General features: G+C 38.3%; 52 protein-coding genes (1 of these 52 running past the window's edge). 48 read left to right on the top strand and 4 right to left on the bottom strand.

Annotation, left to right across the window (positions count from 1 at the left end; genetic code table 11):
* Positions 1 to 217: 217 nt before the first annotated feature.
* From xseA to spo0A, 9 genes are all read left to right on the top strand, one after another.
* The gene (gene xseA / locus AN957_RS18705) at positions 218 to 1558 is read left to right on the top strand and encodes an exodeoxyribonuclease VII large subunit (RefSeq protein ID WP_053476955.1); all 1341 of its coding nucleotides are present in this window, start codon (positions 218 to 220) and stop codon (positions 1556 to 1558) included.
* 5 nt (positions 1559 to 1563) lie between these two features.
* Entirely contained in the window at positions 1564 to 1797 is a 234-nt protein-coding gene (locus AN957_RS18700; RefSeq protein ID WP_053476954.1) for an exodeoxyribonuclease VII small subunit, read from the top strand.
* Positions 1798 to 1799: 2 nt separating this feature from the next.
* Positions 1800 to 2693, top strand: coding sequence for a polyprenyl synthetase family protein (locus AN957_RS18695; RefSeq protein ID WP_053476953.1), 894 nt, complete (start codon positions 1800 to 1802; stop codon positions 2691 to 2693).
* A gap of 317 nt (positions 2694 to 3010) precedes the next feature.
* Positions 3011 to 4903, top strand: a complete 1893-nt coding sequence (gene dxs / locus AN957_RS18690) for a 1-deoxy-D-xylulose-5-phosphate synthase (RefSeq protein ID WP_053476952.1) — start codon at positions 3011 to 3013, stop codon at positions 4901 to 4903.
* Positions 4904 to 4905: 2 nt separating this feature from the next.
* Entirely contained in the window at positions 4906 to 5751 is an 846-nt protein-coding gene (locus AN957_RS18685; protein ID WP_053476951.1) for a TlyA family RNA methyltransferase, read from the top strand.
* A 211-nt stretch (positions 5752 to 5962) separates the two neighbouring features.
* Positions 5963 to 6412, top strand: coding sequence for a transcriptional regulator AhrC/ArgR (ahrC, locus tag AN957_RS18680; RefSeq protein WP_053476950.1), 450 nt, complete (start codon positions 5963 to 5965; stop codon positions 6410 to 6412).
* 197 nt (positions 6413 to 6609) lie between these two features.
* Positions 6610 to 8298: a DNA repair protein RecN gene (recN, locus tag AN957_RS18675; RefSeq protein ID WP_053476949.1), complete on the top strand. Its 1689-nt coding sequence runs from the start codon at positions 6610 to 6612 to the stop codon at positions 8296 to 8298.
* Positions 8299 to 8420: 122 nt separating this feature from the next.
* Positions 8421 to 9710, top strand: a complete 1290-nt coding sequence (gene spoIVB, locus AN957_RS18670) for a SpoIVB peptidase (RefSeq protein ID WP_053476948.1) — start codon at positions 8421 to 8423, stop codon at positions 9708 to 9710.
* Between the two features lie 257 nt (positions 9711 to 9967).
* Positions 9968 to 10756 (top strand): sporulation transcription factor Spo0A, encoded by a 789-nt coding sequence (gene spo0A / locus AN957_RS18665; RefSeq protein WP_053476947.1) that lies wholly within the window; start codon positions 9968 to 9970, stop codon positions 10754 to 10756.
* 92 nt (positions 10757 to 10848) lie between these two features.
* Here the strand turns inward: spo0A and AN957_RS27030 are convergent, their stop codons facing one another.
* Complete coding sequence (locus tag AN957_RS27030) at positions 10849 to 10992, bottom strand: YycC family protein (RefSeq protein ID WP_075209181.1); 144 nt, start codon at positions 10990 to 10992, stop codon at positions 10849 to 10851.
* 27 nt (positions 10993 to 11019) lie between these two features.
* Here AN957_RS27030 and AN957_RS18660 point away from each other — a divergent pair, with 27 nt between their 5' ends.
* Complete coding sequence (locus AN957_RS18660; protein WP_053476946.1) at positions 11020 to 11742, top strand: glycerophosphodiester phosphodiesterase; 723 nt, start codon at positions 11020 to 11022, stop codon at positions 11740 to 11742.
* Positions 11743 to 11779: 37 nt separating this feature from the next.
* Here the strand turns inward: AN957_RS18660 and AN957_RS18655 are convergent, their stop codons facing one another.
* Positions 11780 to 12013, bottom strand: coding sequence for a DUF2627 domain-containing protein (locus AN957_RS18655; RefSeq protein WP_053476945.1), 234 nt, complete (start codon positions 12011 to 12013; stop codon positions 11780 to 11782).
* 162 nt (positions 12014 to 12175) lie between these two features.
* Here AN957_RS18655 and AN957_RS18650 point away from each other — a divergent pair, with 162 nt between their 5' ends.
* The 17 genes from AN957_RS18650 (at position 12176) to AN957_RS18570 (ending at position 33515) form a co-directional block, all read left to right on the top strand.
* Positions 12176 to 14242 (top strand): sigma-54-dependent Fis family transcriptional regulator, encoded by a 2067-nt coding sequence (locus tag AN957_RS18650; protein ID WP_053476944.1) that lies wholly within the window; start codon positions 12176 to 12178, stop codon positions 14240 to 14242.
* A gap of 145 nt (positions 14243 to 14387) precedes the next feature.
* The gene (gene yqiS / locus AN957_RS18645; protein WP_053476943.1) at positions 14388 to 15293 is read left to right on the top strand and encodes a phosphate butyryltransferase; all 906 of its coding nucleotides are present in this window, start codon (positions 14388 to 14390) and stop codon (positions 15291 to 15293) included.
* A gap of 35 nt (positions 15294 to 15328) precedes the next feature.
* The gene (gene bcd / locus AN957_RS18640; protein ID WP_053476942.1) at positions 15329 to 16426 is read left to right on the top strand and encodes a branched-chain amino acid dehydrogenase; all 1098 of its coding nucleotides are present in this window, start codon (positions 15329 to 15331) and stop codon (positions 16424 to 16426) included.
* A 146-nt stretch (positions 16427 to 16572) separates the two neighbouring features.
* Positions 16573 to 17679, top strand: a complete 1107-nt coding sequence (buk, locus tag AN957_RS18635) for a butyrate kinase (protein ID WP_053476941.1) — start codon at positions 16573 to 16575, stop codon at positions 17677 to 17679.
* A gap of 293 nt (positions 17680 to 17972) precedes the next feature.
* Complete coding sequence (gene lpdA, locus AN957_RS18630) at positions 17973 to 19391, top strand: dihydrolipoyl dehydrogenase (protein WP_053476940.1); 1419 nt, start codon at positions 17973 to 17975, stop codon at positions 19389 to 19391.
* A gap of 57 nt (positions 19392 to 19448) precedes the next feature.
* The gene (locus AN957_RS18625; protein ID WP_056685505.1) at positions 19449 to 20444 is read left to right on the top strand and encodes a thiamine pyrophosphate-dependent dehydrogenase E1 component subunit alpha; all 996 of its coding nucleotides are present in this window, start codon (positions 19449 to 19451) and stop codon (positions 20442 to 20444) included.
* A gap of 15 nt (positions 20445 to 20459) precedes the next feature.
* Positions 20460 to 21443, top strand: a complete 984-nt coding sequence (locus AN957_RS18620) for an alpha-ketoacid dehydrogenase subunit beta (RefSeq protein ID WP_053476938.1) — start codon at positions 20460 to 20462, stop codon at positions 21441 to 21443.
* Between the two features lie 254 nt (positions 21444 to 21697).
* Positions 21698 to 23014: a dihydrolipoamide acetyltransferase family protein gene (locus AN957_RS18615; RefSeq protein WP_053476937.1), complete on the top strand. Its 1317-nt coding sequence runs from the start codon at positions 21698 to 21700 to the stop codon at positions 23012 to 23014.
* A gap of 391 nt (positions 23015 to 23405) precedes the next feature.
* Positions 23406 to 25235, top strand: a complete 1830-nt coding sequence (locus AN957_RS18610; RefSeq protein ID WP_053476936.1) for a methylmalonyl-CoA mutase family protein — start codon at positions 23406 to 23408, stop codon at positions 25233 to 25235.
* On the top strand, positions 25228 to 27420 hold the full coding sequence (scpA, locus tag AN957_RS18605; protein ID WP_053476935.1) for a methylmalonyl-CoA mutase: 2193 nt from the start codon (positions 25228 to 25230) through the stop codon (positions 27418 to 27420). The genes AN957_RS18610 and scpA overlap by 8 nt, the downstream gene beginning before the upstream one ends.
* A 1-nt stretch (position 27421) precedes the next feature.
* Positions 27422 to 28543: a methylmalonyl Co-A mutase-associated GTPase MeaB gene (gene meaB / locus AN957_RS18600; protein WP_053476934.1), complete on the top strand. Its 1122-nt coding sequence runs from the start codon at positions 27422 to 27424 to the stop codon at positions 28541 to 28543.
* Positions 28544 to 28792: 249 nt separating this feature from the next.
* Positions 28793 to 29230 carry a BrxA/BrxB family bacilliredoxin gene (locus AN957_RS18595; protein ID WP_053476933.1) on the top strand — a complete coding sequence of 146 codons (438 nt, stop codon included), beginning with the start codon at positions 28793 to 28795 and terminating at the stop codon, positions 29228 to 29230.
* 256 nt (positions 29231 to 29486) lie between these two features.
* Positions 29487 to 30275 carry a transporter substrate-binding domain-containing protein gene (locus AN957_RS18590; protein ID WP_053476932.1) on the top strand — a complete coding sequence of 263 codons (789 nt, stop codon included), beginning with the start codon at positions 29487 to 29489 and terminating at the stop codon, positions 30273 to 30275.
* Positions 30276 to 30509: 234 nt separating this feature from the next.
* A complete protein-coding gene (locus tag AN957_RS18585) occupies positions 30510 to 31169 on the top strand; it encodes an amino acid ABC transporter permease (RefSeq protein ID WP_053476931.1) in 660 nt (219 codons plus the stop codon).
* The gene (locus tag AN957_RS18580) at positions 31162 to 31884 is read left to right on the top strand and encodes an amino acid ABC transporter ATP-binding protein (RefSeq protein WP_053476930.1); all 723 of its coding nucleotides are present in this window, start codon (positions 31162 to 31164) and stop codon (positions 31882 to 31884) included. Before AN957_RS18585 ends, AN957_RS18580 begins: the two co-directional genes overlap by 8 nt.
* Before the next feature lie 102 nt (positions 31885 to 31986).
* Positions 31987 to 32982: an aromatic acid exporter family protein gene (locus tag AN957_RS18575; RefSeq protein ID WP_053476929.1), complete on the top strand. Its 996-nt coding sequence runs from the start codon at positions 31987 to 31989 to the stop codon at positions 32980 to 32982.
* 20 nt (positions 32983 to 33002) lie between these two features.
* Complete coding sequence (locus tag AN957_RS18570; protein ID WP_053476928.1) at positions 33003 to 33515, top strand: L,D-transpeptidase; 513 nt, start codon at positions 33003 to 33005, stop codon at positions 33513 to 33515.
* Positions 33516 to 33561: 46 nt separating this feature from the next.
* On the opposite strand, the gene prli42 is transcribed toward AN957_RS18570, so the two are convergent.
* Positions 33562 to 33657: a stressosome-associated protein Prli42 gene (gene prli42, locus AN957_RS27830; protein ID WP_172797656.1), complete on the bottom strand. Its 96-nt coding sequence runs from the start codon at positions 33655 to 33657 to the stop codon at positions 33562 to 33564.
* Between the two features lie 206 nt (positions 33658 to 33863).
* On the opposite strand from prli42, the gene mce reads away from it, so the two are divergent.
* The 20 genes from mce to AN957_RS18465 all read left to right on the top strand — a co-directional run bounded on the left by mce (position 33864) and on the right by AN957_RS18465 (position 55885).
* Entirely contained in the window at positions 33864 to 34274 is a 411-nt protein-coding gene (gene mce / locus AN957_RS18565) for a methylmalonyl-CoA epimerase (RefSeq protein WP_053476927.1), read from the top strand.
* A gap of 4 nt (positions 34275 to 34278) precedes the next feature.
* A complete protein-coding gene (locus tag AN957_RS18560; protein ID WP_053476926.1) occupies positions 34279 to 35829 on the top strand; it encodes an acyl-CoA carboxylase subunit beta in 1551 nt (516 codons plus the stop codon).
* A 129-nt stretch (positions 35830 to 35958) separates the two neighbouring features.
* Positions 35959 to 37080, top strand: a complete 1122-nt coding sequence (locus tag AN957_RS18555) for a tripeptidase T (RefSeq protein ID WP_056685502.1) — start codon at positions 35959 to 35961, stop codon at positions 37078 to 37080.
* Positions 37081 to 37463: 383 nt separating this feature from the next.
* Positions 37464 to 37940 carry a chemotaxis protein CheW gene (locus AN957_RS18550; RefSeq protein ID WP_056685499.1) on the top strand — a complete coding sequence of 159 codons (477 nt, stop codon included), beginning with the start codon at positions 37464 to 37466 and terminating at the stop codon, positions 37938 to 37940.
* 95 nt (positions 37941 to 38035) lie between these two features.
* Positions 38036 to 39322: a DNA polymerase IV gene (locus AN957_RS18545; protein WP_053476923.1), complete on the top strand. Its 1287-nt coding sequence runs from the start codon at positions 38036 to 38038 to the stop codon at positions 39320 to 39322.
* Between the two features lie 87 nt (positions 39323 to 39409).
* Complete coding sequence (gene gndA, locus AN957_RS18540) at positions 39410 to 40819, top strand: NADP-dependent phosphogluconate dehydrogenase (protein ID WP_056685496.1); 1410 nt, start codon at positions 39410 to 39412, stop codon at positions 40817 to 40819.
* A 1086-nt stretch (positions 40820 to 41905) separates the two neighbouring features.
* The gene (gene cpaB / locus AN957_RS18535; protein ID WP_075209180.1) at positions 41906 to 42688 is read left to right on the top strand and encodes a Flp pilus assembly protein CpaB; all 783 of its coding nucleotides are present in this window, start codon (positions 41906 to 41908) and stop codon (positions 42686 to 42688) included.
* 26 nt (positions 42689 to 42714) lie between these two features.
* Entirely contained in the window at positions 42715 to 43875 is a 1161-nt protein-coding gene (locus AN957_RS18530; protein WP_053476921.1) for a CpaE/TadZ family protein, read from the top strand.
* A gap of 22 nt (positions 43876 to 43897) precedes the next feature.
* Entirely contained in the window at positions 43898 to 45220 is a 1323-nt protein-coding gene (locus AN957_RS18525) for a TadA family conjugal transfer-associated ATPase (RefSeq protein ID WP_053476920.1), read from the top strand.
* A 13-nt stretch (positions 45221 to 45233) separates the two neighbouring features.
* On the top strand, positions 45234 to 46160 hold the full coding sequence (locus AN957_RS18520) for a type II secretion system F family protein (protein ID WP_053476919.1): 927 nt from the start codon (positions 45234 to 45236) through the stop codon (positions 46158 to 46160).
* 5 nt (positions 46161 to 46165) lie between these two features.
* Positions 46166 to 47104 (top strand): type II secretion system F family protein, encoded by a 939-nt coding sequence (locus tag AN957_RS18515; protein WP_053476918.1) that lies wholly within the window; start codon positions 46166 to 46168, stop codon positions 47102 to 47104.
* Between the two features lie 100 nt (positions 47105 to 47204).
* Complete coding sequence (locus tag AN957_RS18510; protein ID WP_053476917.1) at positions 47205 to 47447, top strand: hypothetical protein; 243 nt, start codon at positions 47205 to 47207, stop codon at positions 47445 to 47447.
* A 35-nt stretch (positions 47448 to 47482) separates the two neighbouring features.
* Positions 47483 to 48877 (top strand): vWA domain-containing protein, encoded by a 1395-nt coding sequence (locus tag AN957_RS18505; RefSeq protein WP_053476916.1) that lies wholly within the window; start codon positions 47483 to 47485, stop codon positions 48875 to 48877.
* Positions 48878 to 48894: 17 nt separating this feature from the next.
* Positions 48895 to 49287 carry a TadE family protein gene (locus AN957_RS18500; protein WP_053476915.1) on the top strand — a complete coding sequence of 131 codons (393 nt, stop codon included), beginning with the start codon at positions 48895 to 48897 and terminating at the stop codon, positions 49285 to 49287.
* Positions 49288 to 49980 carry a TadE/TadG family type IV pilus assembly protein gene (locus tag AN957_RS18495; RefSeq protein WP_053476914.1) on the top strand — a complete coding sequence of 231 codons (693 nt, stop codon included), beginning with the start codon at positions 49288 to 49290 and terminating at the stop codon, positions 49978 to 49980.
* 47 nt (positions 49981 to 50027) lie between these two features.
* Positions 50028 to 51398: a hypothetical protein gene (locus AN957_RS18490; RefSeq protein ID WP_053476913.1), complete on the top strand. Its 1371-nt coding sequence runs from the start codon at positions 50028 to 50030 to the stop codon at positions 51396 to 51398.
* A gap of 9 nt (positions 51399 to 51407) precedes the next feature.
* Entirely contained in the window at positions 51408 to 52262 is an 855-nt protein-coding gene (locus tag AN957_RS18485; RefSeq protein WP_056685492.1) for a hypothetical protein, read from the top strand.
* Positions 52263 to 52277: 15 nt separating this feature from the next.
* Entirely contained in the window at positions 52278 to 53000 is a 723-nt protein-coding gene (locus AN957_RS18480) for a hypothetical protein (RefSeq protein ID WP_053476911.1), read from the top strand.
* 56 nt (positions 53001 to 53056) lie between these two features.
* Entirely contained in the window at positions 53057 to 54526 is a 1470-nt protein-coding gene (locus AN957_RS18475; protein WP_056685490.1) for a vWA domain-containing protein, read from the top strand.
* Between the two features lie 504 nt (positions 54527 to 55030).
* The gene (locus AN957_RS18465; protein ID WP_056685487.1) at positions 55031 to 55885 is read left to right on the top strand and encodes a hypothetical protein; all 855 of its coding nucleotides are present in this window, start codon (positions 55031 to 55033) and stop codon (positions 55883 to 55885) included.
* 67 nt (positions 55886 to 55952) lie between these two features.
* Here the strand turns inward: AN957_RS18465 and zwf are convergent, their stop codons facing one another.
* Complete coding sequence (zwf, locus tag AN957_RS18460; RefSeq protein ID WP_053477585.1) at positions 55953 to 57422, bottom strand: glucose-6-phosphate dehydrogenase; 1470 nt, start codon at positions 57420 to 57422, stop codon at positions 55953 to 55955.
* Positions 57423 to 57655: 233 nt separating this feature from the next.
* Here zwf and rnz point away from each other — a divergent pair, with 233 nt between their 5' ends.
* On the top strand, positions 57656 to 57671 hold the beginning of the coding sequence (gene rnz / locus AN957_RS18455; protein ID WP_053476907.1) for a ribonuclease Z. It continues 917 nt past the right edge of the window; the window shows 16 of its 933 coding nt (coding positions 1–16); its start codon is at positions 57656 to 57658; its stop codon lies off the right edge, out of view.

Raw genomic sequence — 57671 nt, 5'->3', positions numbered from 1 at the left:
CTTTTCATTAGACACCTTTCCAATCCGTTTATATGTGACGGCTGGAATAACTAAATCTATCATGAAAGGGCAGTTTTATTGTCGTATTATTCTAAGAAGAGAAAGATTTTAATTTTGGATTTTAAGAATTGTCTAGCTACAACGCCTATCGCCTATCAAACTTCGGCGATTACCAAGGCGCTTACGCTTTTCTAATTTTAAGGAGACTGACTATTTTATGAATGATAAGCGATATTTAACAGTCAATGCTCTAACGAAATACATAAAAAGAAAATTCGATGCAGACCCACATTTACAGGATGTCATGGTAAAGGGAGAAATATCAAATTTTAAACAGCATTCGAGCGGACATATGTATTTTACCTTAAAGGATGAAAAAGCTCGGGTTCTTGCTGTTATGTTCTCGAGATATAACCATATGATGAAGTTTTCTCCTGAAAACGGAATGAAGGTGCTAATAAGAGGGGACCTAACTGTTTATGAACCGAGCGGTCAATATCAAATTTACATTAAGGAAATGCAGCCAGACGGAATCGGGGATTTATATTTAGCTTATGAACAGCTAAAGGAAAAATTGGAAAAGGAAGGCTTGTTCTCGGCAGAATCTAAAAAACCAATCCCAAAGTTTCCGAAAACTGTCGGAGTGGTCACTTCACCGACGGGGGCTGCCATCCGTGATATTATTACAACGATTAAAAGGCGTTATCCTGTAGCGAACATTCTTATTTTTCCTGCTCTCGTTCAAGGTGGACAAGCAGCTCCTTCCATTGTGAAAGCCATTCAAATGGCTAATAGCCGTGAGGAAGCAGATGTCCTGATTATTGGACGCGGAGGCGGATCTATTGAAGAATTATGGGCCTTTAACGAAGAAATAGTAGCAAAATCTATTTTTCATTCTCGTATTCCGATTATTTCTGCGGTTGGTCATGAAACAGATTTTACAATTGCAGATTTTGTAGCTGATTTAAGAGCGCCTACACCGACTGGAGCAGCAGAAATGGCAGTGCCGCATATTGAAGATTTATCGGAACGGATTTTTAATAGACAGTCTCGGATGATTCGAGCATTAAAAGAGCAATTAAATCTACAAAATGAAAGGCTTGCAAGAATTCAAAAATCTTATGCATTCCGCTATCCTCATAAATTATATGAACAAAAGCTTGAGCAGGTCGACAAATGGACAGAGCAGCTCCAGAGAGGTTCAAAAAAGCTTTTTGAATTGAAAGCTGAAGAGTGGATAAACCTGCAAAAAAGATTGAAGCGAAGCCATCCAAATGAAAGAATCGATGAAGCCAAGCTGCATCAGGAAAAGGTGCAGAAATCATTAAATCGAGCGATAGCAACAATTTTTGCATTGAAAGAAAAAGACTTTTCCCACATGCTTACAACATTGGAAGCGCTAAGCCCATTGAAAATTATGGATAGAGGGTATAGTCTTGTTTATTCTGATGAGGGAAAATTGATTAAAACAGTCAATCAAGTGAAGCGGAATGAGCAAATAAAGGTAAAGGTATCGGATGGTGCTATTCATTGTTTAGTAACAGATATTGAGGAGTGAGAAGGATGTCTGCAGAACAAAAACTTACTTTTGAAGAAGCGATGAAACATTTAGAAGAAATTGTTGATAAACTGGAGGAAGGAGATGTACCTTTAGAAGAAGCTATTAATATTTACAAAAAAGGAATGGAATTATCAAAGCTGTGCCATGATAAATTGAAAAATGTGGAGTCTCAGCTAACAGAAATTTTGACAGAGGACGGACGAAAAGAAAATTTCGTCATAACTGAGGAGGAGTAATTTTGTCACAAGAATCGTTTTCAACATTTGCAAGCACACACAAACTGTTACTTGAAAAGGAATTAAGGGATCGTGTGAATCAATTAACTGCCCCTCCAGTTATTAAGGAATCAATGCTTTATTCTTTGGAGGCAGGCGGTAAGCGGATTAGGCCATTGCTGCTTTTTGCAACATTATCTGCTTTTGGGGAGGACACAAGAAAAGGATTACAAGCGGCTGCAGCAATCGAAATGATTCATACGTACTCCCTTATTCATGATGATCTGCCGAGTATGGATAATGATGATTTAAGAAGGGGAAAGCCGACAAATCATAAAGTTTTCGGGGATGCCTTTGCTATTCTGGCAGGAGATGCTCTTTTAACATACAGTTTTCAGCTGCTTGCGGAAACGCCTGATGATTTTGCAGATGCGTCGACAAAGCTTGCTTTAATCAAGGAGCTAACTAAAGCATCTGGCGCAGAAGGAATGGTAGGCGGCCAAGTTGCGGATATAAGCGGAGAAGAGAAAGATTTATCGTTAAGTGATTTAGAGTATATTCATATTCATAAAACTGGCAAACTCCTTGAATGCAGCGTTGTTTCCGGAGCTATTTTAGCTGGAGCAACAGAAGAGCAAATCAAAATTCTTGCAAAATTTGCTTATCATCTTGGTCTTGCTTTTCAAATTCGAGATGATATTCTTGATTTGGAAGGAGTCGAAGAGATAATTGGCAAACGCGTAGGAAGTGACGAGATCAATCATAAAGTAACCTATCCATCCCTTTTATCTCTAGATGGGGCGAAGGATGCCCTGCATCAACATATTGAATTAGCAAAACACCAATTAAAGACAATAGGATTAAATGTCGAATGGCTTGAGGCAATTACAAATTTGATTGAGACAAGAGATCACTAATAAATAACTGAAGTATTTCCACAAGAACAAGCAATTTTGCTTTTTCTTGTGGATTTATTTCATACTGTTATAATATACACTATAAAAAACTTTTGAATTAGAAAATTGTCTAGCTTCTGCGCCTACCCCCTGACAAGCACAAGCCAATCCTCCCAGAAAGGAAAGAACGCCTTTCCGAGAGGCTCGTCTTGTGCTTGTCAGGGGTGACCACTAAGGAAAGCTCCTTAGAATAATCGTCGCAGGAACAATCTGTAGTTTGATTGTTCCGAAGGCGCCTCCGCATTTCTATGAACTAATGAAAGTGAGTGATCCGTTGAATGGATCTTATGAAAATTAAGGACCCTTCTTTTTTAAAGAAACTCTCAAATAAAGAATTACAAACATTGAGTCAGGATATACGACAATTCCTGATTGAAAGGTTATCAAGCACTGGCGGCCATATAGGACCTAACTTAGGTGTTGTTGAGCTAACAATTGCCCTGCATAAATGTTTTGACAGCCCTAAGGATAAAATTATTTGGGATGTTGGTCACCAATCGTATGTGCACAAAATTTTAACGGGCCGTGCAGATCAATTTGATACTTTAAGACAGTATAAAGGTTTATGCGGGTTTCCAAAAATGGCTGAAAGTGAACATGATGTGTGGGAGACAGGGCATAGCTCCACTTCCTTATCAGCTGCAATGGGAATGGCTATTGCGAGAGATTTGAAAAAAGAGAGTTCCTATGTTGTACCAGTCATTGGGGATGGTGCATTAACAGGTGGGATGGCTTTAGAAGCATTAAACCATATTGGTCATGAAAAGAAGAATATGATTGTGATTCTAAATGATAATGAAATGTCTATTGCACCGAATGTTGGAGCTTTACACAATGTTCTCGGCAAACTTCGCACGGCTGGGAAATATCAGTGGGCAAAGGATGAGCTCGAATATCTTCTTAAGAAGATCCCGGCAGTTGGAGGTAAGCTTGCTGCAACTGCTGAGAGAGTAAAGGACAGCCTTAAATATCTGTTTGTCTCCGGTGTGTTTTTTGAAGAGTTAGGCTTTACGTATTTAGGCCCAGTTGATGGACATGATTTCGAAAATTTATTCGAAAATCTAAGTTATGCGAAGAAAACAGAAGGACCGGTTCTTCTTCATGTGATTACAAAAAAAGGAAAAGGCTACAAACCAGCTGAAAATGATACGGTTGGAACATGGCATGGGACAGGTCCATATAAAATGGACACAGGCGATTTTGTTAAGCCAGTGAATACACCACCTGCGTGGAGCAAGCTAGTGAGTGAAACGGTTCGGAAACTGGCAAGAAAAGATGAACGAATTGTTGCGATTACCCCAGCCATGCCAGTTGGATCCAAGCTTGAAGGCTTTGCCAATGAATTTCCAGAGAGAATGTATGATGTGGGAATTGCAGAACAGCATGCGGCAACAGTAGCTGCAGGCCTTGCGACACAAAAAATGAAGCCATTTCTAGCGATATATTCAACATTCCTTCAACGTGCATATGACCAAGTCGTACATGATATTTGCCGCCAAAACTTAAATGTTTTTATCGGGATTGATCGTGCTGGTCTTGTAGGTGCCGATGGTGAAACGCATCAAGGTGTATTTGATATTGCTTTTTTAAGGCATGTTCCGAATATCGTTCTAATGATGCCGAAGGATGAAAATGAAGGACAGCACATGGTTTATACAGCTGTCCAATATGATGAAGGGCCAATAGCAATGAGATTTCCGCGAGGCAATGGACTTGGAGTACCGATGGATGAGACACTAAAGCCAATCCCTATAGGAACGTGGGAGGTACTAAAAAAAGGTCAGGATGCAGCTATTTTAACGTTTGGCACAACAATTCCGATGGCTTTGGAAGCGGCAGGCATTTTAGAAAAACGCGGAGTTTCAGTTAAAGTAATTAACGCAAGATTCATTAAGCCGTTAGATCAGGAAATGCTTTTAAAACTATTTAAAGAAAATATGCCGATTTTAACTATTGAAGAAGCGGTTCTCCAAGGAGGATTCGGCAGCTCTATACTAGAATATGCTCATGAAAAGGGATTCCACCATATGGAAATTGACTGTATGGGAATTCCTGATCAGTTTATTGAGCATGGAAGTGTAGAGAAACTTTTAGAAGAAATCGGCATGACCACGGATGATGTAGTAAAGCGAATGAACATTCTAGCAAGAAAAAAACAAAAAAGGGCTTAAGCATGAAAATAAAGAAAGAACGATTAGATGTTTTATTAGTTGAAAGAGGATTGGCAGAAACAAGAGAAAAAGCAAAAAGAACCATTATGGCCGGACTTGTATTCAGTAATGAAAATCGCCTTGATAAGCCAGGAGAAAAAGTAAATAGTGATATTCCATTAAGAATAAAAGGGAAGGTTTTACCTTATGTAAGCAGGGGTGGTCTAAAGCTTGAAAAGGCTTTAAAAATATTTAACTTAAATGTGAAGGATAAAGTTCTTTTAGATATTGGCGCCTCTACAGGTGGCTTTACGGATTGTGCACTGCAGAATGGGGCAAAAATGTCCTATGCTTTAGATGTTGGCTATAACCAGCTAGCGTGGAAGTTAAGGCAGGATGAGCGTGTTATTGTGATGGAACGAACGAATTTCCGTTATGTGACACCTGCAGACCTGACAGAAGGGATGCCGAATCTTGCATCCATCGATGTATCCTTTATCTCATTAAAATTGATCCTTCCTGTACTAAAGACGCTGCTCGTATTGAATAGTGATGTGGTTGCACTTGTAAAACCTCAGTTTGAAGCAGGCCGTGAACAAGTAGGGAAAAAAGGAATTGTCAGGGATTCGAAGGTACATGAACAGGTCCTTGAAATGATTATAGAATTCTCACTTGGTCTTGGATATAATGTATGCGATCTATCGTTCTCTCCAATAACTGGAGGAGATGGTAATATAGAATTTTTACTCCACCTTTCCTGGACTGGAGAAAAGGCGATTGGGGAAAACATGCTTCAAACAAAGCCAAAGGATATCGTACAGGAAGCTCATTCAGAATTAAAAACAAAACAATCCAATCAAGAGGAATAGGCTGTGGCTTATTTCTTTTTTTTTCGGGGAGAATAACAAAAAATATTTATGTTAGATTGCAGTAAATATTCCCCCGGAAATTGAAGAAAAATTGTACATTATAGGGAAAATCAGCTAACATATAGGTAGGATTTAGTGTTTTTTCCTTAAAATATTTATTAAATTCACGAGTAAAGTCTTATGGAAAAGAAACATAAATTGAGGTGAAATAATGAATAAAGGCCAACGCCATATTAAAATTCGGGAGATTATTGCAAATAATGATATTGAGACACAGGATGATCTTGTCGATGAGTTAAAAAGTGCTGGTTACAATGTAACACAGGCAACCGTTTCAAGAGATATTAAAGAACTTCATCTTGTAAAAGTACCTTTAATTGATGGGCGGTATAAATATAGTCTCCCAGCTGACCAACGTTTTAATCCATTACAAAAGCTAAGAAGAAATCTTATGGATGCATTTGTTCGAATTGACACTGCGGGTCATCTTCTCGTTATGAAGACCTTGCCAGGAAATGCAATGGCCATTGGAGCATTAATTGATAATCTGGATTGGGAAGAGATATTAGGAACGATTTGCGGGGATGATACAATCTTAATTATTTGTAGAACACCTGAGGATACGGAAGCTATTTCAAACCGCTTTCTTGAAATGCTATAACTTTAATCAGCATAAGTCTTGCTTTTAGAAAAGAAATGAATATAAAAAAGCATTCCATTTTTACACGGTCAAACCAAGCTGAATAAAGTTAAAGACTCCGGCAGATGACTCAGATTTTTTGGAACTTATTGAGCATGCTCGTTAAAAATCTGGGCGCAAATCCGCCAGGGCGTATTTGATATGGGGTGAGAAGATTCATGATAACTGAATTATCGATAAGAAATTTTGCAATTATTGAAGCCCTATCAATTTCCTTTGATAAGGGCTTAACTGTATTAAGCGGGGAAACAGGAGCGGGAAAATCAATTATTATTGATGCTATACATTTACTTGTAGGTGGAAGAGGATCTGCTGAGTTTGTCCGTCATGGATCCGAAAAGGCGGAAATTGAAGGATTATTTCAACTAGACGATCCAAACCATCCATGCTTTGCAAAAGCAAATGAATTTGGCATTGAGCTTGAGGATGGAATGGCTATTTTACGAAGAGATATTTCTAGCAATGGAAAAAGTGTTTGTCGAATAAACGGAAAGCTTGTTACAATTTCAACTTTAAGGGAAATTGGCAGTACACTTATTGATATACATGGACAGCATGAGCATCAAGAGCTCATGGATGAAACGATGCACCTTTCTCTTCTTGATCAATTTGGAGGCGAAAAGATTACTTCGGCTCTTAAAGAATACCAGCAAGTGTACCATACTTACGAGCAAAAGGTAAAACAATTAAAGAATCTAAGCGAAAATGACCAGCAAATGGCACATCGACTTGATTTGATTCAATTTCAGCTTGATGAAATTCGCTCAGCTGACTTGAAGTTAAATGAAGATGAGGAGATGCTAGAAGAAAAACGGAAGCTTAGTAACTTTGAACGGGTATATGATTCCTTGCAATCAGGTTACAATGGATTACAAGGAGAATATAAAGGGCTGGATTGGATTGGGCTAGTGATGGGGCATATTCAAAATGCGGCAGAGCTTGATCCTGCATATAAGGAATTAGCCGAGTCTGTTTCTAATAGCTTCTATCAGCTGGAAGACGCAGCACGCACGATTCGTAATGAAATGGATTTTCTTGAATATGATCCAGTTAGATTAGCCGAAATCGAAGATAGATTGAATGAAATCAATCAATTGAAGCGGAAATATGGCAAAACTGTAGAAGAAGTCTTGGAATATGCTTCGAAAATTGAGGAAGAAATAGAAACATTGTTAAATAAGGAAACGCATATTGACCAACTAGAAAAGGAAATTGCTTCTCTAAAGAAGGACCTTTTAATCGAAGCAGAAGAATTAAGTGCACTTCGGAAAATTTCCGCACAAAATTTAACAGAATTTATTCACAAAGAATTAAAAGAGCTCTATATGGAGAAAACTGTATTTGAGGTTCAATTTATCAAAAATACAGAAAGCTTCATGAGGAATGGAATGGATAAAGGTGAATTTTATATTTCTACAAATCCAGGGGAACCATTAAAGCCCCTTTCTAAAATTGCCTCAGGAGGAGAGCTTTCTAGAATTATGCTTGCGTTAAAGAGTATTCTTTCTAAGCATCAAGGCGTAACCTCCATCATATTTGATGAAGTTGACACGGGAGTAAGTGGCCGGGTTGCCCAGGCAATTGCAGAAAAGATTCATAAAGTGGCTGTTAATTCCCAAGTTTTATGTATTTCTCATTTGCCTCAAGTGGCAGCAATGGCTGACACACATTTATATATTGCAAAGAATATCATTGATGGACGAACAAAAACAACGGTTAAATCACTAAATGAATCCGAAAAGATTAAAGAAATTGGCCGGATGATTTCTGGTGTCGAAATTACTGAATTAACGAAGGAACATGCAAAGGAGCTTCTTCAACTTGCAGAGCAATTAAAGATACATTGAAAAGCTATCCAAAGGAGGATAGCTTTTTTCTCTCTATACCAGTTATAAATGCTCGCCTTGCAGGCAAAATTAAAGATGTAGCCATTTGACGTTGTGGATTAGAAGCGAGGAGAGTGAAAAATTTGACATTAAATGTTTTTAGAAAAATAATTGGTGGAATTCTCCTTGTTTCATTAATTGCAATTGGTTTCTCAAAACCCTTTCAAGAATATTTGCATATACCAAATACGATTACTCTTTTTGAAGGTCAGCATTTTGAAATGACAAAGGCCAAATTGGTGTCTGCAGAGCTGTCTTCAATGAGTGAAAGCATTGCTCTTAAAGAAGACATACATTCAGTCTCCCTGGAAGGAAATAAGCATGGAGAAAATGAAATGTTTTTAGAGCTAGCAGGTTTTCCGATCAAAAAGGTTGATGTAAATGTATTGAAAGATTTTAAAGTTATTCCTGGCGGTCAATCAATCGGTGTAAAATTAAATACGATTGGCGTACTTGTTGTTGGCCACCATCAGATTGACACTTTAGATGGTAAAGCATCCCCTGGAGAGATAGCGGGAATCAAAATAGGGGACATCATAACTGAAATAAATGGGAAAAAGATTGAAAAAATGTCGGATGTTGCTCCCTTTGTTCAAGAAGCAGGAAATACAAGCACACCTCTAAAAATAATGCTTAATCGTGAAAATGAAAAAATATCAACTGAATTAACTCCGATGAAAGATAAGGCGGAGGGTTCATATAAACTTGGCTTATATATTAGAGATTCGGCAGCAGGAATTGGAACGATGACTTTTTACCATCCAGAATCAAGAAAGTATGGTGCGTTAGGTCATGTTATATCTGATATGGATACGAAGAAGGCAATTGTTGTGGATGATGGACAGATTGTTCGTTCAACGGTCACCTCAATTGAAAAAGGAAGCAATGGGAATCCTGGTGAAAAGCTAGCTCGTTTCTCGCCTGATAAAGAAGTCATAGGAAATATTGTTAAAAACAGTCCATTTGGTATTTTTGGCAAGTTAAATCAAGATGTTAAGAATGGCGTTTTTGATAAGCCGATGCCGATTGCTTTATCCCATCAAGTAAAAGAAGGTCCAGCTCAAATATTAACAGTTGTGGATAATGACGAAGTTAATCTTTTTGACATCGAAATTGTAAGCACGATCCCCCAAAAGTTTCCAGCTACAAAAGGGATGGTCATAAAAGTAACGGATCCTAAGCTATTAGCAAAAACAGGCGGTATTGTTCAAGGGATGAGCGGGAGTCCTATTATACAAAATGATAAAGTAATTGGGGCAGTTACCCATGTCTTTGTAAATGATCCAACCTCTGGCTATGGTGTCCATATAGAATGGATGCTGCATGAAGCCGGGATTAACATCTATGAACAGCCAAGAGAGAAAGCATCTTAATAATAAGGGTTAATGATGGGAGACAGAAGGAAAACCTTCTGTCTCTTCATTTATGTTATAATGGAGTAAAGATTATTCGACAAATATAATGAAATTAGTCGAATTTGAGAGAAAATAAAAGAAAACTAATGAATTTATCCTATTTTTGAGAAAATTTAAAAAAACTAAAGGATTTTCTGTTGCATTGTCGAATTTCTCAATTAGAATAAAAATATAGATGGCAAAGAGACTAACATGGTTCGAGGAGGAAAGAATAAGTGAAGAAAATTAGAGTATGTGTGGTTGATGACAATCGAGAGCTTGTCGGACTTTTAGATGAATACATTTCATCTCAAGAGGATATGGAAGTTATAGGTGTTGCTCATAATGGACAGGATTGCTTGGATATTCTTGAGCATGAAGAATTAGATGTACTTGTATTAGATATTATTATGCCACATTTAGATGGTCTTGCAGTGCTTGAAAAATTACGGGATATGAAGAAAGCGCAATTGCCAAACGTGATCATGCTTACTGCATTTGGCCAGGAAGATGTAACAAAGAAAGCAGTTGATTTAGGGGCATCTTATTTTATCTTAAAACCATTTGATATGGATAATTTAGCTAGACATATTCGTCAAGTTAGCGGAAAAACAAATCCGATTATTAGAAAATCCTCATCGAGCTATCGTCCTCATGTAGAATCTAAGCCAAAGAATCTTGATGCTAGTATTACAAGCATTATTCATGAAATTGGTGTGCCTGCACATATTAAAGGATACATGTATCTTCGTGAGGCAATTTCGATGGTTTATAATGATATTGAACTTCTTGGTTCTATTACGAAGGTTTTATATCCAGATATCGCAAAAAAATATAATACAACGGCAAGCCGTGTAGAACGGGCGATTCGCCATGCAATTGAAGTTGCTTGGAGCCGGGGCAATATTGATTCAATCTCTTCACTATTCGGTTATACGGTAAGTATGTCTAAGGCTAAGCCGACAAATTCGGAGTTCATTGCGATGGTTGCTGATAAACTGCGTTTAGAACATAAAGCGTCTTGAAAGGGCTAGAACCCGTGTAATAATAATGAATTAGAGCGCCCTTAATTAGGAGCGCTCTTTTTTACTGATCGCACATTTACTTATTACGATCGTTATTCTTGGGTAGTTTTCTTATCTGCATCCAGCATTTTTTGCATCAAAATATGCTGAGGCATGTGCATGATTTGTTCAATTGGGAGTTTTAATTTTTCAGCAAGCATTTTTGCTGTTTCAGCCGATATTTGTAAAGGTTTCATTTTTTATTCCTCCAAAGGGGTGATTTGATGACACTTGTATTTGCTCATAGAGGGTATTCGCAGGCATACCCTGAAAATACAATGAAAGCATTTAAAGAAGCAGCCTTAGCGGGTGCTCATGGTCTTGAGCTTGATGTACAGCTAACAAAGGATGGACAATTAGTTGTCATCCATGATGAAAAAGTGGATCGGACCACGAATGGAAAAGGCTTTGTTAAAGATTTTACCTTTAAAGAAATTAGAAAGCTAGATGCTAGTTATAAAAAGAAGAGGCTTTTGCAAAAAGAACCTATCCCTTCATTAGAGGAAGTATTAGAATGGATGACGACGAATCAAATTATCTGTAATATCGAATTAAAGAATGGGGTATTTCCTTATAAAGGAATGGAGGAAAAGGTAATTGATCTTATCCATACGTATAAGATGAAAGATAGAGTAATCCTTTCTTCATTTAATCATTATAGTATTGTTTACTGCTATAGGATTGATCAAGAGATAGAAACGGCTCCGTTGTTTTCGGAAGGGTTATATATGCCTTGGGTTTATGCTCAATCGATTGGTGCAAAGAGTATTCATCCTAGACATACTGCTGCACCTAATGAATTGGTTAGGGCTTCTATAGAATATGGAATTGCTGTACGGCCATATACTGTAAATAAAGAGAAGGATTTGCAAAGATTTTTTGCAATTGGATGCTCAGCTGTTATTACTGATGACCCTGTTAAGGCATTGCAAATTAGAAATAGATAAAATGAAAAAAAGCAATCGGCACATATCGCCGATTGCTTTATTTTTTAAAACGGTTTTGTACTTTATTTCTTTTTCGATCACGGTAAAGGATAAAGCCAGCAACAAAACCCAGTCCTAGTAAAAATAAGAGCAAACCGGCTAGGAACTGCATCCATAAATAGGGGAACGGGCTTTGCAAAATGCCAAAAACCATATCTCTCATCAATTTAATGCCATAAGCTGCTAAAAATCCAGGTATTAATAATATGATTAAAGCAAATATTCTTATCATCAGTAGATCCCTTCATTTTTTTCCTTCTAAAAAAAGTATTCAATTTATATAGAAATTTGTCAAGCACAACAATCATGTATAAAATAAGAATATATGAAAAAAATTGCGTAATAGATAGAAAATTCGTGAAATAATTTTCAAGGCATAAAGGTGGTATTACACATGCAAACAGTCATGATTGTTGGAGCGGGTAAAGGCGGTTCGGCGATCTTAAAGATAATGAGAGAAACAGAGATGCTAAAAGTTACTGCGGTAGTGGATTGTAACCCAGAAGCACCTGGTATAGAAAAAGCAGGGAATGTAGGAATTCCAACAGGTACAGATTGGAGGCAATTTATTGACCAGGATATTGATATCATCGTTGAAGTAACAGGGAGGCAGGATGTTTTCCTAGAACTTCGAGAGGCAAAAAAGAAAGATTCTGTATTGATACCGGGAACTGTCGCCTTTTTAATTGCTGGTCTCATAGAAGAAAAAGAAAAACTTATTTCAAGTATCGAAAATGAGACGTATAAGCGTGATCTAATTTTTAATACAACTGGTGATGGGATGATCGGAATTAACCAAGATTCAGAAATCATTCTTTTTAACCGGAGCGCGGAAAAAATGACAGGGATAAAGGCAAAGGAAGCAATTGGCCGCCCGATAGATCAAATCATTTCAAATACTCGATTAAAACGGGTAATGAAGACTAGGCGAATAGAATCTAATCAGGAACTTATATTGAATAACGGACTAAAAGTTATTACGACAAGGATTCCGATGATTGGTGAGAAAAATGAATTGCTTGGTGCGTTTTCCGTTTTTAAAGACATAACTGAAGTCATGAATTTAGCTGAGGAAATAACGGATTTAAAGGAAATTCAAACGATGCTTCAGGCGATTATCCAATCAAGTGATGAAGCAATATCAGTAGTAGATGAAAATGGAAAAGGGTTATTAATTAATCCCGCTTATTCTCGTATTACTGGTCTTTCGGAGGAAGAAATCATTGGAAAACCCGCAACGACTGATATTTCCGAGGGGGAAAGTGTGCATATGAAGGTCCTTCAAACGAGAAGGGCTGTAAGGGGAGTGGCAATGAGAGTTGGTCCCAATAAAAAGGAAGTCGTTGTCAATGTAGCACCTGTCATTGTGGATGGCATCATTAAAGGAAGTGTTGGGGTTATCCATGATGTTTCTGAGATTGAATCATTAAATAGAGAATTGCATCGGGCCCGACAAATAATACGTACACTTGAAGCAAAATATTCCTTTGATGATATCATTGGGCGTTCTGAGGAGATGACCATTGCTATTGAACAAGCACGCCTTGGTGCCAAAACCCCTGCAACCGTATTGCTGAGAGGGGAATCAGGAACTGGAAAAGAGTTATTTGCCCATGCTATTCATAATGGTAGTGATCGGAGGTACAATAAATTTATTCGTGTTAACTGTGCCGCTTTATCTGAGTCACTTTTAGAAAGCGAACTGTTCGGTTATGAAGAGGGAGCGTTTTCGGGAGCGAAAAGAGGCGGGAAGAGAGGACTATTTGAAGAGGCGAACAATGGGAGTATTTTCCTTGATGAGATTGGTGAGTTAACTGCGAATACACAGGCTAAACTATTAAGGGTTTTGCAAGAAAAAGAAATCACCCGTGTCGGCGGGACTAAGTCCATCCCGATTAACGTAAGAGTGATTGCGGCAACTAATGTTAATTTAGAAAAAGGAATTGCTAGCGGAACTTTTAGGGAAGACTTGTATTATAGGCTAAATCGGATGCCTATTCATATCCCTTCATTACGAAAAAGGAAGGAAGATATTCCTTTACTATGCACTCGGCTTATTCAAAAAATCAATCAAGAATATGGGCGAAATGTAGAAAGTATATCAGATTTTGCTATGAAAAAGCTGATGGAATATGATTGGCCGGGCAATGTTCGGGAGCTGGAAAATATTCTAGGCAGAGCAATTATTTTTATGAATTACAATGAAATTCAGCTAGAAGAACACCATGTTCCTGAATTAATTAAAAAAACGAATAAACCGAATGTACAAATGGAAATGCCGATAAAAAATGATAAAACATTGGCACAGTTAGTTGAACAATATGAAGAAAGAATGATCCTAAAGACCCTCCAGGAAATGGAGGGGAATAAAACGATGACGGCAAAATCCCTCGGGTTGTCCGTAAGGAATTTGTACTATAAGCTAGAAAAATACGGCATTGCAAATAGTAGCATGCAATAATTTTCATGTGTGAAATTTTTTTCACAATAAAACTATTGTAAAAAAGCGTTTTCGCCGCATTTGTATTTTGGCACGCTTCTTGCATATTAGAATAATGAGTGTAGCAACATGAAATTGTAATAAGTGCTTTAAAGGGGTTGAGACGATGGAATTGGATTCGCTTATACAGAGAGCAACCCAATACGAAGAAAAAACTGTAGCAGTTGCTGCCGCAGAAGATCATGAAGTGATCGAAGCTGTCGCTTCCGCGCTCGAAAGGAATTTAGCAAAATTCATATTATTTGGAGATAAAGAAAAAATTCTTCAAATAATGGAAGAGCATCATGGCGATTTAGCTAAGAACGAAAATCTTCAAATCATTCATACTCATTCACCAGCTGCATCTGCAGAACATGCGGTTAAAGCTGTCAAACTGAATGAAGCAAATGTATTGATGAAGGGGAATGTCCCAACTGCTACGATATTAAAGGCTGTATTAAACAAAGAATATGGTCTGAGAGCAGGAAGTGTTTTATCACACGTTGCTGTTTTTGAGGTACCCGGTTTTGACCGGTTTACAATTGTAACCGATGCAGCAATGAATATTGCACCAGATTTAGAGCAAAAGGCGCAAATCACAAGAAATGCTGTCGGAATCGCAAAAAGCATTGGTGTTGACAATCCGCGTGTTGCACCTATCGCAGCTGTGGAAGTAGTTAACCCAGCGATGCAGGCAACTTTAGATGCTGCCGCTTTGACTACTATGAATAAGCGTGGTCAATTGACTGGTTGTATTGTAGATGGTCCACTTGCTTTAGATAATGCAGTATCCTTAACTGCTGCTGAACATAAAGGGATAAAAAGCGATGTTGCTGGACAAGCAGATATTCTGCTAGTACCAACAATTGAAGTGGGAAATGCCCTTTATAAGTCATTGATTTACTTTGCAAAAGCAAAAGTTGGAGCAGTTATTGCTGGGGCAAAAGCACCGATCGTTTTAACATCTAGAGCTGATTCAGCTGAGAGCAAGCTATACTCATTAGCATTAGCGATCTGCTCTGCTTCAAAATAATAAACAAACGTATAATTATTGGGAGGAATTTTAACATGGAAATTTTCAAATATCTAGAAAAGTATGATTATGAACAAGTAGTAATTTGCCAAGATAAAACATCAGGTTTAAAAGCAATCATCGCAATCCATGACACTACATTAGGACCAGCACTTGGTGGTACGCGTATGTGGACATATGCTTCAGAAGATGCTGCAATTGAAGATGCATTACGTCTTGCAAAAGGTATGACTTACAAAAATGCTGCAGCTGGTCTTAACCTAGGCGGCGGTAAAACAGTTATCATTGGTGATCCTAAGAAAGACAAGAACGAAGAAATGTTCCGTGCGTTTGGCCGCTACGTTCAAGGCTTAAATGGCCGTTACATCACTGCTGAGGATGTAGGTACAACTGTTGCTGATATGGACCTTATCCATGAAGAAACTGACTATGTAACAGGTATTTCTCCTGCATTCGGATCATCAGGTAACCCATCTCCAGTAACAGCTTATGGTGTTTACGTAGGGATGAAAGCTGCAGCTAAAGCAGCATTTGGCACTGATTCTTTAGAAGGCAAAGTAGTTGCAGTACAAGGTGTAGGTAACGTAGCGTACCACCTATGTAAACATCTTCATGAAGAAGGCGCTCAATTAATCGTTACAGACATTAATAAAGAAGCTGTACAACGTGCAGTTAACGACTTTGGTGCTAAAGCAGTTGAACCAGATGAAATTTACGGCGTTGAATGTGATATCTATGCACCATGTGCACTTGGCGCAACAGTGAATGACGATACAATTCCACAATTCAAATGTAAAGTTATTGCTGGATCAGCTAACAACCAATTAAAAGAAGAGCGTCATGGCGATATTATTGATGAAATGGGTATCGTTTATGCTCCAGACTATGTAATCAACGCTGGTGGCGTTATTAACGTTGCTGACGAATTATATGGCTACAATGCAGAACGTGCAATGAAAAAAGTTGAAGGTTTATACGATACGATTGAAAAAGTTATCGAAATCTCAAAACGCGATGGCATTCCAACTTATAAAGCAGCTGACCGTATGGCTGAAGAAAGAATTGAAAGAATGCGTAATTCTCGCAGCCAATTCCTTCAAAATGGCCACCACATTTTAAGTCGTAAAAAATAATAAACAGTAAATGTAAGAACAAAAGATAAGGTCAAAGCGCTAAATTGATATTTAGCGTCTTTGACTCATTTAGTAAAAATAGAGCGGATTTATCTCAGCACCTTGTCTTTAAGGTGCCAGACTGCTTTTTAAATGGAGGTTTAACTGTGCAAGAACAAGGACATCGAATTCTCGTTATCAACCCTGGTTCTACTTCAACGAAAATTGGAGTTTTCGATAATGATATTTCTATTTTAGAAAAAACATTACGCCATGATACAGATGTAATTAACTCATTCGAAAATATTATTGATCAATATGAATTCCGAAAAAACGCTATTCTTGAGACTTTGGATCAAGAAGGCTTTAATATATCTAAACTAAGCGCTGTTTGTGGTCGCGGTGGATTGCTAAGACCAATTGAAGGCGGAACGTACTCTGTAAATGATGCCATGCTTCAAGATTTACGTGAAGGATTTGCTGGTCAGCATGCTTCCAATCTGGGCGGTATTATTGCATATGAAATTGCAACAGCTTTAAATATACCTTCTTATATCGTTGACCCTGTTGTTGTTGACGAAATGGATCCAATTGCTCGTATTTCTGGTTTATCTAAAATTGAACGTGTAAGTATTTTCCATGCCTTAAATCAAAAAGCGGTTGCTCGCAGAGTAGCCAAAGAATTAGGCAAAAAGTACGAAGATATGAACTTAATTGTCACTCATATGGGTGGAGGAATTACAGTTGGTGCTCATAAGAAAGGCAGAGTAATCGATGTAAATAACGGACTGCATGGGGAAGGTCCTTTCAGCCCTGAACGTGCTGGAACTGTTCCGATTGGCGATTTAGTTTCATTATGCTTCTCCGGTCAATACTACCGTGAAGAAATTACGAAAATGCTTGTTGGCCAAGGTGGTCTTGTTGGATACCTAGGTACGAACGATGCAGTTAAAGTAGAAAAAATGATCGAAGCTGGCGATGAAAAAGCGAAGCTGGTATATTCAGCAATGGCTTATCAAGTTGCTAAAGAGATTGGTGCTGCTAGTGCCGTCCTTAATGGAAAAGTTGATGCTATCATCATTACTGGCGGACTTGCTTACGGTAAGGGCTTCGTAAAAGAAATCAGCGACCGTATTAGCTGGATTGCCGATGTAATTGTTCAACCAGGCGAAGACGAATTACAAGCTCTTGCTGAAGGTGCACTTCGTGTCCTTCGTGGAGAAGAAAATGAAAAAGTATATCCAGGAAATGTGAATGTAGAAGCTACTGTTTAATAGTAGGGAACTTCTCTTCTTGTAGTATAAATACTGTCTAGCGCAAGCTGCCAGCCCCCCGCAGTACAGGACGTTCTCGTGTCGACTATCCGACAGGATAAGGAAAGCTTCGGCAGCGACACATCGCACGATCAAAAGCGAAGCTTTTGGGAGGACGTCACGCATTTGTTGACCTCGAGGTCACAAGACAACTCTCCCGCAAAAGGTAAAGAATACTTTTCTGTGGGAGAATTGTGTTGTGGGACTGAAGGGTGAGCAAGGCGCTTGCGCTTTTCTGATTAGGAGGAAATATTGTGGCAGAAGAATATGATTTGGTCATTCTTGGTGGAGGAACTGGCGGATATGTAGCAGCTATCCGTGCATCTCAACTTGGATTAAAAACTGCATTAGTAGAAAAAGGAAAACTTGGTGGTACATGCTTACATAAGGGATGTATTCCAAGTAAAGCATTACTTCGCAGTGCGGAAGTATATGCACAAACAAAGCATAGTGAAGACTTTGGTGTTATCACAAGTGATGTTTCTGTGAACTTTGGTAAAGTTCAAGAGAGAAAAGGCAAAATCGTTGATCAGCTTCATAAAGGTGTTCAGCACTTAATGAAGCAAGGAAAAATTGACGTGTTTGAAGGAATGGGACGTATTTTAGGTCCTTCAATCTTCTCTCCAATGCCAGGAACAATTTCTGTTGAAATGAACAACGGAGAAGAAAATGCTATGCTAGTTCCTAAAAATGTCATCGTTGCAACTGGCTCACGTCCACGTACTTTGCCTGGGCTTGAGATTGGCGGTAATGTAATGACATCTGATGAAGCTTTAGCAATGGAAGAAATTCCAAAGTCAATCATTATTGTTGGCGGCGGCGTTATCGGTATTGAGTGGGCTTCAATGCTATCAGATTTCGGAGCAGAAGTTACTGTTATCGAATATTCAGATCGTATTATCCCAACAGAAGATAAAGAAATCTCAAAAGAAATGCAGCGCTTGATGAAGAAAAAGGGTGTAAACATCGTAACAAGTGCAAAAGTTCTTCCTGAAACATTAAAACAAGGGAATACTGTTTCAATTTCTGCAGAAGTTAAAGGCGAACAAAAAGAATTTACAGCTGAGAAAATTCTTGTATCTGTTGGCCGTCAAGCGAACGTAGAAGGCATCGGACTTGAAAATACAGATATCCAAGTGGAAAAAGGCTATATCGTTGCAAATGAATTCTTCCAAACAAAAGAATCTCATATTTATGCGATTGGTGATGTAATCGGCGGATTACAGCTTGCACACGTTGCTTCACATGAAGGAATCGTTGCAGTTGAACATATTGCTGGTGAAAATCCATCTCCAATCGACTATGATCTTGTTTCTAAATGCATCTACAGTTCTCCTGAAGCTGCAAGCGTTGGGATAACTGAAGATCAAGCAAAAGAAAAAGGATTTAAAGTGAAAACTGGGAAGTTCTCTTTTAAAGGAATCGGAAAAGCACTTGTATTTGGTGAATCTGATGGTTTCGTGAAAATCGTTGCCGATGAAGAAACAAATGATATTCTTGGCGTGCATATGATTGGTCCACACGTAACAGACATGATTTCTGAAGCTGGACTTGCTAAAGTACTTGATGCAACTCCTTGGGAAGTTGCGCATACAATTCATCCGCACCCAACATTGTCAGAAGCAATTGGTGAAGCAGCTCTAGCTGTGGATGGAAAAGCTATTCATGGATAAAAATATAGAGAGCTAAAAGATAGCTCTCTAGTACATATTTATTTAGGAGGTTACAAAATGGCTAAAAAAAATCGTCATAAAGATTTAGGTTTAAGCGATGAGAAAGTATTAGAAATGTATGAAATGATGCTTTTATCACGTCGTATTGATGAGCGTATGTGGCTATTAAACCGCGCTGGTAAAATTCCATTTGTTATTTCATGTCAAGGTCAAGAGGCAGCTCAAATTGGTGCAGCATATGCACTTGATAAAGAGAAGGATTATGTTCTTCCATACTACCGTGACATGGGTGTTGTATTAACTTTTGGTATGACTGCAAGAGACTTAATGCTTTCAGCATTCGCAAAAGCAGAAGATCCAAACTCAGGCGGCCGTCAAATGCCAGGACACTTTGGTCAAAAGAAAAATCGCATCGTAACAGGTTCTTCTCCAGTTACTACGCAAGTTCCACACGCAGTTGGTATTGCTTTAGCTGGAAAAATGGAAGGAAAAGACTTAGTAACTTTTGTAACATTTGGTGAAGGTTCTTCTAACCAAGGAGACTTCCATGAAGGTGCAAACTTTGCTGGAGTTCACAAGCTTCCTGTTATTTTCATGTGTGAAAATAATAAGTATGCGATCTCAATTCCAATTGAAAAACAATTAGCATGTGAAAAAGTTTCTGATCGTGCAATTGGTTACGGTATGCCAGGGGTTACTGTAGACGGAAATGATCCACTTGAAGTGTATAAAGCAGTTAAAGAAGCAGCTGATAGAGGCCGCCGTGGTGAAGGTCCATCACTTGTTGAAACGGTATCTTACCGCTTAACTCCACACTCTTCTGATGATGATGATCGTCCATATCGTTCACGTGAAGAAGTTGAAGAAGCAAAATCGAAAGATTCTATTATTACTTTCGCTGCTTACTTAAAAGAAAATGGCATTTTAAATGATGAAAAAGAAAAAGAAATGAACGATCGTATTATGGCAATCGTTAATGATGCAACAGATTATGCTGAAAATGCTCCATATGCTGATCCAGAACATGCATTGAAATACGTATACGCAGAATAGTAAGGGGGAACAAACATGGCTGTAATTTCATATATTGACGCGGTAACAATGGCAATCCGCGAAGAAATGGAAAGAGATCCAAAAGTTTTTGTTTTAGGTGAAGATGTTGGATTAAAGGGTGGAGTTTTTAAAGCTACCACTGGTTTATATGATAAATTTGGTGAAGACCGTGTACTTGATACACCACTTGCAGAATCTGCAATTGCTGGTGTAGGTGTTGGAGCAGCAATGTACGGATTACGTCCAATCGCAGAAATGCAATTTGCTGATTTCATTATGCCTGCTGTAAACCAAATTATTTCTGAAGCAGCAAAAGTTCGTTACCGTTCAAATAATGATTGGACTTGTCCAATGGTTATTCGTGCACCATATGGCGGCGGCGTTCACGGTGCATTATATCACTCTCAATCTGTAGAGGCTGTTTTTGCAAACCAACCTGGTTTAAAAATTGTCATGCCTTCTACTCCATATGATGTAAAAGGATTACTTAAAGCGGCAATTCGTGACGAAGATCCCGTTCTATTCTTCGAACACAAGCGTGCATACCGTCTAATCAAAGGCGAAGTTCCTGATGATGATTATGTATTGCCAATTGGTAAAGCTGATGTGAAGCGTGAAGGAGAAGACCTAACAATCATCACTTACGGTCTATGTGTACATTTTGCACTTCAAGCTGCTGAAAAGTTAGCAAAAGATGGTATTTCTGTACATGTACTTGATTTAAGAACGGTTTACCCGCTTGATAAAGAAGCTATCATCGAAGCTGCTTCAAAAACAGGTAAAGTTTTACTATTAACTGAGGATACAAAAGAAGGAAGCATCATGGGTGAAGTGGCAGCAATCATTGCTGAAAACTGCCTATTTGATCTGGATGCACCAATTATGCGTCTTGCTGGTCCTGATGTTCCTGCAATGCCATACGCTCCTACTATGGAGAAATTCTTCATGGTTAACCCAGATAAAGTAGAAAAAGCAGCACGAGAATTAGCTGAGTACTAAGAAAAGCGAAGGCGACTGTACAGCCGTCGACAAGCATAAGACAGTCAGTTGGTAGGAAGTGATTTTCTTCCTATCAGCTGAATGGCTTATGACCTCGAGGGCTAGGAGCCGCAGCAGGAGAAAAGAAAAGCTTAGGCGGTTGTACAGGACTTTAAGTTCCTGAACAACTGTTGTTTGACTTTTGCTAGAAATTTAAAACAGATCTTAGATAAATTGCAACTAGAAATATAAATGCTTGAAGGAGGTCAATTCCATTGGCTATCGAACAAATTAAAATGCCCCAGCTTGGGGAAAGTGTAACAGAAGGTACAATTAATCAATGGTTAGTTTCTGTTGGTGATAAAGTAAGTAAATATGATCCACTTGCAGAAGTAACGACAGACAAAGTAAATTCTGAAGTACCATCTTCTTTTGATGGTGTTATTAAAGAATTGATTGCTCAAGAAGGAGAAACGTATGAAGTCGGTGCAGTAATCCTTACTATTGAAACAGAAGGCGGCGGTTCAGCAGCTCCTGAAGCTCCAGCAGCACCAGCGACTGAAGCACCTGCAACACCTGCTGCTAGCACTCCTGCTCCAGCAGCAGCAGCTCCAGTTGCAAAAACTGACAATGGCGGCGCACGTTATTCACCAGCAGTTCTTAAGCTTTCTCAAGAGCACGGAATTGACTTAAGCCAAGTAACTGGCACTGGTGCTGGCGGCCGTATTACTCGTAAAGACTTAAATGCATTAATCGAGTCTGGCAATATTCCTAAAGCAGGCGCTGCACCAGCTGCACCTGTACAAGAAACTGCACCAGCAGCAGCAGCTCCAGCTCCACAAGCTGCGGCACCTAAAGCGGCAGCGGCTACAAATGTACCAGTTGTACCTGGTGATATCGAAATTCCAGTATCTGGCGTTCGTAAAGCAATCGCAGCAAACATGCTTAAGAGCAAGCACGAAGCTCCACATGCATGGACAATGATTGAAGTGGATGTGACAAATCTAATGAGTTTCCGTAACTCATTAAAAGCTGACTTCAAGAAGAAGGAAGGCTTCAACCTTACACCATTTGCTTTCTTCGTAAAAGCAGTTGCTCAAGCGCTTAAAGAGTTCCCTATGATCAACTCTATGTGGGCTGGCGACAAAATTGTTCAGAAGAAGGATATCAACCTTTCAATCGCAGTTGCTACTGAAGATGCATTATACGTTCCAGTAATCAAAAATGCTGATGAAAAAACAATCAAAGGCATTGCTCGTGAAATCGGTGAACTTGCTGGTAAAGTACGTTCAGGTAAATTATCTGGAGCAGATATGTCTGGTGGTACGTTCACAGTAAATAACACTGGTTCATTCGGTTCTATCCAATCAAACGGTATCATCAACCATCCACAAGCTGCAATTTTACAAGTTGAATCAATCGTAAAACGCGCAGTTGTTATGGATAACGGAATGATCGCTGTTCGCGACATGGTTAACCTATGTATGTCACTTGACCACCGCGTTTTAGACGGACTTGTATGTGGTAACTTCTTAAAACGTGTGAAAGAAATCCTTGAAAACACTTCTAAAGAAAATACATCTGTTTATTAATATCAAGAAAAAGATTCGCTACAATTATTGTAGCGGGTCTTTTTTATTTTGAAATAACTTATAGCCCTAGAGGTTTAATAGCGGAGAGTTATCCTTACTCTAAAAAGAAAATGATGGTTTCACCTATTTAGTTCGGACATTAAGTAAATTTTTTAAAGAATGGATACATACATTTAGATGGGCACAAAACAGTATATAAACAGAATCGCTGCAGCGCAGAGGATTAATTTCTAAAGAAATCAGTAAACTTGATGCCTAATCATGAATTGCTTGTTTTTCGTATGTATATTAAAATAATAACGTAATGACAATTTTGAATTTTAATTTAATTTTACTGGAGAATCCGAATTGCAGGTAAGGGGGGAAAGCTGTCTATTTTCGGGCAGTCAAGATGACATTAAATAAGATGATTAATGAAACTTTTGAAGCGTATACACTGGAGACTTGGGAGAAAAAATCAGAAGAATCATTAAAGGGTAAATCCATTGCTTCCTTATCCAAAAATACATATGAAAACATCCTTTTGAAACCGCTTTATTCAAAAGAGGATTTGAAAATAAACAGTACTGGGCAGTTTCCAGGACAAACTGATTTTAGAAGAGGGGCAGATCCGGCAGGCTATCTATCCAGTCCGTGGAAGGTGGCACAAAGGATTGATGCAGAGAATGGAGAAGAATTACGAAAAAAACTGCATGCGTCTTTTGAAAGAGGACAAACGGCTATTTCCTTTCATTTAGACAAGGACATTGTAAAGGATTTTGTGAAGATTATAGATGGCATATATGCAACATTCGCCTTTGGTATCGAAGCAGGCAATGATCAAGCGGAAGTTTTGGAAAAATTATCTGATTTAGCTGATTGTGACAAAGTTTCAGGCTATATTGGCAGGGATCTCTTACAAATAGCATCTAATGATGGGCTGAAACAGGAATATGATAAATGGTCCGAAATGATCCAGTTATTCGATAGGAAAATGCCCAATTTGCGAACAATCCTAGTGGATACTAGTGTATATCATAAAGCAGGGGCAAATGCTATTCAGGAATTAGCTGCCGCTCTTTCTACTGGAGTTCAACATATTCAGGAGCTTCTTGAAAGAGGGATGTCCTTAGAGAAAATTTTATCAAAAATGGTTTTTAAATTTTCCATTGGCGCAAACTTCTTTATGGAGATGGCAAAGCTTCGTGCAGCAAGAATTCTATGGAGCAAGATAGCAGAAGCATACGGTGCAAAGTCGGAAGAACAAAAGATGGTGATTTCAGCTGAAACGTCCCCTTTTACCAAAACAGCTTATGACCCATATGTAAATTTGTTGAGGGCCGGAAATGAAGCTTTTGCAGGTGTACTAGGCGGAGTTCAATTTCTACATGTAAGCCCATTTAATGAGCCTGAAGGGAAAACAACCCACTTTTCTGATCGAATTGCACGAAATACTCAGCTTATTTTAAAAGAAGAAGCCCATTTAAAGAATATTGTCGATCCAGCAGGCGGTTCATGGTATGTGGAGAATCTGACAAATGAACTTGCTGAAAAGGCTTGGGGATTATTTCTGAAGATAGAAGAGAAGGACGGAATGGCTTCAGTATTGAAAACAGGATGGATTCAAGAACAAATTGCCGAGGTAATGAAGAAGAGAAACGAAGATCTCTTCATGCGAAAACAAAGTATGATCGGAACGAATATTTATGCTAATCTTAACGATCACCCATTGCAGAATGTGATGGAAAGCTTAGAAGCCAATCATGCATTGCCAAATAATCGTCTATCAGAACCATTTGAAAAATTACGCAGGGCAGCTCAAAGGCTAGTGCAATCAGGCAGTGAACCAAAGGCTGGACTTATTTGTATCGGTGAGTTAAAGAAGCATAAAGCTAGAGCAGATTTCATGACAGGTTTTCTGGCACCTGGCGGGATTAAAGCGGATGCTAGCGAAAATATTGATCATCCGAAATCCGCTTTACAATTCATTCAGGAATCCAATTTACACCATTATGTCTTATGTGGAACGGACAAGCAATATGATGAGTTAGCGCTGGAGCTGGTCCACTCAATAAAGGAAAATTATCCGGATGTACGGCTATACTTGGCGGGACTTCCTGAGGAAAGCAAACAAGCAGCATTACAGCAGGCGGGAATCGAGCAATTTATTCATGCGAAAAGCAATTGTTATGAAATATTAACTTCCTTGCTTAGTGAAATGGAGGCGGAAGTCAATGAGTAAAAAACCTGATTTTAATAAAATTTCGCTTTTTGATCATAAGCAAGCTTCAAAAGAAGAATGGAAAAAAACAGTACAGGAAGAGTTACATGAATCAATAGATAATCTTCTATTTGAAACGTACGAACAAATTCATGTAAAGCCTCTTTATACAGAAGAAGATGTTAATACTCTCGAACATCTTGACGGAAAACCAGGTCTTCCTCCGTATACTCGTGGGCCTTACCCGACTATGTATGTGAATAGACCATGGACGGTCCGTCAGTATGCTGGGTTCTCAACCGCGGAAGAAAGCAATGCTTTTTATCGCCGCAATCTAGCAATGGGGCAGAAGGGCCTTTCAGTGGCCTTTGACCTTGCAACACACAGAGGCTATGACTCTGACCATCCAAGGGTAGTAGGGGATGTTGGAAAAGCTGGTGTAGCAATTGACTCTGTTCTTGATATGAAAACACTTTTTGACGGGATTCCTTTGGATCAAATGTCTGTCTCAATGACAATGAATGGAGCCGTACTTCCCGTCATGGCCTTCTTTATTGTTACAGCTGAGGAACAGGGTGTAAGTCAGGAAAAACTTTCAGGTACGATCCAAAATGATATTTTGAAAGAGTACATGGTGCGTAATACGTACATTTACCCTCCGGAAATATCAATGAAAATTATTGCAGATATATTTGAATATACATCCAAATATATGCCTAAATTTAATAGCATCAGTATTTCTGGCTATCATATGCAAGAAGCAGGAGCACCAGCTGACATTGAATTAGCCTATACACTTGCTGACGGTCTAGAGTACGTAAGAACTGGACTCTCGGCAGGGATTGATATTGATTCATTTGCGCCAAGGCTCTCTTTCTTCTGGGCGATCGGGATGAACTACTTTATGGAAGTGGCAAAAATGCGTGCTGCCCGTTTTATCTGGGCAAAGATGATGAAAACATTTGAACCGAAAAATCCTAAGTCTATGGCATTAAGAACGCATTCCCAAACATCAGGCTGGAGTTTAACAGAGCAGGATCCATTTAACAATGTTACAAGGACGCTGATTGAAGCCCATGCAGCTGCGATGGGACATACACAGTCCCTCCATACGAATGCACTTGATGAAGCAATTGCCTTGCCGACAGATTTTTCGGCACGTATTGCCCGAAATACACAGCTATTTCTGCAGGAAGAAACGGGAATTACGAATGTGATTGATCCATGGGCGGGCTCATATTATGTAGAAGCATTAACAGATCAATTGATAAAGCGAGCTTGGGAGCATATTGAAGAGATTGAAAACCTCGGCGGGATGGCAAAAGCGATTGAAACTGGCTTGCCAAAGATGAAAATTGAAGAGGCAGCTGCCCGCAGACAAGCACAAATTGATTCTGGAAAAGAGACGATTATCGGCGTGAATAAATATCGCCTTGATCAAGAAGAACCAATTGAAATCCTTGATATTGATAACACGGCTGTTCGCTTAAAACAAATTGAAAAGCTGGAGAATTTAAAAGCAGCACGTGATGAGGAGAAGGTTATAGAAGCACTTGAAGCAATAACGAAAGCTGTAGAAACAGGAGAAGGCAATCTACTTGATCTTTCTGTACAGGCTGCAAGAGTGCGTGCAACACTTGGAGAAATTTCATATGCCATTGAAAAGGTAGCTAATCGCCATAAGGCAATTATTCGCTCCATAAGCGGCGTGTATAGCTCAGCATTCTCAAATGAAGAAGAGATTACAGAAGTGAAGCTTATGACTGATGAATTTCTTGAAAATGAAGGAAGAAGACCAAGGATTCTCGTAGCAAAAATGGGGCAGGATGGTCATGATCGAGGAGCTAAAGTCATTGCCACAGCATTCGCGGATTTAGGCTTTGACGTCGATATCGGCCCATTATTCCAAACACCGGAAGAAACGGCAAGACAAGCAGTAGAAAACGACGTCCATGTGATCGGTATGAGTTCACTTGCTGCAGGTCATAAAACTCTTCTTCCTCAGTTAATTGAAGAGCTTGCGAAGCTTGAAAGAGAGGACATCCTAGTTGTGATTGGCGGAGTGATTCCTGCACAGGATTATCAATTTCTTCTTGAAAATGGAGCTGCTGCAATTTTTGGACCTGGAACTATTATCCCAGTCGCTGCTCAAAAAGTAATTCGTGCCATCTATAACCGTCTTGGATATGAGGAAGTGTCACAGTAAAATGGATAAAAGACCAGAATGGTTTGAAGGGGAAAATCCTGATAATTTTGCTAGCGTTGTTAGAAAAGGTGTTCAAACAGGTCAGTCTGAATCTTCCTTTATTAAAAAAGGACGCTTTCAAAAGAAGAATCGGCCAGAAGTGAATATTGATGAATGGACTGAAGGCATTTTAACAGGAAACCGTGGAATGCTAGCTCAAGCGATCACATTAATTGAAAGCAATGCAGAGCATCATTTTCGAACAGCCCAAAAACTTCTGCAAGAGCTTCTTCCGCATTCAGGTAATGCTATCCGCATTGGAATTACAGGTGTACCAGGTGCTGGGAAAAGTACATTTATTGAAGCATTTGGCACATTCCTATGTGATCTAGGATTGAAGGTTGCTGTGCTCGCAGTTGATCCAAGTTCAAGTATAAGCGGAGGCAGTATTCTTGGGGACAAAACGAGAATGGAACAGCTTTCGCGAAACCCAAGAGCATTTATTCGCCCCTCTCCATCTGCTGGTAAACTCGGAGGGGTTCATCGGAAGACGCGCGAAACAATTACTTTGTGCGAAGCAGCTGGCTTCAATGTCATTCTTGTAGAAACAGTTGGCGTGGGGCAAAGTGAAGTACTTGTTAGAGACATGGTCGATTTTTTCATGCTACTAGTTTTGACTGGTGCGGGAGATGAGCTGCAAGGGATGAAGAAAGGGATCATGGAGCTGGCAGATGCTGTACTTGTTAACAAAGCGGATGGAGAGAACAAACGATTGGCATTAAAAACGAAAGCTGAATACAATCGGATTCTTCATTTTCTCCAGCCAGCAACAAAAGGATGGCAAACAAAAGCAGCCACATGCTCTGCGATCTATCAAGAAGGAATGAAAGATATTTGGGATACTATTCAATCATTCGAAAAGACAACAAAGAAATCTGGCGTATTTGAAAATAGGAGAAGAGCGCAAACGAAGGAATGGATCTACTCAATGATTATTGATCAGCTCCAATTTAGTTTTTTCAACCATCAAGAGGTGAAACCGCTGCTGCCTCAAATGGAAAATGAAGTAATCGCAGGAGCCCGAACAGTGACATCTGCAGTAGAGGAATTATTCCAAGCATATTCGATTAATAAAAAGTTGTAAAAAGCTGCCTTTGGCAGCTTTTTAACTTAATGGGCTAGGAAAACTATTATTTAAAAAGGTCAAATGTAATTGTGACAATCCACCTATTATTGCAAAACGCCAAAAATAATTGCGTCCCTCTAATTATTTTTGCAAATCACCCAAATAGATTAACGGGTACCTTAAAGCCCTCTACGTTGAAAAGAATGTTCATCTATTGGTATGATGTAGGTATGGAAGTTTTATATCCAAAAAGGAGCGAACATACAGATGAATATGGATTTTAATTTTTTTATGAATGATGTTGTAGCAAATGCACGCAGAGAAATTGTTGATGCTGGCTATACAGAATTAAAAACACCTGATGAGGTTGAAAAAGCAATTGCAGAAAAAGGAACAACTCTTGTAATGGTTAACTCTGTTTGTGGATGTGCGGGTGGGATTGCTCGTCCAGCAGCTGCTCATGCGCTGCATTATGATAAGCGTCCAGATCATTTAGTGACAGTATTTGCTGGTCAGGATAAAGAAGCAACTGAAACAGCACGCAGCTATTTTACTGGATTCCCGCCATCTTCTCCTTCCTTCGCATTATTAAAAGACGGAAAGCTATGTGCGATGATTGAGCGTCATGATATTGAAGGACATGAACCAATGGCAGTTATTCAAAAGCTTCAAAATGCATTTGAGCAGCATTGCGAAGATCTATAATGTAGAAAAAAGCCTCGTATGAGGCTTTTTTTTATTTCTGTTACATAATATCCTTAGAAAAAATAGGACTAAATATTTATTTTCAAAAGAATAATATATAAAAATAGTATTGCATAAATATAATAATGTGTTAAAATACATTCAAGTGAATAATTATTAATATACGATTGATACTTGAAAATTAATAATTTATCGCTAATAATAGATAATGGTTAATTATAATAATTTTCAGAAAAGTTATAGGGGGAAAATAATAATGAAAAAAATAGTTTCTATCTTTTTTATTAGTATTCTATTAATTGGATTACTAGCAGCTTGTGGAACAAGTGAAGAGACATCATCTAATGGCTCTAAGGATAAGGATTCTGATAAAAAGGTACTAACGATGGGAACATCAGCAGACTATGCGCCATTTGAATATATTGATACGGCAAAAGGTGATGAGATTATCGGAATCGATGTTGATATTGCAAAAGCAGTAACTGAAAAGCTTGGCTATGAATTTGAGATTCGCGATATGGATTTTGGCGGATTAATTCAGGCACTTCAATCTGGTCAAGTTGATTTTGTCCTATCTGCAATGTCTGCAACAGACGATAGAAAAGAGAGTGTAGACTTTAGTGAAATCTATTATACGTCGAAACATATGATTGTTTCTAAAAAGGATAGTGGAATTACGAAGGTAGAAGATCTTAAAGGCAAAAAGATTGGTGCACAGCTAGGCTCTATTCAAGAGGAAAAGGCAAAGGAATTAGCGGAAGAAGTGGATATGACGGTTGAAAACCGCAATCGTATTCCAGAATTAATTCAAGAAATTAAGGCAGGACGTTTTGATGCAGCCATTATTGAAGATACAGTCGCACAAGGCTATTTAGAAAATAATGACGATATTGAAGGCTTTACAGTTGAGGATGCGGATGGCGGCTATGCGATTGCTCTGCCAAAGGACAGTGAATTGACTGAAGAATTCAACAAAGCACTAAAAGAAATGATTGATAACGGAGAATTAGATAAGATTTTGAAAAAGTGGTTTGAAGGTGAATGATTATAAGCTAGGCTTCTAATCTACTAAAAACGTTCAGAAGGATACTCACTTCTGAACATTTTTGCCCTAAAGGCGCATCCGCATTTCTTATTGTCTAGCTTCTGCGACTAGGGGCTCGAGATCATAAGCCAATCCAGCAAGAAGGTTAAAGACCACCTTCCCGCTGGCTCGTCTTATGCTTGTCGCCCCTGATCAAGTCGCATCCGCATTTCTTAATTGAGAGGATTGTTATACATGAACCTAGATTTTACATCCATTCTGCCTTCCCTGCCTTATATATTAAGAGGGATTGGCGTGACATTGCAAATTGTCGCTTTGGCAGGACTATTAGGGTTTTTACTTGGAATTATTCTATCCCTATTTAAAATAAGCTCCATTAAAGTGCTAGGATGGCTAGCAGATGCGTATACATCGATCTTTCGAGGCACACCTTTAGTATTGCAGCTAATGATTATTTATTTTGGTTCACCGCAAATATTTGGCTATCAAATTGAACCATATGTGGCTGCTGTACTTGCCTTTGGTTTGAATTCTGCTGCTTATATTTCTGAAATTATTCGTGCGGGTATTCTTGCAGTTGATAAAGGACAAAGTGAAGCAGCAATGGCACTAGGCGTTCCTTACCCCAAGATGATGCTTAACATCATTCTTCCACAGGCTTTGAAAAATATTTTACCAGCATTAATGAATGAATTTATTACTCTGACTAAGGAGTCGGCCATCGTTACTACCATTGGGGTAATGGATATCATGCGCAGAGCTTACCAAGTAGGAGCGGACAAGTTTCGTTTCTTTGAACCATTATTATTAGCAGGTCTCATCTATTACTTAATGGTCATTACATTAACCATTCTTGGAAAAGTTGTTGAAAGGAGGATGAGACGCGGTGATTAAAATTGAAAATCTGCATAAACAGTTTGGAAAGCTTGAAGTGCTTAAAGGGATTTCCACAACGATAAAGGAAGGCGAAGTTGTGGCAATTATCGGTCCATCAGGTTCAGGAAAGTCAACCTTCCTCCGTTGTATTAACCTTTTAGAAAAGCCTACAAACGGGCGTATCTTTATCGGTGAGCAAGATATTACAGACAAAAAAACAAATATCATGAAGGTCCGTCAAAATGTAGGAATGGTTTTTCAGCATTTTCATTTATTCCCGCATAAGTCAGTCCTTGAGAATTTAACCTATGCACCTATGAAAGTGAAGGGGCAGTCCAAGCAGGAAGCTGAGAAAATTGGTCTTGAGCTATTAGCAAAAGTTGGACTATCTTCGAAAGCAAATGAATATCCTGGCCGATTATCAGGAGGGCAAAAACAAAGGGTTGCGATTGCCCGTGCATTAGCGATGCAGCCTGAGGTCATGCTTTTTGATGAACCGACATCAGCACTTGACCCAGAAATGGTTAAAGAGGTGTTAGATGTAATGAAATCACTAGCACATACAGGAATGACGATGGCCATTGTTACCCACGAAATGGGATTTGCTAGAGAAGTAGCAGATCGTGTCCTATTTTTAGACGGTGGTGTACTCGTAGAAGATGCACCGCCTAGTGAATTCTTTTCCAATCCGACCTCTGATCGTGCAAAAGACTTCTTGCAAAAAATGCTTTGAATTGTATAATAAAATGGATGAAGATGGTCTTAATGATCATCTTCTCTTTTTTTGGACATAATTTGTTAAGAAGTTAAAAAAGTAATTGTAGGAGTTTTTTATATGAAGTTTAAAATAGGCTATCGAACAATAAAAACAGCCATTGGCACATCCGCAGCGATCATTCTTGCTCAGATTTTGGGGTTCGATAATTTTGTTTCGGCGGGAATATTAACCATTCTATGTATCCAGGTAACGAAAAAGAAATCGATAAAGACTTCTTGGAACCGTTTCAGCGCCTGTTTGTTAGCGATGTTATTTTCTATAGTTTTTTTCGAAGGGATGGCTTATCATCCGATCATCATCGGTTTTTTATTACTATTTTTCATCCCGACAGCTGTTATGCTTAAAATTAGTGATGGCATCGTGACGAGCAGTGTCATCATTCTGCATATTTATTCGGCTGGAGAGGTCACTTTTGATATTCTAATGAATGAATTAGGGATTATAACGATTGGGATCGGTGTTGCACTTCTGGCCAATCTTTATATGCCAAGCCTTGATCAAAAACTGCTGGAATATCAAATCCAGATTGAAGAAAATTTTAAAAGAATATTTGATGAAATTGTTATTTATTTGCGTACAAACGAAAGTAATTGGGATGGGCTGGAGATAACCGAAACAGCGCAGTTAATTGAAGAAGCACAAGTTCTTGCCTATAGAGATGTGGAAAATCGAATACTCCGTAATGAAAATGTGTATTATCACTATTTTAAAATGCGGGAAAAGCAATTTGAAATCATTGAAAGAGTTCTCCCTATTGTCATTTCGATTTCCTATACAATTGAACAAGGGGAAATGGTGGCTGATTTTATGGAAGAGTTAGCTGCAAATATCCATCCAGGAAATACAGCGAACCGCTTCTTGGAAAAGTTATACGAAATGAAATCTTCCTTTAAAAGCATGGAGCTGCCAAAAACGAGAGAAGAATTTGAAGCGCGTGCGGCTCTTTTTCAATTTGTAAGGGAAATGGAAGAGTATTTATGGATTAAAAGCTCTGCAAAGGAGTTAAAGCGGGGAAGAAAGGAGAATCATTTCACTGAATCCGGTGCAAACTAACGGAAAAAAGAGGTGATTCTTTGCTTAAAATCATTTCCTCGCTACTGATTGCGTTTATTTTCTCGCCTATTTGGCCATTGGGACCTAATCCGCTGCCTGGAGATCCATTCATTATCGTGAATAAAAAGCTAAATGAAGTAGTCTTTATTAATGACAATAGAGTTCAAACAGTGATTACTGCAGCGACAGGAAAGACAGAAGATTTAACCCCTGAGGGTATCTTTACGATAACGGTGAAGGCGAAGGATCCCTATTACAGAAAAAAGGATATAAAGGGTGGAGATGCAAATAATCCATTGGGTACGAGGTGGATTGGATTTGATGCCGAAGATACAGATGGGAGAATATATGGGCTTCATGGGACTAACGATCCTTCCTCTATTGGTAAATACGTATCTCAAGGATGTATTCGCCTGCAAAATGAAGCCATTGAATCGTTATATGACTTTGTTCCAGTTGGAACGAAAATATTAGTTACTTCTACTTCTGAAAACTATGAACAGCTTGGACAAACATATGGCGCAATAAAATGAAGGGACTGTCAATTTGACAGTCCCTCTTTATATGCAATTAGTTTCTCTATAAAATCATCGTTAGTCCAATTAACAATGTTGAGGCAAGCATGGCAAAGATCATTAAATATACGATTATTTTTTGCATCTTTCTATTAGACAATGAATATACCCTCCTCTAGATCATCATTTTCTTATCTCTATTTTACTAGGAATTCTTAAATTGAACAACCGCTCGATTTTTTAAAGGATTTTCGACATGTTTAGCGAATATTAAAATATCTGTATATTCTTATTATAAAAAAAAGCGTATAATTTTTGAATGTAGAGAACTAACGTGAAATTAGATTGGAAAGGAAGGAGAACGAGTTGATTAAAAAAATTGATCATATTGGTATTGCTGTCCGTTCACTTGATGAGGCGCTGCCATTCTATACAGAAATTCTTAAACTTCCACTGCTTGGCATGGAAGAAGTGGAAAGTGAAAAATTAAGGGTAGCCTTTTTGAAGGCGGGAGAGACGAAGCTCGAGCTTTTAGAGCCGACGCATGAAGATAGCGCAGTTGCAAAATTTATTGAGAAGCGTGGGGAAGGACTGCATCATGTTGCGCTTGGTGTAGACTCAATCCAGGATCGAATCAATGAAATAAAGGAAAAAGGCATTCGTATGATCCAGGATGTACCGAAAACTGGAGCAGGAGGAGCCAAGGTAGCTTTCATGCACCCGAAATCAACTGGGAGCGTTTTATATGAATTATGTGAGAAGAAAGGATTGAAATGAACTCATGACAGACATCTATGAAAAAATCAATGAACTATATGATCGCAAGCGAGAGATAGAATTAGGCGGCGGAGATGAGAAAATTGAAAAGCAGCATGAAAAAGGGAAGCTGACTGCTAGAGAACGAATCGAATTATTAGTTGATCCAGGAACATTTGTCGAGCTAAACCCGTTTATTGAACACCGATGCATGGACTTTGGTCTTGATGGTCAAAAAGGACCTGGTGATGGAGTTGTGACGGGTTATGGAAAAGTGAATGGCAGACCGATTTTCTTATTCTCACAGGATTTTACAGTTTTCGGCGGGGCACTGGGAGAGATGCATGCGAAGAAAATTGCTAATGTGATGGATCTGGCTGCAGAAAATGGAGCTCCTTTTGTTGGCTTGAATGATTCGGGCGGTGCGCGGATTCAAGAAGGCGTAGTTTCCTTAGATGGGTATGGGCATATTTTTTACCGGAACTCGATTTATTCAGGTGTCATACCGCAAATTTCCGTAATTATGGGACCTTGTGCGGGGGGTGCCGTTTATTCTCCAGCGATTACGGATTTTGTTTTTATGGTGGAGAAGACAAGTCAGATGTTTATTACAGGTCCAAAGGTGATTGAAACTGTAACCGGTGAAAAAATTTCATCGGAAGATTTAGGCGGGGCTAGCGTACATAATTCAATTAGCGGAAATGCTCATTTTAAAGGGCAAACAGAAGCTGAAGTGATTGAACAGGTCCGTCGATTACTAAGCTACCTTCCTCAAAATAATGAAGAAAAGCCACCTAGAGCAGAGAGGGATTTGGAAGAAGATTACCGGCCCGATCTAACAGATGTCATTCCTTTCGATGCCGTTCGTCCTTATGACGTCAGAAAAGTCATCGAACAGGTTGTTGATACCGCTTCATTTATGGAGGTTCAGCCTGACTTTGCAAAAAATATTGTTGTTGGTCTTGCGCGAATCAAAGGAGAGGTGGTTGGATTAGTTTGCAATCAGCCGAAAGTCATGGCAGGTGGTCTTGATATTGATTCATCTGACAAAGCGGCTAGATTCATCCGTTTCTGTGATTCATTCAATATTCCACTCATTACTTTTGAGGATGTAACAGGCTTCTTTCCTGGTGTAAAACAGGAGCATGGCGGCATTATCCGGCATGGTGCAAAGATTTTATATGCTTATTCCGAAGCAACTGTTCCGAAGCTTACTGTTATTTTACGAAAGGCTTATGGTGGAGCCTATGTGGCCTTGAACAGTAAGTCTATCGGTGCAGACCTTGTATTTGCTTGGCCAAATGCGGAAGTAGCTGTTATGGGTCCTCAGGGAGCAGCGAATATCATTTTTGCAAGGGAAATTTCAAATAGTGATGATCCTGAAGCGATCAGAGCACAAAAAATTGAAGAGTATCGCGAAAAGTTTGCCAATCCCTATGTCGCAGCAAGCAGAGGAATGATCGATGACGTGATTGATCCTCGGGAAACAAGGATAAAGCTCATTCAAGCACTTGACATGCTGAGAAACAAGAAGGAAACGAGACCGAAAAAGAAGCATGGAAATATCCCGTTATAAAAATAGAGATTTCTTTGGAAAATAGAATTATATTCGCAAATACTCATCTATTTGCAAACAGATTCTATAAAGGTATACTAGAATAGTAAATAAGTAAATATATACATAAATCGGGAGGATTGGACGAATATGATTAATCATGAACGGTTATTAAATGAGTTTTTAGAGCTTGTACAAATTGATTCTGAAACAAAATATGAAACGGAAATTGCAAAGGTTTTAAAGAAGAAGTTTACTGACTTGGGCGTTGAGGTATTTGAAGATGATACAACTGCACAAACTGGCCATGGAGCAGGAAATTTAATTTGTACACTTCAAGGGACAAAAGAGGGGGTAGATACGATTTACTTTACATCTCATATGGATACAGTAGTCCCTGGAAAAGGCATTAAACCATCTATTAAAGATGGGTATGTTGTAACTGATGGAACAACGATTCTTGGTGCAGATGATAAAGCAGGTCTTGCTGCAATGTTTGAAGTAATAAAAGTACTAAAAGAACAAAGCATCCCTCATGGAAAAATTGAATTTATTATTACAGTTGGTGAAGAATCTGGTCTTGTTGGTGCAAAGGCACTTGATTCTTCATTAGTTACTGCTAAATATGGCTATGCGCTTGATAGTGATGGCAAGGTAGGCAATATTATTGTTGCTGCGCCTACACAAGCAAAGGTGAAGGCAACAATTCTTGGAAAAACGGCTCATGCTGGTGTTGCACCAGAAAAAGGAGTTTCTGCTATCACAATCGCTGCTAAAGCGATTTCAAGAATGCCTCTAGGACGTATTGATGAAGAAACAACTGCGAATATTGGCCGTTTCGAAGGTGGTACGCAAACAAACATCGTTTGTGACCATGTTGAAATTTTGGCTGAGGCTCGCTCATTAGTGAATGAAAAAATGGAGCAGCAAGTAAGTAAAATGAAAGAAGCTTTTGAAACAGCAGCTGTCGAAATGGGCGGTAAAGCTGAAGTGGAAGTAGAAGTTATGTACCCAGGCTTTAAATTTGGCGAAGGTGATCATGTGGTTGAAGTGGCACGCAAAGCTGCTGCAAAAATTGGCCGCAGCTGTGAGTTATTAAAGAGCGGGGGCGGAAGTGATGCGAACGTGATTGCAGGCTTTGACATCCCAACTGTTAATCTTGCAGTTGGCTACGAGGAAATTCATACAACGAATGAGCGGATGCCGATTGAGGAATTAAATAAATTAGCAGAAATGGTGATTGCAATTATTGAGGAAGTAACAGCCCAATAAAAAAATGAGAGAAGAGAACCTTATTAAAAATGGGTTCTCTTATCTATTTAAAAAAGACTCTATTCAAAAGATTGTTTTTGGATAAATGGTGTGAGTGAAAATCCTAGGCAAAATAAGGTTGATTGTAGCGGAAGATGTGAGACTCTTCGGGAGGAGCGGACAGTTGAGACACCACAGGCGCTTTAGCAATGAGAAGGTTCAGGGCACACCCTGCAGAAAGCGAGTGACCTGGAGCGGAAATCAACTTCTGCGAATTCGTGTTAGGGGCAACAGTGTTTACGAAAACATCCTTTAAAAAAGAAAGCAGCAGGAAGTAGAATATGTTATATTTAATCTAGTAATAGTGGTACTATACACCCACTTGAGTGCAGGAGGGGTAGATTTTGGAAGAGATGAATAAGGTAGTTGTGTTTCAAGTTGGCAATGAAGAATACGCCATTCCCATTCATTTTGTTATGTCGATTGAAAAAGTAGAGGGGATTACACCAATCCCTCATTTACCTGCTTATGTAAATGGGATTACAAGAGTACGGGATGAGCTTATTCCGGTCGTTGACTTTGAAAGAATTCTTTATAACCGCTCATTTAAAGCAAATGAATCGACAAAAATGATTGTTTTACAAACAGAAATGCTGTCAATTGGCGTTATTGTTTCAGATGCGAAGGAAATCATTGACATTCCATCTGATAAATTAAAACAGCTAGGTCTTCTTGCTTATCAAAAAACAACATATTTTACTGGCGTTGCAAACCTGGATTCACGAGTGATTACAATGATTGACCCATCTATTCTCGTTCAATCACTAGATGGGATTAGAGAGATTCAGGAGTTTATGAAGACACAAAAGGAAACGGCATAAATAGGATTGAACAGAGGATTATTGAATCCTCTGTTTTCTTTTTGTTAGATAAATTTGTTAAAATAGTAGAAGAATAAGTACAAGGAAGTGCCGGCATGAAACAAATGTATCCGAAAAATGGACGAGTCATTTTGCATGTTGATATGAATAGTTTTTATGCTTCGGTCGAAATGGCCTATGATCCATCTTTAAAGGGGAAACCATTAGCGATTGCAGGCAATCCAAAGGAACGGCGGGGAATTATTGTGACGTGCAGCTATGAGGCGAGAAAGTTCGGTGTGAAAACAACGATGCCTCTTTGGGAGGCACAAAAGCTTTGCCCGCAGCTGATTGTTAAAAAGCCTAATTTTGATCGGTATCGTGCCGCTTCTATCGGGATGTTTGAAATATTAAATCAATATTCGTCATTAGTTGAGCCCGTTTCAATTGATGAAGGCTATGTAGACATAACGGAAAGCTATGAATTTGGAACCCCGCTTGAAATTGCTGAAACGATCCAAAGGCAAATTCAGAGGCAGCTTGATTTACCGTGCAGCATAGGGGTTGCACCGAATAAATTTCTAGCAAAAATGGCTTCTGATATGAAAAAGCCAATGGGGATCACTGTTCTTCGAAAAAGGGATGTGCCATCCGTTTTATGGCCGCTCGATGTGGAAGAAATGCATGGGGTTGGGAAGAAAACAGGGGAAAAACTACGGACCATCCATATAAAAACGATTGGTGATCTAGCAAAAGCAAATGATGTTCAAGTGAAATCTGTTCTAGGAATCAATGGTCCGAGATTAAAGGAGAGGGCGAATGGAAATGATCAAAGACCTGTTGACCCTGATGCAGCTTCCGAATTCAAAAGCATTGGCAATTCAACCACTTTGCCTCGTGATGTTTCCAATCAGCAGGAGCTCTTGCAGGTACTTGAAAAACTATCTGAAACTGTGTGTGTCAGACTAAAAAGAAAAAAAGTTCTTGCTTCTTCATTAGGGATAACTATCCGTTTCAAGGATCGAAAAACAATTACGAGAAGCAGGAAGCTTCAAAACCCAGTTCAAAAGGAAGAGGAGCTATTTCAGATAGCTAAACAGCTTTTTCTAAAGCATTGGAATGGTGATTCCGTTCGGCTGCTTGGCATTACGGGAATGGATTTAATTGAGTATAATGAGGCAGTTAAACAGCTAGACCTCTTTAGCTATGAAAAAGAGGCAAGGAAAGAGCCTTTGTTAGCAACATTAGCAACTCTTCGTGAAAAATTTGGCTCACATATTATTGATCGAGCAGTGATGATGCCGGAGGTTAAATCCGAGCAGCGAAATATTGGGGCAGAAACGAGCTTTAATAAAGATTTTTTGCAGGATTTCCCTTATAGGAAGGCCGAAAAAGAGGAATAGTATGCGAGAATTGCATTAATAATTGAATCTTGCTACAGTATAGAGGATTCTTAGCATGAAGATAGGCTTTAGAAGGGGTGTTAAAGGATGGAAAAAACACAAATTGGAATTATAGGTTTAGCGGTTATGGGAAAAAATCTTGCTATGAATATTGAGAGCAGAGGGTATTCCGTTTCCGTCTATAATCGATCACGAGAAAAGACAGATGAGATGCTGAAGGAGACAAACGGAAAAAATATTAAGGGTACATATTCCATTGAAGAGTTTGTGAATTCGATTGAAAAGCCAAGAAAGATTATGTTAATGGTGAAAGCTGGCGCTCCTACGGATGCAACCATTGAGCAATTAAAACCCCTCCTTAAAAAAGGGGATATCTTAATTGACGGCGGCAATACGTTATTTACAGATACACAGCGCCGCAATAAAGAGCTAAGTGAATTAGGCTTCCATTTCATCGGTACAGGTGTTTCTGGCGGCGAAGAAGGAGCATTGCTCGGTCCTTCCCTTATGCCTGGCGGCCAAAAGGAAGCGTATGAGCTTGTTGCTCCAATTTTTAAAGATATTTCTGCAAAAGTGAATGGGGAACCTTGTACAACGTATATCGGCCCGGATGGTGCAGGACATTATGTAAAGATGGTGCATAACGGGATTGAATATGGAGATATGCAGCTGATTTCAGAGGCTTATTTCCTATTAAAACATGTTCTTGGTCTTGGAGCAGATGAGCTTCATGATGTATTTGCAGAATGGAATAAAGGGGAACTTGATAGTTATTTAATCGAGATTACTGCGGATATTTTTGCGAACAAGGATGATGAGACAGGTGAACCGCTTGTCGATCGCATTCTTGATACAGCTGGTCAAAAAGGGACAGGGAAATGGACAAGCCAAAGCGCATTAGATATGGGCGTGCCGCTTCCAATTATTACTGAGTCTGTGTTTGCCCGCTATATTTCTGCAATGAAGGCTGAGCGTGTCTCTGCAAGCAAGGTGCTAAGCGGCCCTAGTAAACAAGCTTTTTCAGGGGATAAAAAAGCTTTCATTGAATCTGTCCGCAAAGCACTTTACATGAGCAAGATTTGCTCATATGCACAAGGATTTGCCCAAATGCGTGCAGCATCTGAGGAGTATAATTGGGATTTACGCTATGGCGATATTGCGATGATTTTCCGTGGAGGCTGTATTATTCGTGCACAGTTCCTGCAAAAGATTAAGGATGCCTATGATCGGGATGCAGGCTTGAAAAATTTACTGCTTGACCCTTATTTCAAAGAAATTGTAGAAAGCTATCAGGGTGCACTTCGTGAAATCATTGGTGTGGCTGTTCAAAATGGCATTCCTGTGCCATGCTTATCAGCAGCTATTTCTTATTATGACAGCTACCGGACAGAAACCTTGCCAGCCAATCTCATTCAGGCACAGCGTGATTATTTCGGTGCCCATACATACGAGCGTATTGATAAAGAAGGCGTGTTTCATACAGAATGGATGAAATAAAAGAATACAAAAAACAGCAGCGTTCAATATGAATGCTGCTGTTTTTTGTACAAATTAGAAAAGGGGATTAAAAATATAATTAACTCTATTAAAAAATTCGTTCTAATGAAAAAAAAGCAGGGATTAGCTATTATTCATATGAGCAAACTCAATGGTTGACAGAGAAAACGCGAAGAAGGTTAATGCAGAAATAGGATTAAAAGCTATAGAAACATCCATATCTACAAGCTAGGAAGTCAAGCAGGCTGGGCTGAATCATTAACCGGAAGAGCAGCTGAATTCTATATTTCAAAGGACAATCCAGTCGCAACAGCCCTTGAATCTATATATTACTGGAGCAAATGCAAGGGGATTCCAATGTTTGACATTGAAGGGAATTCTGCAAAGTGTAGAGATTTTGTTTCATACGGACTTGACTATCATGTCTAGGACATTCAACAGGAACAGTGGCAGCCGGCATCCTAAATGGAAAAAGCCAAGTGATATTCCAGTGTGGGATTCTCAGAAAACTTAAGGTTTGTCATTAATAAAAAGGCAGGTGAGGGTGGGAGTCTTAAAAGGATGCTAAAAATTGTAGGGAATAGGAAAAAATCACACTGCTAATTTAAAGCAGTGTGATTTTTTATTTTTCGAAATATTTTAATAAATTAATGGTTTATTCAGGTAGGTAATCAGCAAATTAGGGAGGCTTAGGAAGAGAGCATCCGCCCCCTCCCTTTGCAATTCAAAAGAACTAAGTCGTCTACCCAATTCGTCAAAGGTGAGATGTGATTAATTTCCAAAAAATGAACAATTTGTACTAATAAAATTAACATTTGTAACATAAAAAAGGTGAATTAATTCAATGAAATTTACAAAAGTAACTAAAAGATGACTTAGGAATGAGACAAGTATAGTCCATTAGTTTTATTAATTATTCTAGTTTCAAGACAATATCAGGAATATTTTAACAGACAAAATTCGACATTTTTTTTGGGAGTATTTGACCAATTTGTGAACAGGTGGTAATTAATATTAAAGGCAAAAAAAATTAAGAATGTATATTTCATACTACAAAAAGTGAATCGCTAAGAGAGGTAACAAATTATGTTGGAATCAAAGAGAAGAGCCATTATTTTCTTATCAATCTCTTTAATATTGGCGTTTATTGCTGGACTATTTTTTCTGCAAAAAATTAAAGAATTAAATAGTGAATTAGGGGGGATGACCAAAATATACGTGGCAGCAACTGATATCCCATCACGATCTTTACTTCAGCCTACCCATGTTATACAGGAGGAAATTCCAAATCGCTATGTGAATAATTCACATGTGACAAATGTTGAAGATTTGATTGATAAGGTTTTAGTTGTTCCATTAGTTGAGGGAGATATTATCACGAAATCGATGTTAAAACCTGTCTCAAATGCAACAGATGAAAATAATAGATTAGTAACGATGCTCCAATCAGATCGGATACGTTTTGATGAAGAATTAGAAGGACTTGATCGTGTTGATATTGTAGTATCACATAATTTTGACGGGAAGCCCGTTACTGAAATCTTTATGAAGGATGTTTTAGTTGCTGCCGTCTCTAAAAGCGAGAAAAACTTTTCTGGAGTAGCTGTTGAAGTTCCAGCCGAAGATGCGCCGAAAATTATCCATATGCAAAATTACGCGGATTCCATTCGAATACTAAAGGCGAATGTTGGAAAAGGACTCCAAATGAATACAGAGACCGATAAGCCGGAAGCCGAGCAGGAGAAAAAAGAAGAAAGTGCAGAAACTCAAAAGGCCCCAGTAACTCCAGTCGCACCACCGCAGGAGCAAAATAAAGAAAAAGTTGAAACAACTGAAAACGGGGCTGAAAACGTAAATAATAAAAAATAGAACCGAACTTAATTTGGAGGGTGCAAATGAGTGCTGAGATAAAAATATTACTCGTTGGTGATCAAGAACAATCGAAAAATCATTTAAGGGGTGTATTAAATAGCTTCGAAAAAGTTGATTTAATCTCTTATCGTGATTTGAAGACTGAGCTGGATCGATTAGCTCCAGATTTAATATTTTTAATTGAATCTGACGATGAATCCTCTGCAGATGCCATTGAATATATCCATGCAGTTAATCCGATGGCTCTAGTGGTTTTTATCGCATTCTCGCAAAATTTTGATGTATTAAAAAGCGTAATGAGAGCAGGCATTAAAGATTTCTTCGTATTGCCTGATGAAAATGCGATGCTGTATGGCCGAATGGATAGCATTATTCAAATGGTCTATCAACGAAAAAAACAATTAATGGAAACCGCCGTTGCAAGCCAGTCCTTTAAAAGAGGCAGGGGAAAAATATATTCGTTTTATAGTGGAAAAGGCGGATCAGGCAAAACGTTAATATCTAGTGCTTTTGCACAAACTTTAAAGTTTGAATCGACTGCTCAAGTAATCTTCATCGATTTAAATTTACACTATGGTGGTGCAGAGGCTTTTCTTTCAATCACTTCTAACCGTTCCTTTGCCGATCTAATGCCGGTTATTGATGAACTAAACGAAAGCCATATTCGAAATGTATCCCAAGTGGAGAAGCTATCCAAATTAGAAGTGCTGCTAAGTCCGCGCGATGCAGAAATAGCTGAGCATTTGCCAGAAGGGTTCATTGCAAGACTATTAAGAACTTGCAGGAGAAGCTATGACTTTGTCATAGTGGATTTGCCTGTGGCCATGAATATTCATTCCTATGCGGCTCTTGAAGAATCCGACAAGATTTTTTACATATTAAATTTAGATACCCCTTCTATTAACACTTTAAAACAAGTGGAGGGGCTATTTCAAAGGCTAGGAATTGAAACCGAGAGCAGAATGGAAATCCTCATTAACCAAGTGGGAAAAGAAAATGAGATTAAACCGAGTGATGTAAAGAATATCATTACTTACCCAATTGCTGCTAAGTTTCCTCGTGATTTTAAAGGAGTGCAGGCACATATTAATAAAAGCGTGCCCTTTAGAAAGGAAGCTAATGAAAAGAAATTAATCCCATTTGCAAAAGGTGTTAGAAAATGGGTTGTTCAAATGGTGGAATAACTCTTAAAAGGATTGATGACAGATGTCATTATTTGAAAGAAGAACGATCAAGTTAAAAGAAGAACATAAAGGAAATTATGAAAATCAATATATTAGTGAACTAGTCGATCATTACAAAACGAGAATTTTGCGTGAAGCGAACTTAGAACTGTTAACAAGTCTTCCTCAAGGTGAAATGAGATTAAGAATTGAACAACTAATTAGCCAATTTATGAGTGAAGAAAAAGTTGTCATCCCTAGACTTGATAAAGAAGAGCTATTGACAAGAATTATTGATGAATCGGTAGGCTACGGGCCGCTAGAGCCGCTGCTCGATGATCCAACGATCACAGAGATTTTAATCAATGGCCATAAGGAAATTTATATTGAGAAGCTTGGTAAGCTGCAGCTTGCTCCCGTTGCGTTTAAGGATGACAATCATGTGCGGCATGTCATTGATCGAATTGTTGCCCCTATCGGCCGGCGAATAGATGAAAGTTCACCGATGGTAGATGCTAGATTACCAGATGGAAGCCGTGTAAATGCCGTTATACCGCCAATTAGCTTAATTGGTCCAGTTGTTTCCATCAGGAAGTTTCGAAAAGAACCATTTCAAATGACTGATTTGCTTAATTTTGAATCATTAAATAATGAAATGTCGATATTTTTAGATGCTGTTGTAAGGGCAAAATTAAATATTTTGATATCAGGCGGTACTGGAAGCGGAAAGACAACTTTGTTAAATGTAATGGGCAACTCCATTCCAAATGGGGAGAGAATCGTAACGATTGAGGATTCCGCGGAGCTGCGTCTTGATAAACAGAATGTTGTTGGTTTGGAAGCAAGACCTCCTAACGTTGAGGGCTCAGGTGAAATTACCATTCGACATTTAGTGAAAAACTCGTTGAGAATGCGTCCTGACAGAATTATCGTCGGAGAGGTACGTGGTGCGGAAGCGTTTGATATGCTTCAAGCAATGAATACTGGACATGAAGGGTCAATTACAACCGTCCATGCCAATACTCCATTTGATGCATTAAGGCGTGTAGAGGGGATGGTTGTCATGGCGGGAATGGATTTACCTACACATATCATCCGTGAGTATATTGTTGGTGCGTTGGATATTATCGTTCAAGGAGAAAGGCTAACGGATGGAACGAGAAAGTTAACATCCATTTGCGAGATTCATAGGGAAGACAATGGAGAAATTGTCATTAAGGAAATTTTCGCATTCAGAAGAATTGGGATGAAGAAAACGGGAGAAGTTGAAGGGTATTTTGCACCTACTGGAGTAGTACCGAGATGTTTAGAAAGGATAAAAATGTTCGGCATTACTCTACCAGAAAATCTTTTTGAAAGTAAATAGAGGGGGGGACATTTTGGAAATTGCCTCTATATTCGGTATTTCTGTCTTGTTTTTTATTTGGGGAATTTATCAATTGCTCGGCTATAGAAAAGAGAAACGGGAAATAACAAAAAAGTATGAAAATATGTTTAAGAAAGAGAATGGTAGAAGCAGCTTTATTTCAAAGCTAGGTGATCGCTTTGATCAAACCCCATTCGCAAAGAAATTCAAGATTAAATTATTGTATGCGAATATATTAATCCTTCCTTCCGAGTTTTTTGCTATTTTGCTATTTTATTGCTTTGTCATGGTCATTATCTTTATGTGGCTATTTTCATTGAAGTTTAAGATTAGCATTATCATAGCAGCCGTCATAACTTTAGTATCTTACTGGCTTTTATTTCTAGGAAGAAGAAACAAGTATATTGAAAAGCTAAATAATCAGCTTTCAGAAGTTTGCCGATTGCTGGGAAATAGTACAAAAGCCGGAATGACGATTAATCAGGGAATTGAAGTTGTTGCTGCAGAGGTCGGATTTCCAGCAAGAGATGAATTTAAAGATCTAGCCCATAATTTACGTCTCGGCGTAGACTTTGAAAGGGCCTTAAAGGAAATTGAAAAAAGAGTGCCGACAAAAGAATTTAAATTATTTATTGCTGCTTTATTAATACAGAAGAAATCAGGCGGAAACTTAACAAAGGTTTTGGAGGAAATGGCCAAAACATTAGAAGAACGAAAAATTTTAAGGCAGACGATTAAAACAGCAACAGCTGAACAGCGCTTTATTTCATATATTTTACCGGCAATGCCGATATTTTTAATTTTAATGCTGAATTCAATGATGGATGGTTTTATTGATTTGATATTTACCATTCCGGGTGCCATATTAACAACGGTTTTCTTAATCGGAATGGTCATATCTTTCATACTGGTTAGAGCTGTCACAAATATAAGGGTGTAGACGATATGGACGGAGTAATACTTTCAGCAATTTTATTATTTTGGTTGTTCTTAGTGCTAAGCTTTTTGAATTTATATAGTTATTCCAAAAGCAAGGAAACACTTAAAGTGCACTTAAATGAAGTTGCTCTAACTCAAGCAATGATAAGGGAAAAGAAAAGATCATTATTCGACAGAATGATTATGTTTCTATCCCGTTATGCTGATGATTTTTCAGCAATTGGAGAGAGAATTAATTTTTATAGTGAATCACCTGATGTTGAAGTCTTGCTGACGAAGGCAGGGAAGCCATATGGACTAACGGTAGCCCGCTTCCAGGGATTTAAAATTGTTTGCGTCATCCTTGGGTTTATTATTGGAACTTTTCTCTTCATTTTGGGCTTTCCTTTTGCAAATGTTCTTTTTGTTACACTTCCGTTTATTGGATTTTTTATCCCTATTTTCTTAGTAAGGGGAAAGGCGAAAAAGCGTCAGGAGCAGCTCCGACGAGATTTGCCGGACTTCCTTGATACGGTAAGTATAAGTTTGCAGGCAGGATCTGGATTAGATGGAGCAATAAAGGAAGTAATCAGTTATTATATCGGGCCAATTCAGGAAGAGTTTTCAAGGTTTATTCAAGAAATAGAACTTGGTGTTCCGAGAGAAAAAGCATATTTGGAAATGCTGAATCGAAACGATAATCAGGATTTTCAAAATGTCATTAAATCTTTAATTCAAGGATCAAGATTAGGTGTGCCCGTTGCTACAACGTTTCAAAATCAAGCGAATGAAATGAGAAGGATAAGCCTAGAGCAAGTGAAGGAAAAAGCTGCAAAAGCTTCTCCGAAGGTGACACTCATTACGTCATTTCTTATCGCACCACTGATTATGTTAATGATTTTAGGTTTGATCATTCTCAATATGATCTATGGGGAAGACAGTATTATTAATCTATTTTCAACGTAAAAAGACTCTTTGAAAGGGGTGGTGTTTCAAAGGTTAGAAGAAACGATGACTTTGTTGTTATGATTTAAGATTGGAATTAAACATATTGAGGAGGAAGAAAATGAAGAAGAAATTGATTGAAATTAGAGAAAAAGTGAATAACAGCTTAACGTCTATGTACTTTGGTCTTAAAGGAAGAGTAGCAAATGAGAAGGGTGTTTCAACTATTGAGTGGGTTGGCTTAGCGGCGGTTATTATTGCCTTGATGTTCGCATTAGCTACAGCGATGAAGACGAGTGGCGGGGATCTTTCTGAAGTAATCATAACTAAATTAAAGGAAATGATCGAGGGTATAAACAGCTGATTACGGTATGAAACAACTTTGAAAGGAGGGAGTTCATGCTTAGACTATTTACTCCTGCAGCTATTATATTTTTTTGCTTTATCTTTTTGGCTGGGTGCCAAGATAAACAGGAAACGGTTGATAAAGTAAAAGAAAAAGAGGTTGTTAAGGTAGAGGAAGAGAAACCTGCTTCCGAGGAAACGACAGCAGAGCCTGAAGAAATACCGTTTCATATTGACGTTCCTGAAATGCCTAGCAATCTTGAAGAAGTAGTTTCCTATCCCGTTGGATTATTCGCATCCAAGGATACCAAGGTAAAAGATGAAGCGGTTCAAGAAGCGTTAGACGTAATCCCTCCTCTTTCTGAAACAGCTAATGATGAAGAACTATCTAATTTATTGGCTTATGTATACTCTCTTTTCAAGATGGATTATGATGACCCAAAGGTTATTATTGATTCGTTAAGTATTGCGACAACACCAGAATCGGAGGGAATTTCTGAAGAAGAGAAGACGGAGACATTCAATGTGGAAATCATACTGGATGCCAGTGGAAGTATGAAGAAAACGATTGGCTCTAAGTCTATGATGGAGATTGCCAAGGAGGCTATTCAAGAATTTGCCTCAACCTTACCTGAAGAGGCAAATGTTGGTTTGCGTGTTTATGGCCATAAAGGAACGGGTTCTGACGCGGATAAAGCCATGTCCTGTGCTGCAAATGAATTAGTCTACCCTATTCAGCCGTACAGTGACTCGGGACTGAAAGAGGCATTAGGAAAATTTAATCCTTCGGGCTGGACACCGCTTGCCCAATCATTACTTGAAGCCCAGCAAGATCTAGCTCAATTCAAAGGTGAAAACCATCGAAATATTATTTACTTAGTAAGTGATGGAGTAGAAACATGTGATGGCGATCCAATTGCTGCTGCAAAAAGCTTAAAGGCATCTGAGATTTCACCAGTTGTTAATATCATTGGATTTGATTTAGGCAGTAAAGACGAGCAGCAATTAATGGACGTAGCAGAAGCAGCTGGTGGAACATACGTAAATGTTCGCAATCATGAGCAATTAAAAAGTCAATTTAATAAGGCTTCGGCTGATGCAAATAAATGGATGACGTGGTATCAGAAGGAAAAGTCAGCCACTTATGATTTAGCAATTAGTCAACAGTCGGCAATTTATAAGCTATCAAACTCATGGAAAAATAATATTTTCAAAGAGAAATATTTAGTTCAATTTTCACTGCAAAGCTTGCATACAAAGGGGAAAATTGAAAAAGAGCAGGAATTAAAAATGTATAACATGGCAAAAGAATTCTACAAGGAGCATTTTGAGTCAGTTGAAGAAATGAAGAATACGCTCATTGATGCAAGAGATGAGAATTTAGCCTCATCTTTAAAAGAAATTAAAGAAATATATAACCAAAACGTCTCTCCAGGAAAAAAAGAGTAGGGGGACTTGATAAGTAAATGAAGAAATTACTTAAAAATGAACGAGGGTCGGCAATCATTGAATTTATTTCAATGGTGCCCCTTGTCTTACTTTTAATGATGATCCTTTGGCAATTTCTTGTAGCTGGATATGCTGTTATTATCACTCAGTCAGCCGCAAACGAAGCCGCAAAAAACTACTCTGTAACAAAAGACCGTATGGAAGCTAATGCTGCAGCGGAGAAAATTGTTCAAAATGCTAAAGGTATATTAAAGCTAAATGGAAATGTAAATATTCAAAACTTGAGCTCAAGAGATTTCAAGGCGACAGTTACTGTTGATATGTCGCTAAAGTTTTTGCCTAAAGATTTTCTTGGAATCCTTCCGCCATTAACTTTTGATAAGTCAATAAATGGCAGGACGGTGGAGTAAGTGAAGAGATTTATTGCAAATGAAAAAGGGAATACGATGATTTTTATGCTTGGCTCGATGACGATGCTTGTGTTAATGTTTGTCATTATTGGGAGCTTTGCCAATGTCTTTATTATTAAGGAAAAGGCATCCAATAATGCTGAACAGGCAAGTTTAGCAGCATCGGGGGAAATTTTGGCGGGTTTAAACACAGCGATCGAGCAGTATGACCAATTTCAGTATAATTACTATCTAAGTATTGAGAGGCTAGACTTATATACTGCAAATTCAATCCTAAAAAAGCTTGGTGAAGAAAAAGTAAAGCTAAGCAGCTCCGGGAGAGATTTATCAACTATAGAGATTAACCACAATGCCATAAATAATGTGATAAAGGCAGAATTAGAATCTTCAGGGATTACTAGTAGTGCATTGCAAGGGTATGTAACCAGTGAACTGAGTACTGCAGTTAGCAGAGTCCATAATGCTGTTGAAAAAAATATTAATGACAACAATGGTGTGCTTTCTGGAACAACAGTAGTTATTTTTAACAAGAATAAAAGGGTTGAAGTAGAGACAGCAACCAAATATAAGGCTATTAAATATGATAGCTTGTTTCCCGAAGATAAAAGGCTCATCAAGCAAAAAGGTGAAGGGTTAAAATTTGAGTTTTTAAGCGGTTTCGGCACGTTCAAATCGGAATACACATTTCCGTGATAAGAAATTTTAGGCAATAAATAAATCTGCAAGAAAGGAGAGGAGATATGATTAAACGATTAAGGATCGTTTTTGCGATCATAGCAACAGCAGCATTGTTGTTTCTCAACACGGGTCCATTTATTTTATATGCGTCAGCATGGGGTGAATCGAACACATGGACGACTTCTCCATCGTGGAATAACGAGCCCACATGGAAAACCGCGCCTAAATGGGAGACTCCACAGTGGAAATCTCCTGGCTGGAATACACAGCCCACATGGAAAACGCAGCCAAACTGGCAGAATCCTGGTTGGAATACCGAACCATCATGGAAAACATCACCAGATTGGAGTTCACCTGGATGGGAGAATCAGCCAAATTGGAATTCACCTGGATGGGAAACTCAGCCTGGGTGGGAAAATCAGCCAAATTGGAATTCACCTGGATGGGAAACTCAGCCTGGATGGGAAAACCAGCCTAATTGGCAAGATCCAAACTGGAATGACCCTAATGGGGGAAACTCTAATTCGAACCCAACACCCGGCCAAAACAACAATATAAATGATCCTACTTCTCCAGATGGAACAAAGCCAAATAATCCGGGTGACCCAAACTCCCCAAACCCACCAGATGATAATAATCCACAATCGAATGATCAGACAGATAATCAAAATGACTCTAATACGGAAAATAAGAATAATAATGATAAGTCAGGGGATGACCTAGATGGCCCATTCTTTGATTTCAAAGATCCTAAAGTTAAAGATAGTATTGATTATATTGTAAAGGATATTGCTGGAGGGACGATTAATCTAGTAGACCAGAGTCTAAGAAAAGGAGACATTACTCTACAAGACTTTCTTAAAAGCAAGGGTTCAATGGGGTTCTCCGGGTTTAAGGTATTTACAAAAGGAGATCCCACACTTGATGGATTGTATGATGGAATTGATCTAGTAAAAAACTCTAAAGAAGTTTATGATAAGTACAAAATTTTTAAAGAAGTAAAAGATGTTGATAACCTAAGAAAAGCTGGAGATTTACTAGAGTATGCTAGACATTCTCAAGATTTATATGAGGCTGGTAAATCCTTCTCAACTGGAAATGCAATAGTTTCAGCTATTACGATGCCATTAACGATATATGACACCGTCGGTAACGTTAAGAAACTAAATAATGCCAAAACGGCTGAAGAAAAGACGGATGCTAAATGGGATATAGCAGAAAATACCGGAAGTCTAATAACTGGCGCTGCCCCATTTGTTGCAATGATTCCAGGTGCACAGCCTATTGCCGCAGGAATGGTTGTTGTAGGTACAGCAATAACTGCCGTAGCCGCAGGTAGAAAACTTTGGAAAAACCGTAAAGAAATTGGAAAAGATATAGTGAAAAAGGCTAAGAAGGTAGGAAAATGGTTTAAGTCATTATTTAAGGGGTGAGTTGCAGCATTGATCGACACAAAGCCTACAAAACTGCACGAAAAAAATATCAAACAGTATAAAAAAGTCTTTGAAAAATGGGATATGTGGGATTTTGCCTATTTTGATGGAAAAGATTATTATTTTTTAACTTTATATGAGCAGGTCCTTAAAGGAATAACAGGCTATTTGATCCTAGACTACAAAGGGAATATTGTTCCCTTTGTACAGGCAAAATCCCCAGCTCTTTCTTTAATTAGATTTAATACGATGATCCATGGGGCAATGCAGGAAATGGTTCCGCAAATGCGGAAAAATATGACTCCGTATAAAGAAGTAGTATCCTTGTTATCAAAATATAAAACAAATTTAGTTAGTAAGCATCCCAAATTGGAATCATCTGTTGAAAAGGTCATTCAATACACAACACATGCGTTAGGAAACAGTACGCGAATTGAGGAGTTTATTAACAAATTAGGCCATTTGCAGCGTTTTGCTACGAGAGAACATGGATATTTTGATGATGAAATCTTAAAGGCAATGAAAGAAGAAAGTGTTAAGTATAATGCCATGATGTATGAGTATGGTCTCAATGAATTTGATATGATGAATGATTACCAGCAAATAATCAATGCTTTAAGCGAGGGATCTTCTACTATTCCTTTTACTGACCGTAAAAAAATAAATGAATTATTGAAGGCAGCAATGCAATCAAATAATGGTTCGTTAAAAAGGACAATGCAGGAATTTGATGATGGATTTAAGGAGGTCAATGTACTTCTAAATCCAGCAAATTTAGAGCAATCGTTTAATGAAAAAATGTTGAAAAGCGGATTGAAGGCATTTGAAGAAAAAATAGTCCCTATCATTCGAAATCCATCATAATGGCAGGTAAAGTACATGAAAAGAATTTTGTCTAACTCATTATACTTGTATTCAAGTAAATTTGTTCCACTTATTTGTATGTCATTATTGACGTATGTCCCCTTATTATTTTTGCATACGATCATAGTTAACTATATTTATAATGAATCGCGTTTTATGGAATATCCTGGTGTGATCGGGGATGCAGCCAATGGGATATTCATGCTCGTTTTTCTAACTATTGCCCAAGTTCCGTTTATTAAGCTAACCATACTGGATCATGAAGATGAGGAATCCATATTTCGAAAATCTCTAGGGTTTTCACTGGATAGAATGATTTCTTTATATGTTTTTGCTTGCTTGTATTCATTATTGGTATTTCTTGGGGGACTGCTTTTTGTCATTCCGGGGTTAATTGTTTTACTTCTTTTTTATTTTGTTCCATATTTTATTGCGGATGGTGTTAAGTCATATAAAGTAGCCATTCGAAAGTCTGTCAGCTTAGTAAAAAAGCGAGTTTTAATTACATTTGTAATCATTGGAGCAGTAACGGCCATTCAGTTATTATTTGAAAATGTTTTATTCCTCTTTATTTCTATCTATACGGATGTGTATTTCGTATTTCTATTTACAAAAATTATTTTACAAATGTTTATTTTGCCATTCCAAATTATCCTTGTTACAAATTTATTTATTGATATTAAGGAAGAAAACACGGTTGAACTCGAAACGAATTCCATCATTAAAGCTAGAATGTAAAATGAGTGTCAAATGTTAAAGGGAAAAATGCTGAGACAAAAGGAGCTTGACATTTTATGATAAAACTGACGAAGAAGCACTATATTATCCTATTAATTGTATTTGTTTCTATTATCTCAGCATTTTTATTCAGTATGGCTTTCTCGGGAAATCAGCCGAAGGAAGCATCTGTACAGCCCGAAAGTAATCAAGAAGAAATAGAAGAATCAGAGAAGGATGCAGAAGAGGGTCTGCAACCGAAGCAGCAATTGAATGCAGATGAAATATTGGCTAATCTTCCATCAACATTAGAAAAGGTCGATGAGATCGTCAACTACCCAGTTGGGGGCTTTTCGGGAAGGAGTTACCGCGAGTTAAATAAAGAAGAAAAGCAATATATATTAGAACACTTTGAAAAGCTTCCTATTATCGAAGATTCAGATGGGAAACAAAGTCAGCCTGCAGAGGAAGAAATCGAAGCTTATTGGCGATTAGCCTATTCTTTGTTTCATGAGAACTATCCAGGTCCAAATGAAATTTTAAAAGAATTAAATACAATCCTATTTGGAAGACCGGATTTAGAGGATGACCGGTATCGCTTTAAAGAGCATTTGAATGTGGAAATCATATTAGATGCCAGTGGCAGCATGGCAAAAAAAATTGACGGCAAGCCTATGATGGATATGGCCAAAGAGGCAATAAAAGAATTTACTGCAGACTTGCCGAATGATGCACATGTGGCTCTTCGCGTTTATGGACATAAAGGAAGCGGCTCAAATCAAGATAAAAAGCTTTCATGCTCGAGCAATGAACTTGTTTACCCGTTAAAGAAATATAGTGCATCTAGTTTAAATTCAGCGTTAAGGAAATTTAAACCTTCCGGATGGACGCCACTTGCTAAGGCTATTGAAGAAGCCAAAAATGACTTAAAGGATTTTAATGGCGAAAATCATACGAATATTATTTATTTAGTAAGTGATGGGGTTGAAACGTGTGAAGGTGACCCTGTAAAGGAAGCGAAGGAACTAGCAGATTCAAATATTACGCCTATCGTTAATATTATTGGCTTCAATGTGGATAGTGAAGGGCAAAGACAATTAAAAGAGATTGCAGATGCTGCAAAAGGAACATATACAACGGTTTTAAACCAAGAAGGGCTATCAGAAGAATTCGACCGTTCAAAAGAAATCGCTCAAAAATGGGAAGAATGGGTTACAGATGCTGTTAAGCAATTAGAGGATGAAAATAATCATCAATGGGATAACATCTTTAATGCTTCAACGATATGGCTGGAAAAGAATAAACAGCAAAGAATGAACATTATGGATGTTACAGATGATCTACATAAAAGCGGTCAAATCAATAAGAAATCCGCTGAGATGATAAAAGAAAAAGCAAATGACCAATCTAGGAAGATATTAAAACTAAGTGCAGATTTAAGAGACGGTCTTTGGGTGCTAAAAGATAAAAAATACGAGGAAGTTAAAGAAGAAATTGATAAGCTATTTAATGAAAATGTCGAGCGGCTAAAAAATAGGGAGAAGTAAGACATTGCCAATCTAGCTGCATGACCAATAGCAAGATAGGATTAATAAAAACAAGCACTCCTATCATTCAATTTAAAAAGGTAATATGGAGTACTCTAAGCTGATAGTTATATCTCTATCGGCTTATTAAATTTCCAAAATTCTTGATAGAGGTAAGCCTTTAATCAAATCGTTCAAATAGTGTAGCAGAATCAATTTCATCTTCAGATTAAAGGGATAATTTATGAAACAAGAAGACTATTTTATTGTAGGGAAGTTAAGAACAAGGACGTATATATGTGGAAAAACGGAAAGTGGAGTAAAAAATCTTTACAAAGCTTTCCATTTTATTTTTGCATACCTTTTGAAGAGGACTTCTAGAATGGATGTGTTTTTCGGAAGTAAGCCTTTAGTCTATTGTTTAAATAGGGATTTATACCTAGAAACTAAACTGCAGCCCAAACGTAAAAGATGATAAAGGCATGTAAATGTTTGTTTTGTTATTTAAGGGGGTGAGTTGCAGTATTGATAGACACAAAGCCTACCAAACTACACGAAAAAAATATCAAACAATACAAAAAAATATTTGAAAAATGGGATATGTGGGATTTTGCCTATTTTGATGGAAAAGATTATTATTTTTTAACTTTATATGAGCAGGTCCTTAAAGGAATAACAGGCTATTTGATCCTAGACTGCAAAGGGCATATTGTTCCCTTTGTACAGGCAAAAGCTTCAGCTCTTTCTTTAATTAGATTTAATACGATGATCCATGGGGCAATGCAGGAAATGGTTCCGCAAATGCGGAAAAATATGACTCCGTACAAAGAAGTAGTATCCTTATTATCAAAATATAAAACAAATTTAGTTAGTAAGCATCCCAAATTGGAATCATCTGTTGAAAAGGTCATTCAATACACAACACATGCGTTAGGAAACAGTACGCGAATTGAGGAGTTTATTAACAAATTAGGCCATTTGCAGCGTTTTGCTACGAGAGAACATGGATATTTTGATGATGAAATCTTAAAGGCAATGAAAGAAGAAAGTGTTAAGTATAATGCCATGATGTATGAGTATGGTCTCAATGAATTTGATATGATGAATGATTACCAGCAAATTATCAATGTTTTAAGCGAGGGATCTTCTACTATTCCTTTTGCTGACCGTAAAAAAATAAATGAACTATTGAAGGCAGCGATGCAATCAAATAATGGTTCGTTAAAAAGGACAATGCAGGAATTTGATGATGGGTTTATGGAAGTTAATGTACAGCTAAATCCAGCAAATTTAGAACAATCGTTTGATGAAAAAATGTCAAAAAGCGGGTTGAAGGCATTTGAAGAAAAAATAGTCCCTATCATTCGAAATCCATTATAATGCAGGTATAGTACATATAAAAATAAGAACCCCTTTCATTCAATTTGAAAAGGGTTCTTATTTTTATTTAGCAATTATCCACATTTAAATCGGTCACGGGCCACCAGAAGAATCCATCTTTTTCTAATAATTGATCTGCTTCTCTTGGTCCCATCGTTCCGGATTCATAGTTCGGGAAGTTTTCCGCTTTTTCCGACTCCCAAACCTCAGATATTTTATCGACGAAGCTCCAAGAAAGGGCCACTTCGTCCCAATGGGTAAAGTTTGTTGCGTCTCCGCGCATGCAGTCAAATAATAGCTTTTCATATGCTTCTGGCGTATTGATTCCATCAATCCCTTTATTGGCAAAGTTTAACTTTACAGGTGTAGCCTCCACATTTTGTCCGCTCTTTTTAGCATTCAAATAGAGCGAAATTCCTTCGCCCGGCTGAATGTGGATAACGAGTAAATTTGGATTTAGTGTTTGCTCAGATTGATAGTACAAGTTCATCGGAATATCTTTAAATTGGATAACAATTTTAGTTGACTTTGTTTCCATTCTTTTTCCTGTACGGATATAGATTGGTACGCCTGCCCAGCGGAAATTATCAATTAAGAGCTTTCCAGCGACAAATGTTTCGGTATTAGAAGAAGGGTCCACCATCGGCTCATCGCGATAGGCTGGCACTTCTTCTTCGTCTATTTTCCCTTTGCCATATTGACCGCGGACAAAATGCTCATTGACGGCATCGCCTTCTAACGGCCTCATTGCACGAAGTACTTTTACTTTCTCAGATCTAATTTCTTCTGTTGTCAGGCGAATAGGAGGTTCCATCGCGAGGAGGGCGACCATTTGCAGCATATGGTTTTGGACCATGTCTCGGAGAGCACCGCTTGTTTCATAGTAGCGGCCTCGTTCCTCTACTCCAAGCACTTCACTTGATGTCAACTGGATATTAGAAATGTAGCGATTATTCCATAGCGGTTCAAAAATCGCATTTGCAAAACGGATCACTTCAATATTTTGTACCATTTCTTTTCCTAAGTAGTGGTCAATTCGGTAAATCTCATCTTCTGAAAACGCATTTCTGATTTGTTTATTCAGCTGCTTCGCGGATTCTACATCATGGCCAAAAGGCTTTTCAATGACAAGCCGCTTAAAGCCTGCTACATCTGTCAATCCATCTGCCTTTAAATGCTCAGCAATTGTCCCAAAAAACTCAGGAGCCATTGCTAAATAAAAGATCCGATTTCCCCCTAATCCATAGTGACTATCTAAATCTGATGCCATTTGTTTTAAGGATAGATAGGAACTTGAATCTGTAACATCATGTGAATGATAGTGAAAGTGGGAAATAAACTCATCATGATTTCCGTTTTTATCAGATGCTGCCTCAATCGATTCCTTTACACTTAACTGAAATTCTTCATTTGAGAGTGCACGTCTTGCAACACCTACTACTGCAAATCGTTCAGATAGCTTGCCTTTTTGATACAATCGATAAAGTGATGGGAATAATTTTCTCTTAGCTAAATCTCCTGTTGCGCCAAATATCATAATTAATGCAGTTGGTTTTTCAGTATGTATCACGTTTCTTGAACCTCTTTTCAACAAGAATTCTTTAATTATAAAAGAATAAAGGATGTTTTTCATCATAAATATCTCGCAAATATAGTTTTTCGCGAATACATCCTTCCTATCCAAATGTTTTTAATTAAAGATTATATGGTATAGTAAGTACATTCAATATAGCACGAATTTATTTTTAAAGCTTTAAAGGGGAGTTATGTATGGAAGTCTTTTTTT

The organism is Cytobacillus solani, assembly GCF_001420595.1.
Classification (GTDB): domain Bacteria; phylum Bacillota; class Bacilli; order Bacillales; family Cytobacillaceae; genus Cytobacillus; species Cytobacillus solani.
Note: the sequence above shows the minus strand (reverse complement) of the source record. Positions and strands in the feature narration are given on the sequence as shown.

Coding starts and splice junctions, on each gene's coding strand:
- AN957_RS27030 (WP_075209181.1), bottom strand. CDS start 10,992: ATGAAACCTTTACAAATATCGGCTGAAACAGCAAAAATGCTTGCTGAA.
- xseA (WP_053476955.1), top strand. CDS start 218: ATGAATGATAAGCGATATTTAACAGTCAATGCTCTAACGAAATACATA.
- meaB (WP_053476934.1), top strand. CDS start 27,422: ATGGATAAAAGACCAGAATGGTTTGAAGGGGAAAATCCTGATAATTTT.
- scpA (WP_053476935.1), top strand. CDS start 25,228: ATGAGTAAAAAACCTGATTTTAATAAAATTTCGCTTTTTGATCATAAG.
- AN957_RS18480 (WP_053476911.1), top strand. CDS start 52,278: ATGAAAAGAATTTTGTCTAACTCATTATACTTGTATTCAAGTAAATTT.
- dxs (WP_053476952.1), top strand. CDS start 3,011: ATGGATCTTATGAAAATTAAGGACCCTTCTTTTTTAAAGAAACTCTCA.
- AN957_RS18510 (WP_053476917.1), top strand. CDS start 47,205: ATGAAGAAGAAATTGATTGAAATTAGAGAAAAAGTGAATAACAGCTTA.
- AN957_RS18505 (WP_053476916.1), top strand. CDS start 47,483: ATGCTTAGACTATTTACTCCTGCAGCTATTATATTTTTTTGCTTTATC.
- bcd (WP_053476942.1), top strand. CDS start 15,329: ATGGAAATTTTCAAATATCTAGAAAAGTATGATTATGAACAAGTAGTA.
- AN957_RS18475 (WP_056685490.1), top strand. CDS start 53,057: ATGATAAAACTGACGAAGAAGCACTATATTATCCTATTAATTGTATTT.
- AN957_RS18490 (WP_053476913.1), top strand. CDS start 50,028: ATGATTAAACGATTAAGGATCGTTTTTGCGATCATAGCAACAGCAGCA.
- AN957_RS18610 (WP_053476936.1), top strand. CDS start 23,406: ATGACATTAAATAAGATGATTAATGAAACTTTTGAAGCGTATACACTG.
- ahrC (WP_053476950.1), top strand. CDS start 5,963: ATGAATAAAGGCCAACGCCATATTAAAATTCGGGAGATTATTGCAAAT.
- AN957_RS18700 (WP_053476954.1), top strand. CDS start 1,564: ATGTCTGCAGAACAAAAACTTACTTTTGAAGAAGCGATGAAACATTTA.
- cpaB (WP_075209180.1), top strand. CDS start 41,906: ATGTTGGAATCAAAGAGAAGAGCCATTATTTTCTTATCAATCTCTTTA.
- AN957_RS18655 (WP_053476945.1), bottom strand. CDS start 12,013: ATGATAAGAATATTTGCTTTAATCATATTATTAATACCTGGATTTTTA.
- AN957_RS18650 (WP_053476944.1), top strand. CDS start 12,176: ATGCAAACAGTCATGATTGTTGGAGCGGGTAAAGGCGGTTCGGCGATC.
- AN957_RS18625 (WP_056685505.1), top strand. CDS start 19,449: ATGGCTAAAAAAAATCGTCATAAAGATTTAGGTTTAAGCGATGAGAAA.
- recN (WP_053476949.1), top strand. CDS start 6,610: ATGATAACTGAATTATCGATAAGAAATTTTGCAATTATTGAAGCCCTA.
- AN957_RS18585 (WP_053476931.1), top strand. CDS start 30,510: ATGAACCTAGATTTTACATCCATTCTGCCTTCCCTGCCTTATATATTA.
- AN957_RS18560 (WP_053476926.1), top strand. CDS start 34,279: ATGACAGACATCTATGAAAAAATCAATGAACTATATGATCGCAAGCGA.
- AN957_RS18660 (WP_053476946.1), top strand. CDS start 11,020: ATGACACTTGTATTTGCTCATAGAGGGTATTCGCAGGCATACCCTGAA.
- AN957_RS18575 (WP_053476929.1), top strand. CDS start 31,987: ATGAAGTTTAAAATAGGCTATCGAACAATAAAAACAGCCATTGGCACA.
- AN957_RS18620 (WP_053476938.1), top strand. CDS start 20,460: ATGGCTGTAATTTCATATATTGACGCGGTAACAATGGCAATCCGCGAA.
- gndA (WP_056685496.1), top strand. CDS start 39,410: ATGGAAAAAACACAAATTGGAATTATAGGTTTAGCGGTTATGGGAAAA.
- AN957_RS18685 (WP_053476951.1), top strand. CDS start 4,906: ATGAAAATAAAGAAAGAACGATTAGATGTTTTATTAGTTGAAAGAGGA.
- zwf (WP_053477585.1), bottom strand. CDS start 57,422: ATGATATTTGGCGCAACAGGAGATTTAGCTAAGAGAAAATTATTCCCA.
- AN957_RS18590 (WP_053476932.1), top strand. CDS start 29,487: ATGAAAAAAATAGTTTCTATCTTTTTTATTAGTATTCTATTAATTGGA.
- yqiS (WP_053476943.1), top strand. CDS start 14,388: ATGGAATTGGATTCGCTTATACAGAGAGCAACCCAATACGAAGAAAAA.
- AN957_RS18500 (WP_053476915.1), top strand. CDS start 48,895: ATGAAGAAATTACTTAAAAATGAACGAGGGTCGGCAATCATTGAATTT.
- AN957_RS18545 (WP_053476923.1), top strand. CDS start 38,036: ATGAAACAAATGTATCCGAAAAATGGACGAGTCATTTTGCATGTTGAT.
- AN957_RS18595 (WP_053476933.1), top strand. CDS start 28,793: ATGAATATGGATTTTAATTTTTTTATGAATGATGTTGTAGCAAATGCA.
- AN957_RS18525 (WP_053476920.1), top strand. CDS start 43,898: ATGTCATTATTTGAAAGAAGAACGATCAAGTTAAAAGAAGAACATAAA.
- AN957_RS18515 (WP_053476918.1), top strand. CDS start 46,166: ATGGACGGAGTAATACTTTCAGCAATTTTATTATTTTGGTTGTTCTTA.
- AN957_RS18530 (WP_053476921.1), top strand. CDS start 42,715: ATGAGTGCTGAGATAAAAATATTACTCGTTGGTGATCAAGAACAATCG.
- AN957_RS18555 (WP_056685502.1), top strand. CDS start 35,959: ATGATTAATCATGAACGGTTATTAAATGAGTTTTTAGAGCTTGTACAA.